The 46345-nt window shown below is 42.8% G+C and carries 55 protein-coding genes and 4 tRNA genes; 52 read left to right on the plus strand and 7 right to left on the minus strand.

Features of this window, described 5'->3' with window-relative positions:
- The first annotated feature begins 431 nt into the window (after positions 1 to 431).
- Entirely contained in the window at positions 432 to 1448 is a 1017-nt protein-coding gene (gene murB / locus AAEY97_RS19200; RefSeq protein WP_351000897.1) for a UDP-N-acetylmuramate dehydrogenase, read from the plus strand.
- On the plus strand, positions 1445 to 2407 hold the full coding sequence (birA, locus tag AAEY97_RS19205) for a bifunctional biotin--[acetyl-CoA-carboxylase] ligase/biotin operon repressor BirA (protein WP_192116507.1): 963 nt from the start codon (positions 1445 to 1447) through the stop codon (positions 2405 to 2407). Before murB ends, birA begins: the two co-directional genes overlap by 4 nt.
- Positions 2408 to 2444: 37 nt before the next feature.
- Here birA and coaA read toward each other — a convergent pair whose 3' ends face one another.
- Entirely contained in the window at positions 2445 to 3395 is a 951-nt protein-coding gene (coaA, locus tag AAEY97_RS19210; RefSeq protein WP_101084798.1) for a type I pantothenate kinase, read from the minus strand.
- 223 nt (positions 3396 to 3618) lie between these two features.
- Between coaA and AAEY97_RS19215 the strand changes: the two genes are divergently transcribed.
- The 45 genes from AAEY97_RS19215 (at position 3619) to rplQ (ending at position 36026) form a co-directional block, all read left to right on the plus strand.
- Positions 3619 to 3694: transfer RNA gene (locus AAEY97_RS19215), tRNA-Thr, on the plus strand.
- 7 nt (positions 3695 to 3701) lie between these two features.
- A tRNA-Tyr gene (locus AAEY97_RS19220) sits at positions 3702 to 3786 on the plus strand.
- 35 nt (positions 3787 to 3821) lie between these two features.
- Positions 3822 to 3895 (plus strand) — tRNA-Gly (locus AAEY97_RS19225).
- A 9-nt stretch (positions 3896 to 3904) separates the two neighbouring features.
- A tRNA-Ile gene (locus AAEY97_RS19230) sits at positions 3905 to 3977 on the plus strand.
- A gap of 116 nt (positions 3978 to 4093) precedes the next feature.
- The gene (gene tuf / locus AAEY97_RS19235) at positions 4094 to 5278 is read left to right on the plus strand and encodes an elongation factor Tu (RefSeq protein ID WP_101084799.1); all 1185 of its coding nucleotides are present in this window, start codon (positions 4094 to 4096) and stop codon (positions 5276 to 5278) included.
- A gap of 267 nt (positions 5279 to 5545) precedes the next feature.
- On the plus strand, positions 5546 to 5917 hold the full coding sequence (secE, locus tag AAEY97_RS19240; RefSeq protein WP_011635627.1) for a preprotein translocase subunit SecE: 372 nt from the start codon (positions 5546 to 5548) through the stop codon (positions 5915 to 5917).
- A gap of 10 nt (positions 5918 to 5927) precedes the next feature.
- Entirely contained in the window at positions 5928 to 6479 is a 552-nt protein-coding gene (gene nusG, locus AAEY97_RS19245) for a transcription termination/antitermination protein NusG (RefSeq protein ID WP_011635628.1), read from the plus strand.
- A 129-nt stretch (positions 6480 to 6608) separates the two neighbouring features.
- Positions 6609 to 7037 (plus strand): 50S ribosomal protein L11, encoded by a 429-nt coding sequence (gene rplK, locus AAEY97_RS19250; RefSeq protein ID WP_011635629.1) that lies wholly within the window; start codon positions 6609 to 6611, stop codon positions 7035 to 7037.
- Between the two features lie 4 nt (positions 7038 to 7041).
- The gene (gene rplA / locus AAEY97_RS19255; RefSeq protein ID WP_059746618.1) at positions 7042 to 7743 is read left to right on the plus strand and encodes a 50S ribosomal protein L1; all 702 of its coding nucleotides are present in this window, start codon (positions 7042 to 7044) and stop codon (positions 7741 to 7743) included.
- 275 nt (positions 7744 to 8018) lie between these two features.
- On the plus strand, positions 8019 to 8519 hold the full coding sequence (gene rplJ / locus AAEY97_RS19260) for a 50S ribosomal protein L10 (RefSeq protein WP_011635631.1): 501 nt from the start codon (positions 8019 to 8021) through the stop codon (positions 8517 to 8519).
- A gap of 54 nt (positions 8520 to 8573) precedes the next feature.
- Positions 8574 to 8939: a 50S ribosomal protein L7/L12 gene (rplL, locus tag AAEY97_RS19265; RefSeq protein ID WP_101084800.1), complete on the plus strand. Its 366-nt coding sequence runs from the start codon at positions 8574 to 8576 to the stop codon at positions 8937 to 8939.
- A gap of 235 nt (positions 8940 to 9174) precedes the next feature.
- Positions 9175 to 13206, plus strand: coding sequence for a DNA-directed RNA polymerase subunit beta (rpoB, locus tag AAEY97_RS19270; RefSeq protein ID WP_351000900.1), 4032 nt, complete (start codon positions 9175 to 9177; stop codon positions 13204 to 13206).
- A gap of 82 nt (positions 13207 to 13288) precedes the next feature.
- Positions 13289 to 17515, plus strand: coding sequence for a DNA-directed RNA polymerase subunit beta' (rpoC, locus tag AAEY97_RS19275; protein ID WP_101084802.1), 4227 nt, complete (start codon positions 13289 to 13291; stop codon positions 17513 to 17515).
- 177 nt (positions 17516 to 17692) lie between these two features.
- Positions 17693 to 18067 (plus strand): 30S ribosomal protein S12, encoded by a 375-nt coding sequence (rpsL, locus tag AAEY97_RS19280; RefSeq protein ID WP_059746616.1) that lies wholly within the window; start codon positions 17693 to 17695, stop codon positions 18065 to 18067.
- An 82-nt stretch (positions 18068 to 18149) separates the two neighbouring features.
- The gene (gene rpsG / locus AAEY97_RS19285) at positions 18150 to 18620 is read left to right on the plus strand and encodes a 30S ribosomal protein S7 (RefSeq protein WP_011635636.1); all 471 of its coding nucleotides are present in this window, start codon (positions 18150 to 18152) and stop codon (positions 18618 to 18620) included.
- A 79-nt stretch (positions 18621 to 18699) separates the two neighbouring features.
- Complete coding sequence (fusA, locus tag AAEY97_RS19290) at positions 18700 to 20796, plus strand: elongation factor G (protein WP_351000903.1); 2097 nt, start codon at positions 18700 to 18702, stop codon at positions 20794 to 20796.
- A gap of 69 nt (positions 20797 to 20865) precedes the next feature.
- Entirely contained in the window at positions 20866 to 22050 is a 1185-nt protein-coding gene (gene tuf / locus AAEY97_RS19295; protein WP_011635638.1) for an elongation factor Tu, read from the plus strand.
- Between the two features lie 353 nt (positions 22051 to 22403).
- Positions 22404 to 22715 carry a 30S ribosomal protein S10 gene (rpsJ, locus tag AAEY97_RS19300; protein ID WP_011635639.1) on the plus strand — a complete coding sequence of 104 codons (312 nt, stop codon included), beginning with the start codon at positions 22404 to 22406 and terminating at the stop codon, positions 22713 to 22715.
- A gap of 27 nt (positions 22716 to 22742) precedes the next feature.
- A complete protein-coding gene (gene rplC / locus AAEY97_RS19305; protein ID WP_101033710.1) occupies positions 22743 to 23381 on the plus strand; it encodes a 50S ribosomal protein L3 in 639 nt (212 codons plus the stop codon).
- Positions 23382 to 23398: 17 nt separating this feature from the next.
- Positions 23399 to 24004, plus strand: coding sequence for a 50S ribosomal protein L4 (gene rplD / locus AAEY97_RS19310; protein ID WP_011635641.1), 606 nt, complete (start codon positions 23399 to 23401; stop codon positions 24002 to 24004).
- Positions 24001 to 24303 (plus strand): 50S ribosomal protein L23, encoded by a 303-nt coding sequence (gene rplW / locus AAEY97_RS19315; protein WP_011635642.1) that lies wholly within the window; start codon positions 24001 to 24003, stop codon positions 24301 to 24303. Before rplD ends, rplW begins: the two co-directional genes overlap by 4 nt.
- 16 nt (positions 24304 to 24319) lie before the next feature.
- Positions 24320 to 25144 (plus strand): 50S ribosomal protein L2, encoded by an 825-nt coding sequence (rplB, locus tag AAEY97_RS19320; RefSeq protein ID WP_011635643.1) that lies wholly within the window; start codon positions 24320 to 24322, stop codon positions 25142 to 25144.
- A 14-nt stretch (positions 25145 to 25158) separates the two neighbouring features.
- Positions 25159 to 25437 carry a 30S ribosomal protein S19 gene (rpsS, locus tag AAEY97_RS19325; RefSeq protein WP_006083596.1) on the plus strand — a complete coding sequence of 93 codons (279 nt, stop codon included), beginning with the start codon at positions 25159 to 25161 and terminating at the stop codon, positions 25435 to 25437.
- Between the two features lie 15 nt (positions 25438 to 25452).
- On the plus strand, positions 25453 to 25785 hold the full coding sequence (gene rplV, locus AAEY97_RS19330; RefSeq protein ID WP_011635644.1) for a 50S ribosomal protein L22: 333 nt from the start codon (positions 25453 to 25455) through the stop codon (positions 25783 to 25785).
- A 12-nt stretch (positions 25786 to 25797) separates the two neighbouring features.
- Complete coding sequence (gene rpsC / locus AAEY97_RS19335; RefSeq protein ID WP_011635645.1) at positions 25798 to 26487, plus strand: 30S ribosomal protein S3; 690 nt, start codon at positions 25798 to 25800, stop codon at positions 26485 to 26487.
- An 11-nt stretch (positions 26488 to 26498) separates the two neighbouring features.
- Positions 26499 to 26909 (plus strand): 50S ribosomal protein L16, encoded by a 411-nt coding sequence (gene rplP / locus AAEY97_RS19340; protein WP_011635646.1) that lies wholly within the window; start codon positions 26499 to 26501, stop codon positions 26907 to 26909.
- On the plus strand, positions 26909 to 27100 hold the full coding sequence (gene rpmC, locus AAEY97_RS19345) for a 50S ribosomal protein L29 (protein ID WP_011635647.1): 192 nt from the start codon (positions 26909 to 26911) through the stop codon (positions 27098 to 27100). Before rplP ends, rpmC begins: the two co-directional genes overlap by 1 nt.
- Positions 27100 to 27348 (plus strand): 30S ribosomal protein S17, encoded by a 249-nt coding sequence (gene rpsQ, locus AAEY97_RS19350; protein ID WP_011635648.1) that lies wholly within the window; start codon positions 27100 to 27102, stop codon positions 27346 to 27348. The genes rpmC and rpsQ overlap by 1 nt, the downstream gene beginning before the upstream one ends.
- Before the next feature lie 176 nt (positions 27349 to 27524).
- Positions 27525 to 27893, plus strand: a complete 369-nt coding sequence (gene rplN, locus AAEY97_RS19355) for a 50S ribosomal protein L14 (protein ID WP_011635649.1) — start codon at positions 27525 to 27527, stop codon at positions 27891 to 27893.
- Between the two features lie 10 nt (positions 27894 to 27903).
- Positions 27904 to 28218, plus strand: a complete 315-nt coding sequence (rplX, locus tag AAEY97_RS19360) for a 50S ribosomal protein L24 (protein ID WP_101084804.1) — start codon at positions 27904 to 27906, stop codon at positions 28216 to 28218.
- Between the two features lie 13 nt (positions 28219 to 28231).
- Positions 28232 to 28771, plus strand: coding sequence for a 50S ribosomal protein L5 (gene rplE / locus AAEY97_RS19365; RefSeq protein WP_011635651.1), 540 nt, complete (start codon positions 28232 to 28234; stop codon positions 28769 to 28771).
- 10 nt (positions 28772 to 28781) lie between these two features.
- A complete protein-coding gene (gene rpsN / locus AAEY97_RS19370) occupies positions 28782 to 29087 on the plus strand; it encodes a 30S ribosomal protein S14 (RefSeq protein ID WP_011635652.1) in 306 nt (101 codons plus the stop codon).
- A 24-nt stretch (positions 29088 to 29111) separates the two neighbouring features.
- Positions 29112 to 29504 carry a 30S ribosomal protein S8 gene (gene rpsH, locus AAEY97_RS19375; RefSeq protein ID WP_011635653.1) on the plus strand — a complete coding sequence of 131 codons (393 nt, stop codon included), beginning with the start codon at positions 29112 to 29114 and terminating at the stop codon, positions 29502 to 29504.
- Positions 29505 to 29514: 10 nt separating this feature from the next.
- Positions 29515 to 30048 (plus strand): 50S ribosomal protein L6, encoded by a 534-nt coding sequence (rplF, locus tag AAEY97_RS19380; RefSeq protein ID WP_011635654.1) that lies wholly within the window; start codon positions 29515 to 29517, stop codon positions 30046 to 30048.
- A gap of 10 nt (positions 30049 to 30058) precedes the next feature.
- The gene (rplR, locus tag AAEY97_RS19385) at positions 30059 to 30409 is read left to right on the plus strand and encodes a 50S ribosomal protein L18 (RefSeq protein ID WP_011635655.1); all 351 of its coding nucleotides are present in this window, start codon (positions 30059 to 30061) and stop codon (positions 30407 to 30409) included.
- A gap of 12 nt (positions 30410 to 30421) precedes the next feature.
- The gene (gene rpsE, locus AAEY97_RS19390; RefSeq protein WP_011494651.1) at positions 30422 to 30925 is read left to right on the plus strand and encodes a 30S ribosomal protein S5; all 504 of its coding nucleotides are present in this window, start codon (positions 30422 to 30424) and stop codon (positions 30923 to 30925) included.
- Between the two features lie 6 nt (positions 30926 to 30931).
- Positions 30932 to 31120 carry a 50S ribosomal protein L30 gene (rpmD, locus tag AAEY97_RS19395; protein ID WP_011635656.1) on the plus strand — a complete coding sequence of 63 codons (189 nt, stop codon included), beginning with the start codon at positions 30932 to 30934 and terminating at the stop codon, positions 31118 to 31120.
- The gene (rplO, locus tag AAEY97_RS19400; protein WP_011635657.1) at positions 31120 to 31554 is read left to right on the plus strand and encodes a 50S ribosomal protein L15; all 435 of its coding nucleotides are present in this window, start codon (positions 31120 to 31122) and stop codon (positions 31552 to 31554) included. The genes rpmD and rplO overlap by 1 nt, the downstream gene beginning before the upstream one ends.
- Before the next feature lie 7 nt (positions 31555 to 31561).
- Positions 31562 to 32902 (plus strand): preprotein translocase subunit SecY, encoded by a 1341-nt coding sequence (gene secY / locus AAEY97_RS19405; protein WP_101084805.1) that lies wholly within the window; start codon positions 31562 to 31564, stop codon positions 32900 to 32902.
- A 23-nt stretch (positions 32903 to 32925) separates the two neighbouring features.
- The gene (rpmJ, locus tag AAEY97_RS19410) at positions 32926 to 33039 is read left to right on the plus strand and encodes a 50S ribosomal protein L36 (RefSeq protein WP_006083579.1); all 114 of its coding nucleotides are present in this window, start codon (positions 32926 to 32928) and stop codon (positions 33037 to 33039) included.
- Between the two features lie 117 nt (positions 33040 to 33156).
- On the plus strand, positions 33157 to 33513 hold the full coding sequence (gene rpsM, locus AAEY97_RS19415) for a 30S ribosomal protein S13 (protein ID WP_011635660.1): 357 nt from the start codon (positions 33157 to 33159) through the stop codon (positions 33511 to 33513).
- Between the two features lie 17 nt (positions 33514 to 33530).
- Positions 33531 to 33923 carry a 30S ribosomal protein S11 gene (gene rpsK, locus AAEY97_RS19420; protein WP_011635661.1) on the plus strand — a complete coding sequence of 131 codons (393 nt, stop codon included), beginning with the start codon at positions 33531 to 33533 and terminating at the stop codon, positions 33921 to 33923.
- 32 nt (positions 33924 to 33955) lie between these two features.
- Positions 33956 to 34576 carry a 30S ribosomal protein S4 gene (rpsD, locus tag AAEY97_RS19425; protein ID WP_011635662.1) on the plus strand — a complete coding sequence of 207 codons (621 nt, stop codon included), beginning with the start codon at positions 33956 to 33958 and terminating at the stop codon, positions 34574 to 34576.
- 24 nt (positions 34577 to 34600) lie between these two features.
- The gene (locus AAEY97_RS19430) at positions 34601 to 35590 is read left to right on the plus strand and encodes a DNA-directed RNA polymerase subunit alpha (RefSeq protein WP_011635663.1); all 990 of its coding nucleotides are present in this window, start codon (positions 34601 to 34603) and stop codon (positions 35588 to 35590) included.
- A 40-nt stretch (positions 35591 to 35630) separates the two neighbouring features.
- On the plus strand, positions 35631 to 36026 hold the full coding sequence (gene rplQ / locus AAEY97_RS19435) for a 50S ribosomal protein L17 (RefSeq protein ID WP_011635664.1): 396 nt from the start codon (positions 35631 to 35633) through the stop codon (positions 36024 to 36026).
- A gap of 1325 nt (positions 36027 to 37351) precedes the next feature.
- On the opposite strand, the gene ccmE is transcribed toward rplQ, so the two are convergent.
- Genes ccmE through ccmA form a run of 5 tightly spaced genes read right to left on the minus strand, consistent with a single transcriptional unit; the run spans position 37352 to position 40125 of the window.
- Positions 37352 to 37837, minus strand: a complete 486-nt coding sequence (ccmE, locus tag AAEY97_RS19440; RefSeq protein ID WP_162022029.1) for a cytochrome c maturation protein CcmE — start codon at positions 37835 to 37837, stop codon at positions 37352 to 37354.
- A complete protein-coding gene (ccmD, locus tag AAEY97_RS19445; RefSeq protein ID WP_011635666.1) occupies positions 37821 to 38033 on the minus strand; it encodes a heme exporter protein CcmD in 213 nt (70 codons plus the stop codon). Before ccmD ends, ccmE begins: the two co-directional genes overlap by 17 nt.
- Complete coding sequence (locus AAEY97_RS19450) at positions 38033 to 38779, minus strand: heme ABC transporter permease (protein ID WP_351000910.1); 747 nt, start codon at positions 38777 to 38779, stop codon at positions 38033 to 38035. Before AAEY97_RS19450 ends, ccmD begins: the two co-directional genes overlap by 1 nt.
- Positions 38779 to 39465, minus strand: a complete 687-nt coding sequence (gene ccmB / locus AAEY97_RS19455) for a heme exporter protein CcmB (RefSeq protein WP_011635668.1) — start codon at positions 39463 to 39465, stop codon at positions 38779 to 38781. The genes AAEY97_RS19450 and ccmB overlap by 1 nt, the downstream gene beginning before the upstream one ends.
- A gap of 9 nt (positions 39466 to 39474) precedes the next feature.
- A complete protein-coding gene (gene ccmA / locus AAEY97_RS19460; RefSeq protein ID WP_101084808.1) occupies positions 39475 to 40125 on the minus strand; it encodes a cytochrome c biogenesis heme-transporting ATPase CcmA in 651 nt (216 codons plus the stop codon).
- Positions 40126 to 40449: 324 nt separating this feature from the next.
- Between ccmA and AAEY97_RS19465 the strand changes: the two genes are divergently transcribed.
- Positions 40450 to 40743: a c-type cytochrome gene (locus tag AAEY97_RS19465; RefSeq protein ID WP_101084809.1), complete on the plus strand. Its 294-nt coding sequence runs from the start codon at positions 40450 to 40452 to the stop codon at positions 40741 to 40743.
- 96 nt (positions 40744 to 40839) lie between these two features.
- Here AAEY97_RS19465 and ccmI read toward each other — a convergent pair whose 3' ends face one another.
- Positions 40840 to 42093 carry a c-type cytochrome biogenesis protein CcmI gene (ccmI, locus tag AAEY97_RS19470; RefSeq protein ID WP_101084810.1) on the minus strand — a complete coding sequence of 418 codons (1254 nt, stop codon included), beginning with the start codon at positions 42091 to 42093 and terminating at the stop codon, positions 40840 to 40842.
- A 418-nt stretch (positions 42094 to 42511) separates the two neighbouring features.
- Between ccmI and AAEY97_RS19475 the strand changes: the two genes are divergently transcribed.
- From AAEY97_RS19475 to AAEY97_RS19490, 4 genes are read left to right on the plus strand one after another with little or no spacing between them, the layout of a single operon-like run.
- Positions 42512 to 44482, plus strand: a complete 1971-nt coding sequence (locus tag AAEY97_RS19475; RefSeq protein ID WP_101084811.1) for a heme lyase CcmF/NrfE family subunit — start codon at positions 42512 to 42514, stop codon at positions 44480 to 44482.
- A 16-nt stretch (positions 44483 to 44498) separates the two neighbouring features.
- Positions 44499 to 45053, plus strand: a complete 555-nt coding sequence (locus AAEY97_RS19480) for a DsbE family thiol:disulfide interchange protein (protein ID WP_011635673.1) — start codon at positions 44499 to 44501, stop codon at positions 45051 to 45053.
- On the plus strand, positions 45053 to 45535 hold the full coding sequence (gene nrfF / locus AAEY97_RS19485; protein ID WP_350979697.1) for a heme lyase NrfEFG subunit NrfF: 483 nt from the start codon (positions 45053 to 45055) through the stop codon (positions 45533 to 45535). Before AAEY97_RS19480 ends, nrfF begins: the two co-directional genes overlap by 1 nt.
- Positions 45536 to 45595: 60 nt before the next feature.
- The gene (locus AAEY97_RS19490; RefSeq protein WP_351000913.1) at positions 45596 to 46135 is read left to right on the plus strand and encodes a TlpA family protein disulfide reductase; all 540 of its coding nucleotides are present in this window, start codon (positions 45596 to 45598) and stop codon (positions 46133 to 46135) included.
- Positions 46136 to 46345: the final 210 nt, after the last annotated feature.

Consider the following 46345-nt stretch of genomic DNA (forward strand, 5'->3'; position numbering starts at 1 on the left):
CTAACGTAACGGGCTTTTTTACGTCTGCAATTTATAGTGTAGAGTTTGTTATTGGCCAAAACATGACAGCAGTTTGTTGAATATGCCCATGCGTCCCCTTCGGGGATAAAAGAGTAGGTCATTTCCAGACGCCTAATTGACTCGAAAGAATAGTGATAAGCCAGTTACTAACGTAACGGTTTTTTTACGTCTATAATTTGTGGCCAAATTGGTCGAATCAGTCGAGCGAGGCTTGATAAAATAAGCTGGATTTTTACGTAAGCAATTAGTTCTGTATCAGTTAATTTCGACTGATGTATCTCAGAGTATGTAGCGCCACTAATCGATACAACGTTTTAGATTGTGATCTTTTTTAGCGGTAATCATGCTAATTTGTTAGCTATTCCCTGCTACAATAACAATATATTTCTGAATACGATGCCTTTCTATCTATGCCTATTTTGCTTACTTCATTAAACACATTTGGCCTTAATCAGTATTGCGACTCTTTAGTTGAAGTGACTAGCAAAGAGGAGTTAATAAAGATAAGTTTTGAGTTGTATCAACAACAGAAGAACATGCTTATTCTCGGAGGAGGCAGTAACGTCGTATTTACTGACAATTTTCAGGGAACTGTGGTTAAAGTTAGCACCAAGGGCATTACGATTAATGAAGATGATGATTTTTATTATCTCACGGTTCAAGCCGGTGAAAATTGGCATCAATTAGTTAAATATTGCTTAACTAAACATATTTATGGTTTAGAAAATATGGCTCTGATCCCTGGAACTGTCGGCGCAGCGCCAATACAAAATATCGGTGCTTATGGTGTTGAGTTTAATCGTTATTGTCACAAGATTGAATTTTTACAACTCGATACTGGTAACTTGGTACATTATAATAACGAACAATGTCACTTTGGTTATCGTGAATCCATTTTTAAACAACAACTTAAGAACTTAGTCGTTATTACTGAGGTGACCCTAAAATTGGCTAAAAAGTGGGTGCCGGTGATAAGTTATGGACCTCTTCAACACTTAGACGCTATAGATGTATCGGCACAACAAATATTTGATTGTGTTTGTATGGTTCGTCAATCTAAGCTGCCTGATCCTAAAATATTGGGTAATGTAGGAAGTTTCTTTAAGAACCCAGTTGTATCAATAGATGACTATGACTCACTTAAAAGTCGTTATGGATCCTTAGTGGGTTATCGACAGGTTGATAACCATTACAAACTTGCTGCAGGTTGGCTAATTGAACATGCTGGCTTGAAGGGCGTTAATATCGGTGGTGCAGCAGTCCATCAAGATCAAGCTTTGGTGTTAGTTAACCTAGGTTATGCAACTGGTAATGAAGTATGCCAATTAGCGAAACACATTATTCAGATGGTTTTTGATAAATTTGCGGTTACATTACAACCTGAGCCTAGGATTATTGGCTCTGTTGGGGAGATTGAAATAAAATGAATGAGCATTGGTCACGTAAACGCCAAATTTTAGCGTGTTTACATCATGAACGTTTTGTTTCTGGTGAGGTAATTGCGCAATCTTTATCGCTTACTCGCGCGGCAATTAATCAGCATATAGATGCATTAAAAGATTATGGTATCGAAATTTATAGTGTGAAAGGAAGAGGCTACAAATTAGCAAATCCAGTGTCGTTGGTAAATGAGTCTCATCTTGTTAATGGAATTGATGGCCGTTGTTTTTATTTTGATGAAACGACCAGCACTAATGCTTTTATGCTTGGACATGCCTCTGAATTAAAATCAGGGGATATTTGCATTGCTGAATATCAATCCGCTGGTCGAGGTCGAAGAGGGCGTCAGTGGTTGTCTCCTTATGCTCATCATATTTATGCTTCAATGTTTTGGCGTTTAAATAATGATATTAGTCATGCCAGTGGTTTAAGTTTAGTTGTTGGTTGTTCCATTGTTAAATCTCTAGCTGACTTTGGGGTTGAGGGGTTAGGGCTGAAATGGCCAAATGATATCTACCTTGATCATAAAAAATTGGCTGGAATTTTAGTTGAGGTTTGTAATTCATCCGCTAATAAAACAGAATTAGTCATTGGTTTTGGTATCAATATGAGTATGTCTGTAGAGCAGGGGGAGCTAATAGACCAGCCATGGAACGATCTGTCTAGTTTGGTGAATATGCCAGATAAAACGGAGCTATTAATTAAATTACATCAAACCCTTAAGGCTGATTTACAGCTGTTTGAGCAGAAAGGGTTGGGTGCATTCTTAAAACGTTGGAATGAATTTGATTTATTTATTGGCCGTGAAGTATCACTGCTAATGGCACCTAATTCAGTTAACGGTACTTGTCGAGGTATTGATGAACAAGGGGCTTTGTTGCTTGAAAACGAGCAAGGGCTTACACGTTATCTTGGCGGTGAAATTAGCCTTAGAGCAGTAATGTAGATGCCAGAAGTGAGCCTAGGAATAGGCTCATATGTTATTATTTTCTAAGTAAAACTCGGTCCATTAAATGGTTGGGGCCTTTTTGCAAAATGAGGTGGGCCCGCTCTCGTGTTGGTTGAATGTTTAATGATAAATTTGGGCCATTAATGGTATCCCAAATATTAGCAGCAATCACATTCGCCTCATCATCGGTTAAAGATGAATAGTGATGAAAAAATGAGTTTGGATCACTAAATGCACCAGTTCTAAATTGCAAAAACCGCTGTTTATACCAATCTTTTAATAACGACTCATCAGCATCGACGTAAATTGAAAAATCAACAAAATCTGATACAAATGGCCTTCTTGTGTCTATTGGGGTATCTAAACCCGTTTGCAGCACATTTAGCCCTTCTAAAATTAAAATATCAGGCTGACGGATGGCTTGATGCTCGTCGTGACATCTATCGTATGTAACATGTGAATAAAGCGGTGCAAGAATCTCTTTCTGTCCCGCTTTAACTGCCGAAATGAATTCTACCAACATTTTCATGTCGTAACTTTCAGGAAAACCTTTGCGCTGGAGTAACCCTTTACGTTTTAGGTCTGCCAAGGGATATAAAAAACCATCTGTGGTGACTAAATCAACTTTAGGATGCTCAGGCCAACGTTGCAATAACGTTTGTAATATACGCGCTGTGGTACTCTTACCAACGGCGACACTTCCAGCGATACTAATGATATAAGGGCCAGGGGAAGCTTTTTGCTCCAGAAACTTATCAAGAACAAGTCCACGCTGTTGTTTTGAGCCGACAAATAAATTCAGTAAACGGCTGAGAGGAAGGTAAATGTCAGTGACTTCGTCTAAAGACAGCTTTTCATTCATACCACGCAGGTTTTCTAATTCAGCCTGACTCAATGTGAGCGGCACTGATTTACGTAATTCAGCCCAATGCTCGCGCTGAAAAGCAAAGTAGAGTGCATCTTGTATTGAGTTAATTGGATTCATAACCATTCCTCTAGGTTGGTCAGGCACATTACACTATCGAATAAATGGCGACAATAGTTTGCTCCTCATTTGTCTTCATCGCCCATTACATTTGCTTATAAATCACACTTTCTAAGTGAAACGAGTGTAAAAAAACGTCATTTGAAACTTTTTTTTGGTTTTTTATCATTTTCCTATTGCACTCCGAGGCACATTTACCTAATATCCGAACCCGAAATGACACGCCGGCATAGCTCAGTTGGTAGAGCAACTGACTTGTAATCAGTAGGTCCCGAGTTCGACTCTTGGTGCCGGCACCATTTTTCTGGAGGGGTTCCCGAGTGGCCAAAGGGATCAGACTGTAAATCTGACGGCTCAGCCTTCGAAGGTTCGAATCCTTCTCCCTCCACCACTTTCTAGGTAGTTAGGTAGCCTAAAATAGGTTGCGCGGATGTCGTATAATGGTATTACTCCAGCCTTCCAAGCTGATAACGCGGGTTCGATTCCCGCCATCCGCTCCAAATTTGTTCGCTGATATGGCTCAGTTGGTAGAGCGCGCCCTTAATGAGGGTGAGGTCGGCAGTACGAATCTGCCTATCAACATCCCATGTCATGAATAAACTTCCTAACCCTAAATAATCGATTCGATGTCATTTTTATGCATCGGATTTTTACTATATGTGTTTTCATCACCAAGATAATTGGACTGAGGCAATACCATGGCAAAAGCTAAATTTGAACGTAAAAAGCCCCATGTAAACGTGGGCACCATCGGTCACGTTGACCATGGTAAAACAACTTTAACAGCAGCAATCTCTGCCGTTTTGTCTAAAACTTATGGTGGTGAAGTTAAAAACTTCGCTCAAATCGATAACGCTCCAGAAGAGCGTGAGCGCGGTATTACAATTAATACTTCTCACATCGAATATGACACACCAATTCGTCACTACGCACACGTAGATTGTCCAGGTCACGCGGATTATGTTAAAAACATGATTACCGGTGCTGCACAGATGGACGGCGCAATCTTAGTAGTTGCTGCTACAGACGGCCCAATGCCACAGACTCGTGAGCACATCCTGCTTTCACGTCAAGTAGGCGTACCTTTCATCATCGTATTCATGAACAAATGTGACATGGTAGATGACGAAGAATTACTAGAATTAGTAGAAATGGAAGTGCGTGAGCTTCTTTCAGAATACGACTTCCCAGGTGATGATTTACCAGTAATTCAAGGTTCAGCTCTTAAGGCACTAGAAGGCCAGCCAGAGTGGGAAGCAAAAATTCTTGAGCTTGCAGAAGCCCTAGATACTTATATTCCAGAACCAGCTCGTGACATCGATAAGCCATTCCTACTACCAATCGAAGACGTATTCTCGATCTCAGGTCGTGGTACAGTGGTAACAGGTCGTGTTGAACGTGGTATCGTTCGCGTATCAGACGAAGTTGAAATTGTTGGTGTTCGTCCAACAACTAAAACAACGTGTACTGGTGTAGAAATGTTCCGCAAGCTACTTGACGAAGGTCGTGCTGGCGAAAACTGTGGTGTGTTATTACGTGGTACTAAGCGTGATGACGTAGAACGTGGTCAAGTACTAGCTAAGCCTGGTTCAATTAACCCACACACAACTTTCGAATCAGAAGTTTACGTGTTGTCAAAAGAAGAAGGCGGACGTCATACTCCATTCTTCAAAGGCTACCGTCCACAGTTCTTCTTCCGTACAACAGACGTAACAGGCACAATTGAGTTACCAGAAGGCGTAGAAATGGTTATGCCTGGTGATAACATCAAGATGGTCGTTACTCTGATTTACCCAATCGCGATGGACGACGGTTTACGTTTCGCTATCCGTGAAGGTGGCCGTACAGTTGGTGCAGGTGTTGTAGCTAAAATTATCGCGTAATAGCGAGTTTAGTGAACACTAAAAAAGGAAGCTTAGGCTTCCTTTTTTATTTTTAGGGTGAGGTTAGTAACAAAAATCGATTTTTGATTGATTTATTGCTCTTACTTTGCCTGTATTGTTGCGAATAAAGCTGAATAAGAATACAATCTATGGCCGATTTTTGACCCTGTGCTTATGCATTTTCTGGGAAAGTTCGGAAATGCGGATTTGGTAAATATGTTGTTTACCAAGCTAAGCCCAGGTCGTAGTGAGTAACGGAATTAACCGATGACAACAAATACTGAAAACCAGAGTAATTCTTTGGATATCGTTAAGTGGGGCATAGCTGCATTGCTAATTGCTACTGCTGTTATAGGCAATCAATTTTATGCAGACGCTAATGTTGTAGCTCGTGTTGCTGGGGTAATTATTGCCTTCGCTATTGCAGGCATCATTGCACTGCAGACAAGCAAGGGTAAGCAGGCACAATCTTTTGCTAGAGAAGCCCATATTGAAGTGCGTAAAGTCGTTTGGCCAACTCGCCAAGAGGCGCTAAACACTACCTTTATAGTACTTGCAGCTACTGCAGTAATGGCATTAATCCTTTGGGGATTAGATGCTATATTGTTACGAGTAGTCAATTTAATTACTGGCGTATAGGCATCTGAAAATGACTGAAGTTACAGAAGCGAAAAAAAGATGGTATGTGATCCAAGCCTTTTCGGGCTATGAAGGCCGTGTACTTAAAACACTGCTTGAACATATCAAAATGCACAATATGGAAGAATACTTCGGTGAGATTTTAGTTCCTACCGAAGAAGTTGTTGAAATGCGTGCAGGTCAACGTCGTAAGAGTGAGCGTAAGTTTTTCCCTGGTTATGTATTAGTCCAGATGGAAATGAACGACGATAGCTGGCACTTAGTCAAAAGTATTCCACGTGTAATGGGCTTTATTGGTGGTACATCAGATCGCCCTGCACCGATTTCTGACAAGGAAGCTGACGCTATTCTTCAACGCCTTCAAGACACTGTTGAATCACCAACTCATCGTATTATGTACGAGCCAGGTGAAGTTGTCCGTGTTTGTGACGGTCCATTTGCTGACTTTAACGGTACTATTGAAGAAGTCGATTATGAAAAGAACCGTATTAAAGTTTCGGTGATGATTTTCGGTCGTTCAACACCAGTAGAATTAGATTTTAATCAAGTTGAAAAAAGCTGATTAAAATAACTACAAAATAAACATTGTTTGCGGGTGCGTATTTTTATATAATTCGCACCCGTTGTTTTCAGGGGAGCGTATTGGCATGTCGCCAACATGCGTTTGAACCCAAATTGAGGAAATGTCGACATGGCAAAGAAAATTGAAGCTTATATTAAGCTACAAGTAGCAGCTGGCGCTGCAAACCCGTCTCCACCAGTTGGACCTGCTTTAGGTCAAAAAGGTGTGAACATCATGGAATTCTGTAAAGCATTCAACGCTCGTACTGAAAAGTTCGAAAAAGGTATGCCAATTCCTGTTGTTATCACTGTATATAATGACCGTTCTTTCACTTTTGAAACTAAGACTCCACCTGCATCTTTCTTACTGCTTAAAGCAGTTGGTCTGAAATCAGGTTCTGGCCGTCCTAATACTCAAAAAGTAGGTACTATCAAGCGTAGCGCAGTTCAGGAAATTGCTGAAACTAAAGCTGCTGATATGACTGGTGCTGATATTGAAGCGATGACTCGCTCAATTGAAGGTACTGCACGTTCAATGGGTTTGGTAGTAGAGGATTAATATAATGGCAAAGCTAACTAAGCGTGCTCGCGTTATCCGCGAAAAAGTTGATGCAACAAAATTGTATGACATCAACGAAGCCGTAGTACTTTTACAAGAATTAGCGACTGCTAAATTTGTTGAGAGTGTTGACGTTGCTGTTAATCTAGGTATCGATCCTCGTAAATCAGATCAAAACGTGCGTGGTGCTACTGTACTTCCACATGGTACTGGTCGTGATGTTCGTGTTGCTGTATTCACACAAGGTGCAAACGCTGAAGCTGCTATCGCTGCTGGCGCTGAACTAGTGGGTATGGAAGATTTAGCTGAAAAAGTTAAAGCTGGCGAAATGAACTTTGACGTTGTTATCGCATCTCCAGATGCAATGCGCGTTGTTGGTATGTTAGGTCAAATCTTAGGCCCACGTGGTTTAATGCCTAACCCTAAAACTGGTACAGTAACGCCAAACGTTGCTGAAGCAGTTAAGAATGCCAAAGCGGGTCAAGTTCGTTACAGAAACGACAAAAACGGTATTATTCATACAACTATCGGTAAAGTAACTTTTACAACTGAGCAGTTGAGAGAAAACTTAGAATCGTTAGTGTCAGCACTGAAAAAGGCTAAGCCTGCAGTTGCTAAAGGCATTTACGTGAAAAAGATTAGCATCTCTACCACTATGGGTGCAGGTGTTGCTATCGACCAGAGTTCTCTGGAAGAAGCGAAGTAATATACAAAGCGCGCGTATTAGTCTATAATGCGCGCACTTTGTGGGTTGAAGCCGCTTTTATGCATTAGTTTTAACTTTTTGCATATTAGAGTCGGTTTCCGTCCAAGACCGCAGGTGTTAATAGTAAGATTAACTTAATTTCCAGCGTAGACGGTGTCAGGCCCCAGCTAAATTTTTTTACTGGAAAATCTGCACCGTAAGTAATTAAACACATAAGTGTTTAATTTGGTAAATACTAGGGAAAATTCCCTAGGTAGAATCCAGGAGTAAAGCCAATGGCATTAAGACTCGAAGACAAACAGGCAATTGTTGCTGAAGTCAACGAAGCTGCCAAAGGTGCACTTTCTGCAGTTGTTGCCGATTCACGTGGCGTAACTGTAGGTGCTATGACCGGTCTGCGTAAAGCTGCTCGCGAAAATGGTGTGTTTGTACGTGTAGTACGTAACACCCTTGCTCGTCGTGCAGTTCAAGGTACAGCTTTTGAGTGCCTAGCAGAAACGTTCACTGGCCCAACTTTAATAGCTTTCTCTAACGAGCATCCAGGTGCTGCAGCGCGTCTTTTAAAAGACTTCGCTAAGGGTCAAGCAAAATTTGAAGTTAAAGGTGCAGCTTTCGAAGGGATGTTTATCCCTGCAGCTGATATTGATCGTTTAGCGAAACTACCAACATACGAAGAAGCACTAGCTCAGTTGATGATGACTATGAAAGAAGCATCTGCTGGCAAGTTCGTTCGTACATTGGCCGCCCTTCGCGATCAAAAACAAGACGCCGCTTAATTTTAGGCTGGCAGCTTAATAAAATTGAATTCAGAACAATAGGAAATATTTCTAATGTCTATCACTAAAGACCAAATGTTAGAAGCTTTTGCAGCAATGTCTGTAATGGAAGTAGTTGAACTAATCGAAGCTATGGAAGAGAAATTCGGCGTTTCTGCTGCTGCTGCAGTAGTTTCAGGCGGCGGCGATGCTGTTGTTGCTGAAGAGCAAACAGAATTTGACGTAGTACTTACTTCATTCGGCGAAAACAAAGTAGCTGTAATTAAAGCTCTTCGTAGCGCTACAGGTTTAGGCCTGAAAGAAGCTAAGACTATGGCTGAATCTTCTCCAATCGCAGTTAAAGAAGCTGTGTCTAAAGAAGAAGCTGCAACTCTTAAAGCTGATCTAGAAGCCGCTGGTGCTTCTGTTGAAGTTAAGTAAGCTATAATTTAGCTTGCATCACCCAAGTGATTGGGTGAAGGCTGACGGTTTTTTAACCGTTGGCCTTTTTTGCGCTTTATGCGCAGGCGATTTTTTTCACCTTTTGTCGCCAGTTTTAACAGTCCCTAGCAGAGATTACTGGTTAGGTTCTTGTCAACAAGGGTGATAGGCAAACGTGCTGATTTAATTAATATTAATTTCAGTCTTGGTCACATCTCGTAAGCAGAGGAAACCCATGGTTTACTCCTATTCTGAAAAGAAGCGTATTCGCAAAGACTTTGGTAAGCGTCCAAAAGTTTTGGACATCCCTTATTTATTGTCTATCCAGTTAGACTCTTTTAAGAAGTTCACCGATCATGACCCTACGGGTGAGCGTGGCTTAGAAGCCGCATTCCGTAGCGTTTTTCCTATCAAGAGCTTTTCTGGCTATTCTGAGCTGCAATATGTCAGCTACAAGCTAGGTGAGCCAGTTTTTGATGTGAAAGAATGTCAGATCCGCGGTGTAACTTATTCGGCACCACTACGCGTTAAATTACGCATGGTGTTGTTTGACCGTGAAGCTGCTGCTGGCACTGTTAAAGACATTAAAGAGCAAGAAGTCTACATGGGTGATATTCCTATGATGACGAATAACGGTACTTTCGTTATTAACGGTACTGAGCGTGTAATCGTGTCTCAGTTACACCGTTCTCCAGGTGTGTTCTTTGATCATGACCGTGGTAAAACCCACTCTTCTGGTAAGGTGCTGTATAACGCACGTATTATTCCTTACCGTGGTTCATGGCTTGACTTTGAATTTGATCCTAAAGATGCTCTATTCGTTCGTATCGACCGTCGTCGTAAATTACCGGCAACGATCATTTTACGTGCGCTTGAATATTCTACTCAAGATATCCTCGATTTATTCTTCGAGCGTATTGAGTTTAAGATTAAAAAAGAATCATTAGTCATGGCACTTGTGCCTGATCGCCTACGTGGTGAAACTGCTGGCTATGACATTAAAGATGCTGAAGGCGCTTTATTGGTTGAAGCTGGTCGTCGCATTACTGCACGTCACATTAAGCAACTTGAAAAAACCAACACTACTGAACTAGAAGTGCCAGTAGATTATATTGTTGGTAAGTATGCTGCTCAAGACTACATCGATGAAGATACCGGTGAAGTGTTAGTGACTGCAAACAGCGAGATTACCTTAGAAGATTTAGCTAAGCTATCACTTGCTGGTATTAAGAATATTGATACATTATTTATCAATGATCTTGATCACGGTGCTTACATTGCTGACACATTACGAATTGATTCAACAACTAACCGCTTAGAAGCCCTAGTTGAAATCTATCGTATGATGCGTCCTGGTGAGCCACCAACCAAAGATGCAGCTGAAGGTTTATTCCAAAACCTATTCTTTAGTGAAGAACGTTATGACTTATCTAAAGTAGGTCGTATGAAGTTCAACCGTCGTCTTGAGATTGCTGAAGACGAAGGTAACGGTGTGTTGTCTAAAGAAGACATCGTATCTGTTATGAAGAAAATCATCGAAATCCGTAACGGTTATGATGAAGTCGACGATATTGACCACTTAGGTAACCGTCGTATTCGTAGCGTTGGTGAAATGGCTGAAAACCAGTTCCGTGTTGGTTTAGTCCGTGTTGAGCGTGCTGTTCGTGAACGTCTATCTTTAGGCGATTTAAACGAGCTTATGCCACAAGACTTAATTAACGCTAAGCCAATTTCTGCGGCAGTGAAAGAATTCTTTGGTTCTTCACAGTTGTCACAGTTTATGGATCAAAACAACCCGCTATCAGAAGTAACGCATAAGCGTCGTATTTCTGCGCTTGGCCCAGGTGGTTTGACTCGTGAGCGTGCTGGTTTCGAAGTTCGTGACGTACATCCAACTCACTACGGTCGTTTATGTCCAATTGAGACCCCTGAAGGTCCAAACATTGGTCTAATCAACTCGTTAGCAAGTTTTGCGCGTACTAACTCTTACGGCTTCTTAGAAACACCTTACCGCAAAGTGGTTGATGGTGTGATTACTGATGATGTTGAATACTTATCAGCAATCGAAGAAGGTCGTTACGTTATTGCTCAGGCTAACATCGAAGTTGATGCTGATGGCCGTATGGCAGAAGAACAAATTGCTTGTCGTCACAAAGGTGAATCTACCTTTATGCGTGCAGCTGATGTTCAGTATATGGACGTATCTCCACAACAGATTATTTCTGTTGCAGCATCATTAATTCCGTTCTTAGAACACGATGATGCTAACCGCGCATTGATGGGTGCAAACATGCAACGTCAAGCAGTACCAACTTTACGTGCTGATAAGCCGTTAGTCGGAACGGGTATTGAACGTACTCTTGCTGTTGACTCTGGTGTGGTTGTAGCTGCTAAACGTGGCGGTGTGGTTGATTATGTTGATGCTAGCCGTATCGTAGTTAAAGTAAATGAAGATGAGCTACACGCAGGTGAAGCCGGTATCGACATTTATAACCTAACTAAATATACCCGTTCAAACCAAAACACTTGTATTAACCAACGTCCTTGTTGTTCTGTTGGTGAGCCTGTGGTTCGTGGTGACGTATTGGCTGATGGTCCATCTACCGATTTAGGTGATTTGGCTCTTGGTCAGAACATGCGTATCGCGTTCATGCCTTGGAACGGTTATAACTTCGAAGATTCGATCTTAATTTCTGAGCGCGTAGCGCAAGAAGATCGTTTCACTACTATCCATATCCAAGAGCTTTCTTGTATTGCTCGTGATACTAAATTGGGTAGCGAAGAAATCACTGCTGATATTCCAAACGTAGGTGAGTCTGCTTTATCTAAATTAGATGAATCAGGTATCGTTTATATTGGTGCAGAAGTGAAGGGTGGCGACATTCTAGTGGGTAAAGTGACACCTAAGGGTGAAACACAGTTAACCCCTGAAGAGAAACTACTCCGAGCTATTTTTGGTGAAAAAGCTTCTGACGTTAAGGACAGCTCATTACGTGTTCCTAACTCAGTTAAAGGCACCATCATCGACGTACAGGTATTTACCCGTGACGGCGTTGAGAAAGACAAACGTGCGCTTGAAATTGAAGACATGCATGTTCGCCAAGCTCGTAAAGACTTAGGCGAAGAGTTCAAGATCCTTGAAGAAGGCGTATTGGGCCGTGCACGTAACTTGTTACTGTCTGTGGGTTATTCTGAAGCTAAGTTAGCTGAGATACCACGTAAAGACGTATTGATTCAAGTTATCGACGATGAAACCAAACAAACTGAATTAGAGCAGTTAGCTGAACAGCACGAAGAGCTAAAAGCTGACTTTGATAAGACATTTGAAATCAAGCGTCGTAAGATCACCCAAGGTGATGACTTGGCTCCTGGTGTATTGAAGATTGTTAAGGTTTACCTTGCAGTTAAACGTACTATCCAGCCTGGTGACAAGATGGCAGGTCGTCATGGTAACAAAGGTGTTATCTCGAAGATTTGTCCTGTTGAAGACATGCCATACGATGAAGAAGGTAACCCTGTAGACATCGTACTTAACCCATTGGGCGTACCATCGCGTATGAACATCGGTCAGGTACTTGAAGTCCACATGGGCGCAGCAGCTAAGGGTATCGGTAATAAGATTACTGCTATGCTTGAAGAGCAGCGTGAAATTGCCGAACTTCGTGGTTACATCAAGCAAGTGTACGAATTAGGTGATGACGTGCTTCAGCGCGTTGATATCGATTCGTTTACTGATGATGAAGTTGTGCGCTTGGCTACCAACCTTAAAGGTGGTATTCCAATTGCTACACCAGCATTCGACGGTGCTAAAGAGAAAGAGATCAAGCAAATGCTTGCTCTTGCAGGCTTACCTGAGTCTGGTCAGTTGACATTATGTGACGGCCGTACCGGTAACGAATTTGAGCGTAAAGTAACCGTTGGTTACATGTATATGCTTAAAATGAACCACTTAGTTGATGACAAGATGCATGCTCGTTCTACGGGTTCATACAGCTTAGTGACTCAACAACCATTGGGCGGTAAAGCTCAATTCGGTGGTCAGCGTTTCGGTGAGATGGAAGTGTGGGCACTTGAAGCATATGGTGCTGCTTATACTCTACAAGAAATGCTAACAGTTAAGTCAGATGACGTTAACGGTCGTACTCAGATGTATAAAAACATCGTCGACGGTAACCATCAGATGCAACCAGGCATGCCTGAGTCTTTCAACGTATTGTTGAAGGAAATTCGTTCACTTGGTATTAATATCGAGTTGGACCAAGAGTAAGCATCGCACTTAAGCAATGTTTGGTAACCAAGGGTGCTTTGCAGCAGCAAAGCACCTGGTTTAACTCCTTCAGGAGAGAAACGTGAAAGACTTATTAAAGTTTCTTAAACAGCAAAGTAAGACTGAAGAATTTAACGGTATAAAAATTGGTTTGGCCTCGCCAGACCTAATCCGTTCTTGGTCTTTTGGTGAAGTAAAGAAGCCAGAAACCATTAACTACCGTACATTCAAGCCTGAACGTGAAGGTTTGTTCTGTGCGCGTATCTTTGGTCCAGTTAAAGATTACGAATGTTTGTGTGGTAAATACAAGCGTTTGAAGCATCGTGGTGTTATTTGTGAAAAGTGTGGCGTAGAAGTTACCCAGACTAAAGTGCGTCGTGAGCGCATGGGTCACATTGATCTGGCTAGCCCAGTTGCCCACATTTGGTTCTTAAAATCACTTCCGTCACGTATCGGCTTAATGCTAGATATGACGTTACGTGATATTGAACGCGTACTGTATTTCGAATCATTTGTTGTGATCGAGCCTGGCATGACCACGCTTGAACGCGGCCAAATGCTAACCGAAGAAACGTATCTTGATGCGTTAGAAGAATACGGTGACGAGTTTGAAGCTAAGATGGGTGCTGAAGCAGTTCTTGAATTGCTACGTGCTATCAACTTAGCTGAACAGATCGAGCAAATGCGTGAAGAGTTGCCTTCAATTAACTCTGAAACCCGTCGCAAGAAGGTCACTAAGCGCCTTAAGCTGATGGAAGCATTCTTCACATCTGGCAACAAGCCAGAGTGGATGATCTTAAAAGTATTACCGGTTCTTCCACCTGATCTACGTCCATTAGTGCCGTTAGATGGTGGTCGTTTCGCGACATCTGATCTTAACGATCTTTATCGTCGTGTGATTAACCGTAACAACCGCTTAAAGCGTCTGTTAGATTTAGCTGCGCCTGACATTATCGTACGTAACGAAAAACGTATGTTACAAGAGTCAGTTGATGCGCTATTAGACAACGGTCGTCGCGGTCGTGCTATTACCGGTTCTAACAAGCGTCCGCTTAAATCTCTTGCTGATATGATCAAGGGTAAGCAAGGTCGTTTCCGTCAGAACTTACTTGGTAAGCGTGTTGACTATTCAGGCCGTTCGGTAATTACCGTAGGTCCTACTTTACGTCTGCATCAGTGTGGTCTTCCTAAGAAGATGGCGCTTGAGCTATTCAAACCATTCATTTACGGTAAATTAGAAGCGCGTGGTTTAGCGACTACTATTAAAGCTGCTAAGAAAATGGTTGAACGCGAACAGGCTGAAGTATGGGATGTGTTAGACGAAGTAATTCGTGAACATCCAGTAATGCTTAACCGTGCACCAACACTTCACAGACTGGGTATTCAAGCATTTGAACCTGTACTGATTGAAGGTAAAGCAATTCAATTGCATCCGTTAGTTTGTGCGGCATACAACGCCGACTTCGACGGTGACCAAATGGCGGTTCACGTACCATTAACGCTTGAAGCTCAGTTAGAAGCTCGTGCGCTAATGATGTCTACCAACAACATTTTGTCACCAGCTAACGGTGAGCCAGTAATTACTCCGTCTCAGGACGTTGTATTAGGCTTGTACTACACCAGCCGTGAATGTATTAACGGTCGCGGTGAAGGTATGGCATTCGCTGATGTGTCAGAAGTAGAAAAAGCTTACGCTACTGGTGTTGCTGAACTACATGCTCGCGTTAAAGTGCGTATTACTGAAACGAACATCGCAGAAGATGGCGAAAGAACGAAAGCAACTCGTATCATTGATACGACTGTGGGTCGTGCTCTTTTATCATTAATTTTGCCTGAAGGCTTATCGTATGATTTGGTTAACCAAAACATGGGTAAGAAACAGATTTCTAAGCTGTTGAACACTTGTTATCGTCAACTAGGTCTTAAAGATACCGTTATCTTTGCTGACCAATTGATGTATACAGGTTTCCGTTTTGCAACCATTTCTGGTGCCTCTGTTGGTATCGATGACATGGTTATTCCAGACGAGAAATACACCTTAGTAGCAGACGCTGAAGCTGAAGTACTTGAAATTCAAGAGCAGTTCCAGTCAGGTCTTGTTACTGCCGGTGAGCGTTACAACAAAGTCATCGATATCTGGGCAAGCGCGAACGAAAAAGTTTCAAAAGCGATGATGGAAAACCTGTCAACTGAGACAGTGATTAACCGTGATGGCGTACCTGAGCAACAAGCTTCGTTTAACAGCATCTATATGATGGCTGACTCGGGCGCTCGTGGTAGTGCTGCACAGATCCGTCAGTTAGCGGGTATGCGTGGTTTGATGGCTAAGCCAGATGGCTCAATCATCGAAACCCCAATTACGGCTAACTTCCGTGAAGGTCTAAACGTACTTCAGTACTTTATTTCTACTCACGGTGCGCGTAAAGGTCTTGCCGATACAGCATTGAAGACAGCTAACTCGGGTTACTTAACCCGTCGTTTAGTAGACGTTGCACAAGACTTAGTGGTTATCGAAGATGACTGTGGTGTTGAGCATGGTCTTACAATGAAACCGCTTATTGAAGGTGGTGATGTTGTTGAGCCATTGCGTGAACGTGTTCTAGGTCGTGTGGTTGCTCTTGACGTAATGAAGCCTGGTACTGATGAAGTGCTTGCTCCACGCAACACACTTCTTGATGAAGCATGGTGTAATACGTTAGAAGAACACAGTATTGATGAAGTGATTGTACGTTCTGTAATTACCTGTGACACAGACTTCGGTGTGTGTGCAGCGTGTTATGGTCGTGACTTGGCGCGTGGTCATATTATTAACCACGGTGAAGCTATTGGTGTTGTTGCAGCACAGTCTATCGGTGAGCCTGGTACACAGTTAACCATGCGTACCTTCCACATTGGTGGTGCGGCATCTCGAGCTTCTGCAGAAAACAACGTTCAAGTTAAGAACGCCGGTTCTCTGAAGTTACACAATGCTAAGCATGTCTCTAACATCGACGGTAAGCTCGTTATCGTATCGCGTTCTTCTGAGTTAGCCATCATCGATGAGCTAGGTCGTGAGAAAGAGCGTTATAAAGTGCCTTACGGTACAGTTTTAGAGAAGTTGGAAGAGAGTGAAGTTGCAGCTGGCGAAATCATCGCTAACTGGGATCCACATACTCACCCAATTATTTCTGAAGTTGCAGGTAGTGTGAAGTTCGTTGACATGATTGATGGTGTCACTATGACGCGTCAAACAGATGAGTTAACGGGTCTATCTTCTGTCGTTGTGCTCGATGTTGGTGCGCGTACTTCAGCCGGTAAAGAATTGCGTCCAGCAATTCGCTTAGTTGATGCCGATGGTAATGACTTAATGATCCCTGGTACTGAAGTACCAGCTCAATACTTCTTACCGGGTAACGCGATTGTATCGAAAGATGATAACGCGAAAATCAACGTTGGTGACCCATTAGCACGTATTCCACAAGAATCGTCTAAAACTCGCGACATCACCGGTGGTCTACCACGTGTTGCTGACCTATTCGAAGCGCGTAAACCAAAAGAGCCTGCAATTCTTGCAGAAATATCTGGAACGATCTCGTTCGGTAAGGAAACTAAGGGTAAACGTCGTCTAGTGATCACTCCTGCAGATGGTAGTGAACATTATGAAGAGATGATCCCTAAGTGGCGTAACTTGAACGTGTTCGAAGGTGAAAAAGTCGAACGTGGTGAAGTTATTGCAGACGGTCCAGAAGCGGCTCATGACATCTTGCGTCTTCGTGGTATCCACAACGTAGCAAACTACATTGTGAACGAAGTACAGGACGTTTACCGTCTACAGGGCGTTAAGATCAACGATAAGCACATCGAAGTTATCATTCGTCAAATGTTACGTAAGTGTCTAATCACTTCAACAGGCGACACTGAGTTCTTAGAAGGTGAGCAAGCAGAAGTATCACGCGTGAAGATTGCTAACCGTGAGCTAATCGCTCAAGGTAAAACACCTGCAACGTTTGAACGTGAATTACTCGGTATTACCAAAGCTTCTTTGGCAACTGAATCATTCATCTCTGCTGCATCGTTCCAGGAAACCACTCGTGTGTTAACTGAAGCGGCCGTTGGCGGTAAGAGCGATCCACTACGTGGTTTGAAAGAAAACGTAATCGTAGGTCGTTTGATCCCAGCAGGTACAGGTTATGCTTATCACAAAACCCGTAACGAAGAACGTGCTAAAGTATTAAGCTCTCGTGGCAAAGTGGAAACTACTACAGTAACCGCAAGCGAAGCTGAAAAGAACCTAGCAGATCTACTAAATCTGGCCGGTAGCCAAGATTAAGTTAGTATTTTGTTAAAAAAAGGCGCCAATGGCGCCTTTTTTATTGGAATTTGCACGAAAAGTTGTCTATTTCTTGACAGGCAGCCATTACCTTTCTAAAATTCCGCGTCCCACCATTGTGGGATATAGATTTTTCACACCTAATTGTTGAGCTTAAATCAACTTTCGGAGCTATACATGGCAACTGTTAACCAGTTGGTACGTAAGCCACGCTCGCCAAAAGTCGAAAAGACTAATGTGCCTGCGTTGAATGCGTGTCCACAAAAACGTGGTGTTTGTACTCGTGTGTACACTACAACACCTAAAAAACCTAACTCTGCACTACGTAAAGTAGCTCGTGTGCGTCTAACTAACGGTTTCGAAGTAACTTCGTATATCGGTGGTGAAGGCCATAACTTGCAAGAGCACAGTGTAATCCTAATCCGTGGTGGTCGTGTTAAAGACTTACCCGGTGTGCGTTACCACACTGTTCGTGGCGCATTAGACTGTGCTGGCGTGACTTCACGTCGCCAAGGCCGTTCTAAGTACGGTGCTAAGCGTCCTAAGTCTTAACGTATCCCGTTTAAGTAAGGCCAAGCTAGTATTTATTTGACATTCCAGTTTTGGAAATACCTGAAGCATACGGAGAATTAATATGCCAAGACGTCGCGTTGTAGGACAACGTAAAATCCTACCAGATCCAAAGTTTCACAGTGAGTTGTTGGCTAAGTTCATCAACGTCATTATGCAGGACGGCAAAAAGTCGACTGCAGAAAAAATTATCTACAAGGCACTAGATGTTGTCGCTGAAAAGAAAAGCGAAAATCATTTAAGTATCCTTGAAGCAGCCCTTGATAACGTTCGCCCATCAGTCGAAGTTAAATCTCGTCGTGTTGGTGGTTCTACTTATCAAGTACCATGTGAAGTTCGTCCAGTGCGTCGTAACGCACTAGCGATGCGCTGGTTAGTTGAAGCTGCTCGCAAGCGTGGTGAAAAATCTATGGCTCTACGTCTAGCAGGTGAAATGCTAGATGCGTCTGAAAACAAAGGTACTGCGGTTAAGAAGCGTGAAGACGTGCATCGCATGGCTGAAGCTAACAAAGCCTTTGCCCATTACCGTTGGTAATATGATGGAGCGGACTTCGTTCCGCTCCATATTGTTGATATTGCTAAAGCCAAAAGCTTTAGCTGAGAGGGTATAAATAGTGGCTCGTACAACCCCAATTGAGCGTTATCGTAATATCGGTATTGTAGCTCATGTGGATGCAGGTAAAACTACCACAACAGAACGTGTTCTGTTCTATACCGGTATGTCTCATAAAATCGGTGAGGTGCATGACGGCGCCGCCACGACAGATTGGATGGTACAAGAGCAAGAGCGTGGTATTACTATCACCTCAGCTGCTGTAACCACATTTTGGCGCGGAATGGATGCTCAATTCGCTGAACACCGAATTAATATCATCGATACCCCAGGTCACGTAGACTTCACTATTGAAGTCGAGCGTTCATTACGCGTACTCGATGGCGCTGTAGTAGTATTTTGCGGCTCGTCAGGCGTTGAACCACAATCTGAAACAGTATGGCGTCAAGCTGACAAATACCACGTTCCGCGTTTGGTGTTTGTTAATAAGATGGACCGTGCAGGTGCAGATTTTGACCGTGTAATAAATCAAATTCGTAACCGCCTTGGCGCGACTTGTGTGCCGATTCAATTGAACATTGGTACAGAAGAAAACTTCAAGGGTGTTATTGATTTAATTAAGATGAAAGCCATTAACTGGTCTGAAACAGATCAGGGTATGACCTTCACTTATGAAGACATTCCTGCAAATCTAGCGGCAAAAGCTGCAGAAATGCATGAGTATCTCGTGGAAGCAGCAGCTGAAGCCTCAGATGAACTGATGAACAAATACCTTGAAGAAGGTGAGTTGTCAGAAGTCGAGATCAAAACAGCGTTGCGTCAGCGCACAATTAACAATGAGATCGTGTTAGCCACTTGCGGTTCTGCATTTAAGAACAAAGGTGTGCAAGCGGTACTCGATGCGGTAGTTGACTTCTTACCCGCGCCTATTGATGTTCCTGCAATTACAGGTATCGATGAAAGCGAAAATGAAGTAAAACGCCCACCAGATGACAATGCCCCTTTTGCGGCTTTAGCATTTAAAATTGCGACTGATCCATTTGTTGGTACACTGACCTTTATCCGCGTGTATTCAGGTGTACTTGAATCAGGTGCTGGTGTTTATAATTCTGTTAAGCAGAAACGTGAACGAGTAGGTCGAATTGTGCAAATGCACGCAAATGACCGAACAGAACTGAAAGAAGTACGTGCTGGCGATATTGCAGCTGCTATCGGTCTTAAAGATGTAACAACCGGTGATACTCTTTGCGATAATAATCACAGAGTGATTCTTGAGCGCATGGATTTCCCTGAACCCGTAATTACCATAGCCGTTGAGCCACGTTCAAAAGCAGACCAAGATAAAATGGGAATTGCGCTGCAAAAATTAGCAGCAGAAGATCCATCATTCAAAGTTGAGACTGATGAAGAGTCGGCACAAACACTAATATCTGGTATGGGCGAATTGCATCTAGACATTATCGTTGACCGTATGCGTCGCGAATTTGGTGTAGAGTGTAACGTAGGTAAACCTCAGGTTGCTTACCGTGAAACAATTCGTTCTAAAGTAGAAGTGGAAGGTAAATTCGTACGTCAATCTGGCGGACGTGGCCAATTTGGTCATGTTTGGTTAAGAATTGAACCACTCGAAGAGGGTGCGGGCTACGAATTTGTTAACGAGATTGTAGGTGGTGTAGTTCCTCGTGAATTCATTCCTGCCGTTGACAAAGGTATTCAAGAACAGATGAAGAATGGCGTATTAGCCGGCTATCCTGTACTTGATGTGAGAGTCAGTTTGTTTGATGGTTCATATCATGATGTGGACTCGAACGAAATGGCGTTCAAAATTGCAGGTTCTATGGGCTTCAAAAAGGGTGCGCTAGAAGCGACCCCTGTGTTGCTCGAACCTTGTATGAAAGTAGAAGTAACTACACCTGAAGATTATATGGGCGATGTTGTGGGTGATTTAAACCGCCGTCGTGGCATAATTGAAGGTATGGACGATGGCATCGCAGGTGTTAAACTTGTCCATGCAGTAGTGCCTCTATCTGAAATGTTTGGTTATGCGACTGATTTGCGCTCTGCATCTCAGGGTCGTGCCTCATACTCTATGGAGTTTTTGAAGTACGCAGATGCACCGCAAAACATTGCAAAAGCGATTATAGAATCTCGTAACTAATATTGGTTACGGCATCAATGTTATATTGCTCGAATTAATCGAGCACTTCTGAAAAGAAAGGAATATATCGTGGCAAAAGCTAAATTTGAACGTATTAAGCCTCACGTAAACGTGGGCACCATTGGTCACGTTGACCATGGTAAAACAACTTTAACAGCAGCAATCTCTGCCGTTTTGTCTAAAACTTATGGTGGTGAAGTTAAAAACTTCGCTCAAATCGATAACGCTCCAGAAGAGCGTGAGCGCGGTATTACAATTAATACTTCTCACATCGAATATGACACACCAATTCGTCACTACGCACACGTAGATTGTCCAGGTCACGCGGATTATGTTAAAAACATGATTACCGGTGCTGCACAGATGGACGGCGCAATCTTAGTAGTTGCTGCTACAGACGGCCCAATGCCACAGACTCGTGAGCACATCCTGCTTTCACGTCAAGTAGGCGTACCTTTCATCATCGTATTCATGAACAAATGTGACATGGTAGATGACGAAGAATTACTAGAATTAGTAGAAATGGAAGTGCGTGAGCTTCTTTCAGAATACGACTTCCCAGGTGATGATTTACCAGTAATTCAAGGTTCAGCTCTTAAGGCACTAGAAGGCCAGCCAGAGTGGGAAGCAAAAATTCTTGAGCTTGCAGAAGCCCTAGATACTTATATTCCAGAACCAGCTCGTGACATCGATAAGCCATTCCTACTACCAATCGAAGACGTATTCTCGATCTCAGGTCGTGGTACAGTGGTAACAGGTCGTGTTGAACGTGGTATCGTTCGCGTATCAGACGAAGTTGAAATTGTTGGTGTTCGTCCAACAACTAAAACAACGTGTACTGGTGTAGAAATGTTCCGCAAGCTACTTGACGAAGGTCGTGCTGGCGAAAACTGTGGTGTGTTATTACGTGGTACTAAGCGTGATGACGTAGAACGTGGTCAAGTACTAGCTAAGCCTGGTTCAATTAACCCACACACAACTTTCGAATCAGAAGTTTACGTGTTGTCAAAAGAAGAAGGCGGACGTCATACTCCATTCTTCAAAGGCTACCGTCCACAGTTCTTCTTCCGTACAACAGACGTAACAGGCACAATTGAGTTACCAGAAGGCGTAGAAATGGTTATGCCTGGTGATAACATCAAGATGGTCGTTACTCTGATTTACCCAATCGCGATGGACGACGGTTTACGTTTCGCTATCCGTGAAGGTGGCCGTACAGTTGGTGCAGGTGTTGTAGCTAAAATTATCGCGTAATAGCGAGTTTAGTGAACACTGAAAAAGGAAGCTTAGGCTTCCTTTTTTATTTCCAAAAAGTAGCAATCATTAGTAGCATTAACACATAAAATGTGTAAAATGCGCGGCAGTTGATTGTAAGAAGACTTTTAGAAGACTATTTACACAATGGGCTTGATCTTAGAAAGAAGATCTGTATAATTGCCCACTCGCTGACTAGTGCAGCGTAAATTATAATGTTTAACCAAGTAGGTTACTCATTTTCACAGCGACTCCGATTGGGAGTCGAACGGTTAAATCATCTCGCTCTGCTTTTCCATTAGGAAGAAGCTAGAGGGTGATTTTTTATATGTCCATTTTAGGAGCTCTGGTCAATGCAGAACCAAAGAATCCGTATCCGCTTGAAAGGCTTTGATCATCGTTTAATTGATCAGTCTACAGCGGAAATCGTTGAAACTGCTAAGCGTACAGGCGCGCAGGTTCGTGGTCCAATTCCACTACCTACTCGCAAAGAGCGTTATACCGTTTTGATCTCTCCGCACGTTAATAAAGATGCTCGTGATCAGTACGAAATTCGTACCCACAAGCGTTTAGTTGACATCGTAGAGCCAACAGAAAAGACTGTAGACGCATTAATGCGTTTAGATCTTGCGGCTGGTGTCGACGTTCAGATTAGCTTAGGTTAATTGAGATCCTTAGAAGAGGTTTGAGAGATGGCTATCGGTCTTATTGGTCGTAAAGTGGGTATGACTCGCATCTTCACTGAAGATGGTACGTCAATCCCTGTAACAGTAATCGAGATTGCAGGCAACCGCGTTACTCAAGTGAAAACTTTAGAAACAGACGGTTATCGTGCACTTCAAGTGACTACTGGTACCAAAAAAGCCAATCGCATCACTAAAGCAGAAGCAGGTCACTTTGCCAAGGGCGGCGTAGAAGCTGGTCGTGGTTTGTGGGAAATGCGTTTAGCAGATGGTGAAGGCGAAGGCATTGAAGTTGGTGCTGAAATTAATGTTGATATTTTCGCTGAGACAGTGAAAGTAGATGTTACTGGTCAATCAAAGGGTAAAGGTTTCCAAGGCGGCGTTAAGCGTTGGAACTTCCGTACTCAAGATATGACACATGGTAACTCTTTGGCACACCGTTCGAATGGTTCTATCGGTCAGAACCAAACGCCTGGTCGTGTATTCAAAGGCAAGAAAATGTCAGGCCATATGGGTGCTGAGCAAGTAACAACTCAAAATCTACACGTAGTACGTGTTGATGCAGAGCGTAACTTGTTGTTAGTACGCGGCGCAGTTCCAGGCGCTACCAATGGTGACTTGATTATCAAGCCAGCAGTTAAAGCTTAAGGTCTGAGGAGATAGTAATGGAATTGGTATTGAAAGACGCCCAGAGCGCTCTTGAAGTTTCCGAAACTACCTTCGGCCGTGACTTTAACGAGGCATTGGTTCATCAGGTAGTTGTAGCATATGCTGCAAACGCGCGTCAGGGCACTCGTGCTCAAAAGACTCGTGCGGAAGTAACTGGCTCAGGCAAAAAGCCTTGGCGCCAGAAAGGCACAGGCCGCGCTCGTGCCGGTAGTGTTAAAGGCCCAATCTGGCGTGGCGGTGGCGTAACATTCGCTGCTAAAACACAAGATCACAGCCAAAAAGTTAACAAGAAGATGTACCGTGGTGCTCTAAAGAGCATATTCTCTGAATTGGTACGTCAAGAGCGTCTAGTTGTTGTTGAATCGTTTGGTGTTGAAGCTCCTAAAACTAAAGAGCTGAAAGCTAAATTAAAAGCAATGAACTTAGAAGATGTTCTAATTGTTACAGCTGAAGTTGATGAGAATTTATTCTTAGCAGCTCGCAACTTATACAAAGTTGACGTGCGTGACGTAGCGGGTCTTGACCCAGTTAGTCTAATTGCGTTCAACACTGTTCTTGTTACTGCTGATGCAGTGAAGCAAATCGAGGAGATGCTAGCATGATCCGCGAAGAACGTTTGCTAAAAGTTATTCTTGGTCCACATATCTCTGAAAAGAGTACTGTGCTTGCTGAGAAAAACAACACTGTAGTTTTCCGCGTAGCCATCGATGCAACTAAAGCAGAGATTAAAGCTGCAGTAGCGAAGCTATTTGAAGTTGAAGTTGATTCTGTTCGCACTTTAGTTAATAAAGGCAAAACCAAGCGTACCGGTGGCCGTGTAGGTCGTCGTATCGATTGGAAAAAAGCTTATGTTACTTTAGCTGCTGGTGCTGAAATCGATTTCGTCGGCGGCGCTGAATAAGCAAAGGAGAATTATCATGGCAGTTATTAAGTGTAAGCCAACCTCTCCAGGTCGTCGCCACGTAGTTAAAGTGGTGAATACGGACCTGCATAAGGGTAAACCTTTTGCTGGCCTGTTGGCGAAAAAAACTAAAAGTGGTGGCCGTAATAATACTGGCCGTATCACTGTACGCCACGTAGGTGGTGGACATAAGCAGCACTATCGTATTGTTGACTTTAAACGCAACAAAGATGGTATCCCTGCGAAAGTTGAACGTCTTGAATACGATCCAAACCGTACAGCGCACATCGCGCTAGTACTGTATGCAGATGGTGAGCGTCGTTATATTCTTGCTGCAAAAGGCATGAAAGCTGGCGACCCAATCCAATCTGGCTTGGATGCAGAAATCAAGACTGGTAACGCTAGACCGTTACGCAACATTCCAGTAGGTAGTGTTGTACACGCTGTCGAAATGAAGCCTGGTAAAGGCGCTCAAATCGCACGTTCAGCTGGTGCTTATGTACAAGTTGTTGCTCGTGATGGTGCTTATGCAACTCTACGTCTTCGCTCTGGCGAAATGCGTAAAGTTCCAGTAGATTGCCGCGCGACATTTGGTGAAGTTGGTAATGCCGAGCACATGCTACGCCAGTTAGGCAAAGCAGGTGCTAAGCGCTGGAGAGGCGTACGCCCTACAGTTCGAGGTGTTGCAATGAACCCAGTAGACCATCCACATGGTGGTGGTGAAGGCCGTACTTCTGGTGGACGTCATCCAGTGAGTCCATGGGGTGTGCCGACTAAGGGTTATAAAACTCGTAGCAACAAGCGCACTGATAAGTACATCGTACGTCGTCGTAATAAATAGTAAGAGGATTCGCCATGCCACGTTCTCTCAAGAAAGGTCCCTTCATTGACCTGCACTTGCTGAAGAAGGTAGAGAAAGCGATGGAAGCGGGAGACAAAAAGCCAATTAAGACTTGGTCTCGTCGCTCAATGATCATCCCTAATATGATTGGGTTGACCATCGCTGTCCATAATGGTCGTCAGCACGTACCTGTGTTCGTAACTGACGAAATGATCGGCCACAAGCTTGGTGAATTTTCACCAACTCGCACTTATCGCGGCCATGCTGCAGATAAGAAAGCGAAGAAGCGTTAATACGGGAGGAATAAGATGGAAGTTTTAGCTAAACATCGTTTTGCTCGTACGTCTGCGCAGAAGGCCCGTCTAGTTGCTGATCAAATTCGCGGATTGCCTGTTTCTAAGGCACTCGAGATTTTGACATTCAGCCCCAAGAAAGCCGCCGTACTAGTAAAAAAAGTACTTGACTCAGCTATCGCAAACGCCGAACACAACGAAGGTGCTGACATTGATGAGCTTAAAGTTGGAGCCGTCTTCGTAGATGAAGGCCCAACAATGAAGCGTATCATGCCACGTGCTAAAGGCCGCGCTGATCGTATCATGAAGCGTACCAGTCACATCACTGTGGTTGTAGCAGATCGCTAGGAGAAGAGAGCAATGGGACAGAAAGTACATCCTAATGGTATCCGTCTGGGTATCACTAAGCCTTGGATCTCTACCTGGTACGCAGATAAGTCAGACTATGCAAATAATCTGAACAGCGACTGGGAAGTGCGTCAATATTTAACTGAAAAGTTAAAAGCCGCATCAGTATCTAAGATTGTTATTGAACGCCCAGCGAAAAGCATCCGCGTTACTATTCACACTGCCCGTCCAGGTATTGTGATTGGTAAGAAAGGTGAAGACGTTGAAGTATTACGTGCCTATGTGTCTAAAATCACTGGTACTACTGCTCAAATCAACATCGCTGAGATCCGTAAGCCTGAATTAGACGCTAAGCTCGTTGCTGACTCTATTGCTCAGCAGTTAGAGCGTCGTGTTATGTTCCGTCGTGCTATGAAGCGCGCAGTACAAAACGCAATGCGCATTGGTGCTCAAGGTATCAAAGTTCAAGTGAGCGGCCGTTTAGGCGGCGCTGAAATTGCGCGTGCAGAATGGTATCGTGAAGGTCGTGTACCTTTGCATACTTTGCGTGCTGATATCGACTATTCAACCGCAGAAAGTCACACTCAATACGGTGTGATTGGTATTAAAGTTTGGATCTTCAAAGGCGAAGTTCTAGACGGTTTAGTACCTGCTATTGAAGAGCCTAAGCAGCAACCTAAGCGTAAGCCTCGTGGTAAATAGGAGAAACTTTTATGCTGCAACCTAAACGTATGAAGTTTCGCAAGATGTTCAAGGGCCGCAACCGTGGTCTAGCGAACGGTACTGAAGTTAGCTTTGGTACTTTCGGTTTGAAAGCAGTCGGCCGTGGCCGTTTAACTGCACGTCAAATTGAATCTGCACGTCGTGCCATGACACGTCATGTTAAACGTCAAGGACAAATTTGGATTCGAGTTTTCCCTGACAAGCCAATTACCTCTAAGCCTCTTGAAGTGCGTATGGGTAAAGGTAAAGGTAACGTTGAATACTGGGTATGTCAGATTCAACCTGGTAAGGTTCTTTACGAGATGGATGGTGTTCCTGAGTCGTTGGCTCGTGAAGCCTTCGCTTTGGCTTCTGCCAAACTTCCTCTGAAGACTACCTTCGTAACTAAGACGGTGATGTAATGAAAGCGAGCGAACTAAGAGAAAAGAGCGTTGAAGAACTTAACGCTGAATTACTTGGTCTGCTGCGTGAGCAGTTTAACCTGCGTATGCAACACGCTACTGGTCAGTTGACTCAAACGAATCAGTTGAAACTAGTGCGTCGTAACATTGCACGTGTTAAGACCATTATTACTTCTAAGGCAGGTGTGTAATGTCTGATAAAGCCCGTACTTTGCAAGGTAAAGTAATTAGCAACAAAATGGATAAGTCTATTACTGTTGCTATTGAGCGCCAAGTGAAACATCCTATTTATGGGAAGTACATTAAGCGTACAACTAAGATCCATGCACATGACGAAACTAATCAGTGTAATGAAGGGGATTTCGTGGCTATTAGCCAGTGTCGTCCTCTATCTAAGACTAAGTCTTGGACACTAGCTGAAGTAGTAACAAAAGCCTAATCTCGATTAGGTTAACGTAAACGGCCCCAGTATTTGGGGCCGTTTGTTTTTTTTGCTATGCATTCCAAAAATGTGTGTTATACTTGCGCGCCAATTTTGAGTAAATTATTACTTGAATTTGGTTCAAATATACTCCCATAGTGGGATTGTGTAGTAACGATAGCGGAGCACTTGAAATGATCCAAATGCAATCGACTCTAGACGTCGCATGTAACAGCGGCGCACGCAGAGTTCAGTGTATTAAGGTCTTGGGTGGCTCTCATCGTCGTTATGCCGGTATCGGCGACATTATCAAAGTTTCTGTTAAAGAAGCGATTCCTCGCGCTAAAGCGAAGAAAGGTGATGTATATAACGCGGTGGTAGTCCGTACTAAGAAAGGCGTACGTCGTCCAGACGGTTCTGTCATTCGCTTCGATCGGAATGCAGCGGTATTGCTTAACGCAAACCTTGCACCGATTGGTACTCGTATCTTTGGCCCAGTGACACGTGAATTGCGTAATGATAAATTCATGAAAATTGTCTCGCTGGCACCAGAAGTACTGTAAGGAGCTTCAAATGGCAGCTAAAATCCGTCGTGAAGACGAAGTAATTATATTAGCAGGTAAAGACAAGGGTAGCCGCGGTAAGGTTTCTCAAGTTCTACCTACTGGTAAGTTAATTGTTGAAGGCTTTAATCTTGTTAAAAAGCACCAGAAACCTAACCCTCAATTGGGTGTGACTGGCGGCGTTATCGAGAAAGAAGCACCGATGCAAGCATCAAACGTTGCGATCTTTAACCAAGCCACAGGCAAGGCAGATCGTGTTGGTTTCCGATTTGAAGACGGCAAAAAAGTCCGTTTCTTTAAATCGAACAGCGAACTCGTTAAGTAATTTGGAGTAAACGATGGCGAAACTGCATGATAAATATCAAGAGACTGTAGTTGCTGAACTAGCTAAAAAGTTCGGCTACAGCAGTGTCATGCAAGTCCCTCGGATTGAAAAAATCACCCTAAACATGGGTGTGGGCGAAGCTGTTGCAGATAAGAAAGTTATGGAGCATGCGCTCCGTGACATGACTGCAATCGCTGGCCAGAAGCCAATTGTAACTGTTGCTCGTAAATCAGTTGCTGGTTTTAAAATCCGTGAAGGCTACCCTATTGGCTGTAAAGTTACCCTACGCGGTGAGCGTATGTGGGAATTTTTAGAGCGTTTAGTTGACATTGCAATACCACGTATTCGTGATTTCCGAGGCTTAAGCGCTAAAGCGTTTGACGGCCGTGGTAATTACGCAATGGGCGTGCGTGAGCAGATCATCTTCCCAGAAATCGATTATGATAAAATCGATAAAATTCGTGGTATGGATATTGTTATCACTACTACTGCGAAGAATGATGAAGAAGGTCGTGCTTTGTTAGACGCTTTTAACTTCCCATTCAAGAAATAAGGGTAGCATAATGGCAAAAACATCTATGAAAGCACGTGAAGCAAAACGTGCGCAGCTCGTAGCTAAATATGCTGAAAAGCGTTTAGCACTTAAGGCTATAATCAGCAGCCCTGCAACTTCTGAAGAAGATCGCTGGGATGCCGTACTTAAGTTACAAGCTCTACCACGTGATTCTAGCGCTGCGCGTCAACGCAACCGCTGTAATCAAACTGGTCGCCCACATGGTTTTCTACGTAAATTCGGCTTAAGCCGTATTAAATTACGTGAAGCAACCATGCGTGGTGAAGTTCCTGGTCTGCGTAAGGCCAGCTGGTAAGCACTTGTCACGGAGTAAGCTAATATGAGCATGCAAGATCCTATTGCGGATATGTTAACCCGTATTCGTAACGGCCAAGCTGCTAACCACGTATCTGTTAAGATGCCTTCAGCTAAGTTAAAAGTAGCAATTGCGAAATTACTTAAAGATGAAGGTTTCATTACTGAATACGCCGTAGCAGATGAAGCTAAGCCTGAATTAGAAATTACGTTAAAGTACTTTCAAGGCAAACCAGTCGTTGAGACTATCCAGCGTGTAAGTCGCCCTGGTCTTCGTATTTACAAAGGTAAAGACGAGTTACCAAAGGTGATGGGCGGTCTGGGTATCGCAATTGTGTCCACTTCTCAAGGCTTGATGACTGATCGCGCCGCCCGCCAAAATGGCACGGGTGGCGAGGTTATCTGCTACGTAGCGTAAGGAGCTAGAAATGTCTCGTGTTGCAAAAGCACCAGTCACTGTTCCTGCTGGCGTAGAGGTGACTTTAAACGAACAGACCTTAACTGTTAAAGGCAGTAAAGGAAGTCTGACTCGAGTAATCAACAATGCGGTAAATGTTGTTATCGAAGATGCACAAGTAAAGTTTCTTCCTGTCGATGGCGTTTCTAACGCTTGGGCACAGGCTGGTACTGCACGTGCACTAGTAAACAACATGGTTGTTGGTGTATCTCAAGGTTTTGTGAAAAAACTTAAATTAGTTGGTGTAGGTTACCGTGCAAAGATTGCTGGTAGTGACTTAGATTTAACATTAGGCTTCTCACATCCATTAGTACACAAACTGCCCGCAGGCGTTACTGCAGAGTGTCCTAGCCAAACTGAAATCGTGCTTTCGGGCGTTGATAAACAAGTTGTTGGTCAGGTTGCTGCTGAAATTCGCGGATATCGTCCACCAGAGCCTTATAAAGGCAAAGGTGTTCGTTATGATGACGAAATAGTACGCCGTAAAGAGGCTAAGAAGAAGTAGGTAACGCGATATGGATAAGAAAACATCTCGCTTACGTCGCGCGTTACGTGCACGTAAGAAGATCCAAGAGCTGGGCGTGAATCGTCTGGTTGTACATCGTACACCGCGTCACATTTATGCTCAGGTGATCAATCCTGAAGCTCAGGTGTTGGCAGTTGCTTCAACCGTTGAAAAAGCGGTTAAAGAGCTACTAAAGAGTACCGGTAACGTTGATGCGGCTAAAGCAGTAGGTAAAATTGTTGCTGAGCGTGCGATCGAGAAGGGCGTAGCAACAGTTGCGTTCGACCGTTCTGGTTTCAAGTATCATGGTCGTGTAGCTGCACTAGCAGATGCCGCTCGTGAAGCTGGCCTGAAGTTCTAAGGGGTTATAAAAATGGCTAAATTAGAAGCTCAGCAAAAAGACGATCTGCAAGAGAAATTGATTGCAGTTAATCGTGTTTCTAAAGTAGTTAAGGGCGGTCGTATCTTTAGCTTCACAGCACTAACAGTAGTGGGTGACGGTAACGGTAAGATTGGCTATGGCTATGGTAAAGCGCGTGAAGTTCCAGCTGCTATTCAAAAAGCAATGGAAAAAGCCCGTCGTAATATGGTAACAGTGGAGTTGAATGCAGGTACTTTGCATCATCCAGTTAAAGGTCGCCATACTGGTTCAAAAGTTTATATGCAACCAGCATCACAGGGTACCGGTATTATTGCCGGTGGCGCAATGCGTGCCGTATTGGAAGTAGCAGGCGTTCATAACGTTCTGTCAAAAGCATACGGTTCTACTAACCCGATCAACATCGTTCGCGCAACTGTCGATGCGTTGGTGCACATGAAGTCACCAGCTCAAATCGCAGCAAAACGTGGCCTGAATGTTGATGAGATTCGGGGGTAATGCACCATGGCTACTAAAACTTTAAAAGTCACACAGACTAAAAGCAGCATTGGTCGTTTACCAAAACACCGTGCAACCTTAACCGGTTTAGGCCTACGCCGTATTAATCACACTGTTGAAGTTGAAGATACACCTTCAGTTCGCGGTATGATTAATAAGGTGTACTACATGGTTTCGGTGGAGGAATTAGGATAATGCGTCTAAATACTCTATCTCCAGCAGCAGGTTCTAAATCTGCTCCTAAGCGTGTAGGCCGTGGTATCGGTTCAGGTTTAGGTAAAACAGCGGGACGTGGCCATAAAGGTCAGAAGTCTCGTTCAGGCGGCGGTGTTCGCGTCGGTTTCGAAGGTGGTCAAATGCCACTTAAGATTCGTTTACCTAAGTTTGGCTTTACTTCGCGTCGCGCTTTGGTAACAGCTGAAGTTCGTTTACTCGAACTAGCAAAAGTTAACGGTGATGTTGTCGATTTGAATGCACTGAAAGATGCGAACGTTATTACTCGCAACATCCAGTTTGCGAAAATCGTTCTTTCAGGTACCATTGACCGCCCAGTGACTGTAAAAGGTCTCAAGGTAACCAAAGGTGCTCGTGCAGCTATTGAAGCTGCCGGTGGCAAGATCGAGGAATAATACGTCGATGGCAAAACCAGGACTTGATTTAAAAAGCGCGAAAGGCGGTTTATCTGAACTGAAAACTCGTCTTCTGTTCGTGATTGGTGCGATTATCGTCTTTAGAGCCGGTTCGTTCGTGCCAATTCCTGGTATTGACGCAGCTGTATTGGCAGAGCTTTTTGCTCAGCAAAAAGATACCATCCTTGGCATGTTTAACATGTTCTCGGGTGGTGCCTTAGAGCGTGCTTCTATCTTCGCATTGGGTATTATGCCGTATATTTCGGCATCTATCATTATGCAGTTATTGACTGTTGTGCATCCTGCACTCGCTGAATTGAAAAAGGAAGGCGAATCAGGACGTAAGAAAATCAGTCAATATACTAGATATGGCACACTCGTGTTGGGTACGCTGCAATCTGTCGGTATTGCAACGGGTTTACCAAATCTGATGCCTGGTCTTGTGGCCAATCCCGGATTTGGTTTCTACTTTGTTGCAGTTGTGAGCTTAGTAACAGGAACAATGTTCCTTATGTGGCTAGGTGAGCAAATTACCGAACGTGGTATTGGTAATGGTATCTCGATTTTAATTTTCGCAGGTATTGTTGCTGGTCTACCATCGGCCATCGGCTCAACGGCTGAGCAGGCGCGTCAAGGTGACATGAATGTATTAGTACTACTGTTGCTCGCAGTGATTGTATTTGCTGTAACTTATTTAGTGGTATTTGTGGAACGTGGTCAACGTCGTATCGTCGTTAACTACGCTAAACGTCAACAAGGCCGTAAGGTTTTTGCAGCGCAAAGCACACATTTACCTTTAAAAATAAATATGGCAGGTGTGATTCCACCAATCTTTGCTTCCAGCATTATTTTGTTTCCAGGTACACTGGCTCAGTGGTTTGGACAAAATGAGTCTATGTCATGGTTAAGCGATTTCGCTTTAGCTGTGTCACCAGGACAACCGCTGTATTCATTATTGTATGCGACAGCAATCATCTTTTTCTGTTTCTTCTATACTGCGTTGGTTTTTAACCCTCGTGAAACAGCAGATAACTTGAAAAAGAGTGGTGCATTCATTCCTGGGATCCGTCCCGGAGAACAGACTTCGCGTTACATTGATAAAGTAATGACACGTTTAACCTTAGCGGGTGCGTTGTATATTACCTTTATCTGCTTAATTCCGGAGTTCATGTTAATTGCGTGGAAAGTACAGTTCTATTTTGGCGGTACTTCGCTACTAATTATAGTAGTCGTAATCATGGACTTCATGGCTCAGGTTCAGACCCATATGATGTCCCATCAATATGAGTCTGTGATGAAGAAAGCTAATCTTGTTAACAAAGCCAATTTAGACCGCTTTGGAAAATAAGATTGCTTTTACGGAGTGATGAAATGAAAGTTCGAGCTTCCGTGAAGAAGATCTGCCGTAATTGCAAGATCGTCAAGCGTAGTGGTGTTGTACGCGTTATATGTGTTGAACCAAAACACAAACAGCGTCAAGGCTAAGAAAGAAGTTTGGTCAGCTCAATAATGGGCTGACCAAAATATTGTTTGCAAATCTGTCGTCTGTCGAGTATCCTTTCGGGCTTTTCGCAGATGGCCTTTAACTTTAAGGAGTGCATAGTGGCCCGTATCGCTGGCATTAACATTCCTGATCAAAAGCATACAGTCATTGCGTTGACTGCTATTTTTGGTATTGGACGTACACGCGCTAGAGCAATCTGCGCATCTACTTCAATTGCTGAAGATGCTAAGATCAAGGAATTGAGCGAAGCTCAAATAGATATCCTACGCGAAGAAGTCGCCAAATACACTGTAGAAGGTGACTTGCGTCGTGAGATTTCAATGAACATCAAGCGTCTTATGGATCTTGGTTGTTATCGTGGTCTCCGCCATCGTCGTAGCCTGCCCCTTCGTGGGCAACGTACTAAGACCAATGCGCGTACGCGTAAAGGTCCACGTAAGCCAATAAGAAAGTAACGGGAAGGTAAACCAAAATGGCTAAAGTTCCGTCACGTTCTCCGCGTAAGCGCGTACGTAAACAGGTTGCAGATGGCATGGCTCATATCCATGCGTCTTTCAACAACACAATTGTCACCATTACGGATCGTCAAGGTAATGCGTTGTCATGGGCTACCTCAGGTGGTTCTGGTTTCCGTGGTTCACGTAAATCAACACCATTCGCTGCGCAGGTTGCTGCTGAGCGTGCAGGTATTGCTGCTCAAGACTACGGTGTTAAAAACCTTGAAGTTTTCGTGAAGGGTCCTGGTCCAGGTCGTGAATCAGCCATTCGTGCGCTGAACGCTGTTGGTTATAAAATTACCAACATTACCGATGTGACGCCTATCCCTCATAATGGCTGTCGTCCACCTAAAAAGCGTCGTGTATAACACTGCGTATATAGGATAGTTGGAGAAAGATCATGGCAAGATACTTGGGTCCCAAGCTCAAGCTCAGCCGCAGAGAAGGTACAGACCTTTTCCTAAAAAGCGGTGTGAGAGCAATCGATTCGAAGTGTAAGCTAGAAACTGCACCTGGACAACATGGCGCACGTAAGCCACGTTTGTCTGAGTATGGTATTCAGTTACGCGAGAAACAAAAAGTTCGTCGTATTTATGGTGTGCTAGAAAAGCAATTCCGTAACTACTACAAAGAAGCTGCACGTCTAAAAGGCAATACTGGTGAAAACCTTTTGCAACTTTTAGAAGTCCGCCTAGATAACGTCGTTTATCGTATGGGTTTCGGTTCTACTCGTGCAGAATCACGTCAGCTAGTAAGCCATAAATCTGTTATGGTTAACGGTCGTGTTGTTAACATTCCGTCATTCAAAGTGTCTGCGAATGATGTTGTAAGCATCCGTGAAAAGTCACGTACTCAAGCTCGTATTAAAGCGGCTTTAGAAGTGGCTGGTCAACGCGAAAAGCCTACATGGGTAGAAGTCGACAATGCGAAAATGGAAGGTGCTTTCAAGCGCGTTCCAGAACGTAGCGATTTGTCTGCGGATATTAACGAACAGCTGATCGTCGAGCTTTACTCTAAGTAAAGCTAACAAACAAGAGAGGACACAATGCAGGGTTCTGTTACAGAATTTCTTAAACCGCGTCTCGTTGATATTGAGCAGGTTAATTCAACTCGCGCCAAAGTTACACTAGAGCCACTAGAACGTGGTTTTGGCCATACCTTAGGTAACGCGTTGCGTCGCATCCTATTGTCGTCTATGCCTGGCTGTGCAGTTACTGAAGTCGAAATTGACGGCGTACTGCATGAATACAGCAGTAAGGAAGGCGTACAAGAAGATATCCTTGAGATATTGCTTAATCTTAAGGGATTAGCAGTGACCATCGAGGGTAAAGACGAGGCTTTGCTTACATTAAGCAAGTCCGGCACAGGCCCTGTTACAGCAGCAGATATCACACATGATGGTGATGTTACCATCGTGAATCCTGATCATGTTATCTGTCACTTGACTGGTAACAATGATATCAGCATGCGTATCCGCGTTGAGCGTGGTCGTGGTTATGTGCCAGCTTCGGCTCGTGCACAGACTGAAGACGATGATCGCCCAATCGGTCGTTTGCTGGTTGATGCTTCTTTTTCACCTGTTGCTCGCATTGCTTATAATGTTGAAGCCGCTCGTGTGGAACAGCGTACTGACTTAGACAAACTTGTGATAGATATGACCACAAACGGTACTATCGATCCTGAGGAAGCAATTCGTCGTTCTGCAACAATTTTAGCTGAACAGCTAGATGCGTTTGTTGAACTACGTGATGTTACTGAGCAGGCTGTTGTAGAAGAGAAACCGGAGTTCGATCCGATTTTGCTGCGTCCTGTCGACGATTTAGAGCTAACTGTACGTTCGGCTAACTGTTTAAAAGCCGAAGCGATTCATTACATCGGAGATCTGGTACAACGCACTGAAGTTGAGTTGCTTAAGACCCCTAACTTAGGTAAGAAATCTCTTACTGAAATTAAGGATGTTTTAGCGTCTCGCGGACTGTCGTTAGGTATGCGTCTAGAAAACTGGCCTCCGGCTAGTTTAGCTGACGACCTATAAGTCTCAGGTTAGTACAGATTTAGGTTATAAGGATTAGGTCATGCGCCATCGTAAGAGTGGTCGTCAACTAAACCGCAACAGCAGTCATCGCCAAGCTATGTTCCGTAACATGGCTTGTTCAATAGTTCGTCATGAGATTATCAAGACAACTGTAGCTAAAGCGAAAGAACTGCGTCGCGTTGTTGAACCTCTAATAACACTTGCTAAAGTTGACAGCGTTGCAAATCGCCGTTTAGCTTTCGCTCGTACCCGCGACGCTGAAGTTGTAGGTAAGTTATTTACTGAATTGGGTCCACGCTTCCAGGAACGTCCTGGTGGTTACACTCGTATTCTTAAGTGCGGTCTACGTACCGGTGATAAAGCCCCAATGGCTTACATCGAGTTAGTAGGTCGTCCTGAAGCTGCTGAAGCTGTTGAAGTTGAAGCTGCTGAGTAATTAATTACTCACCGAAAAACCGAGCCTAGGCTCGGTTTTTTTTTATCTTTTTTTAACTTCGACTTTGTTTCAAACATCATATCTTTTTAGCTGCAATCCATATCCATTTATTGTACAACTTGGTAAATGTCTACTATTTATGCGTAATCTTCTATCTGATTATTTTCACAATCGCTCTCAGCTCGGTCAACGAGATGAACCCAATACTCATTTTCTTGATTCTCTGATCCGATATGTGTCGTGCAGCTCTGTTTAGTAAAATCGTATTATTGTGTTTGTATTAAGGACATATTAGCAACGTTAACCATGCCTAAGCTTAAGTCGATAATACCAAGTACAAGACGCTAAAGTTGTTCTTATGTTGCAACAATGGCTATTCCATTTAAGCTAATACTCACAGGTTTTGAGTTGCAGACGAACCTTCAACAGAGTTGGTCGAATCAATTACTGTATGTGTAATATTTTACTGATGTAGGAATATGGCTGACGGCGGGAATGCAATGCTGGATCTGTTACTTAACATCACGTTAAGGCTGCGTATTCGACTTGATTAACGTACTTTGAAGTTATACTCAATGACTAGGTTATATGATGCCATTATTGTTAACCGTGGCGTGTAGACATGCCACATAGGTCTTACCATAACTAACTATTATCTATTTGGCATCAGCTTGGAATCATAAATGGTCATCAAATTCTCCTTTGTATTGCCAACTGTATTGCATTATTTGCAATAGGCTAGTAATGCCGCACCTCTGCGCCTAGTTAAAAAAATGACAAGTTTGATATGAAATAGGCCGAATATTGTCATTTTGCCTTACCTATCTCACTTATTAACCTGAATTGAGGTTATTTGGCATTATTGAGCTGATGCCAAAAATAGAAAATATGGATTAGTCTATAGGTTAAAGCCGTTGTGCTGTGGTTCAAAATCATTGAATCAAAACTGGAAACACAATAAAAAGAAGGGTTTTATTGAAACCAGAGTTGTTCATAATTCGATAGGCTTTCATTATAGGTATGACTTACTTTGACTGGCATTGTTCAGTACGTCGAAAATAATCAGACTTTTAATAGAGACACAACATTTTCAGTTAAGCCAGTATTTTACCTTAAATGGATATAATGGTTTTTTGCACCGTCACACCATTGTTTTTTATCCTTGCTGAAAATCTTAATGTAAAACCGACAATAGGTTATAAACCTATGTTCAAACTATTCTCTCCGTAATGAGTAGCTATAATAATAGCAATTATCTGTCGATAACAATTGAAATTTTATTCATAAAAAAAGCCTCCGAAGAGGCTTTTTATTACAAATAGACTTTATTTATCTTCAAGAGCTTTTTGATTATAGGTCGGTTTTTCATGCGTTTGACCCATAGCTTCAGCAACTTCAGGTGGCATGTAATTTTCATCATGCTTAGCGAGTACTTCAGTGGCCTCTAGTTTTCCTGACTCAACCAGTACACCCTGGGCAACGATACCTTGACCTTCTCTAAATAAGTCTGGTAATAAATCGTCGTATGTAACGGATACAGTCCCACCCGCTGAATCATGTACAGCAAATTCAACGTGTAAGCTGTCTGGATCGCGTTTCATCGATCCCATTGTTACCATGCCACCGATTCGGATACGTTGTCCAAGCTCTGGCTTTACACCCGTATCGTTTTTACCGTGAGTAATTTCATACGGTGTATAGAATAAATTCAAATTTGAATTTAGTGCGTACAATAGTAATGATGCAACAGCAGCAACGCCCGCAATCAATGCAACGGCAAGGGTTAATCTCTTTTTACGTCTTGGATTCACGGTTATTACCTCTTGTTTCTTTCAGGCGTTGTTCACGCGTTATCTTTTTAGCAATTTCGATCAGGACTTTACGTTTTTGTCTGATACTCAGGGTTATTAATGTGGCTAGACAGCCGAACGTTACACCATAGGATAGCCAAACATAAAATGCGTAACCGCCCATATCAAGAAAATCTTTAAATGAATCAAATTGCATTATTTTGCCTCCTCTGCGGTTGCTAAGTCTCTCACCCAAGGGCGCATGCCATTGCGAGCAAGGATCTCTGTTCTATAGCGGATCAAGGTTATCGCTCCAATCATCATCCCAAACCCGAAAATATTAATTAACAGTGGGTATAACATATCGGTCGACATCGTCGATTCTTCTGTGATTCTAATGGTTGATGGCTGATGTAAACTACTCCACCAATCAACGGAATATTTAATAATGGGTATATTAATTACGCCGACAATCGCCAGAATTCCAGAAGCTCTAGCCGCGAGGACTTTATCTTCAAATGATGCATACAGTGATATAACCCCAAGGTAGAGAAACAGTAATACCAGTTCAGAGGTTAAGCGTGCATCCCATACCCACCAAGTTCCCCACATAGGTTTACCCCATGCAGCACCTGTTAGTAAGGCAATAAAGGTAATGACTGCACCAATAGGTGCGATAGCTGCCGCGGCCCAGTCTGCCGATTTTATTTGCCAAACTAAGCCAATAAATGAAGCTACTGCCATACCCATATATGCAGCCATTGACATCGATGCAGCAGGTACATGGATAAAGATGATTCGGTAACTGTCACCTTGTTGGTAATCTGTCGGGGCAAATAATAAACCCCAAATACTGCCTGTTCCAACGAGTAATATTGCTAGAATACTAAACCAAGGCAACAAAGTGCCTGACAGTTTATATGCCCGTTCAGGGTCTGCGTAAGAATGTAACCATTTCCACATTAGTTTGTGCTCACACGTAAAGAGGCGCCAATTGCGAAAGGTGCCAAGATTAAAGAACCGACCAACATTGCGGCAAGAATCGCAAGTTGACCATCATAAGCCATATTCAGTCCTGCAGCATCAATCGCACTAGTGGCAAAAATAAGTACAGGTATATATAAAGGTAGAATAAGTAAACTTAGCAGGACTCCTCCTTTTCGAAGTCCTACAGTCAGTGCAACACCTATCGCACCAAGTAACGACAATATCGGTGTACCTAATGCTAAAGTCGACATCAATGCACCGTAACTATTGTCTTCTAAATGCAACAGTACAGCGAGTAATGGTGCGACTAGAATTAATGGCACACCAGTAAGTATCCAATGTGCTAGAACTTTGGCCAGAACCATTAATGCTAACGGTTGTGGGCTCAGTAGCATTTGTTCTAAGCTGCCATCGTTGTAATCTGCTTTAAATAAACGTTCTAATGACAGCATAGATGCAAGTAAGGCTGCTACCCAGATAATACCAGGTGCTACTCTAGTCAACACTTGAGGTTCTGGTCCAATTCCTAGAGGAAAAAGAGTGACCACTAAAATAAAGAATAACAGCGGGTTAAAAATATCACCTCGATGTCTAATGGCAATTCTTAAATCACGTTGCAAAAGCGTCATGAATGCTGTGGTGTAACTGATTCCTCGTTTCATTCAAATACCTTATACAAAGCGATAGTCGAGAGTGATTTTACGTAGTATGGCATCACTAATAATGCTCATATCCTGATGTGTGGTTAATATTACACATCCACCCGATTCAGCATGTTGAATAAAAAGTTGCTCTAATTCTTCTACACCTTTTTTATCAATTGCGGTAAAAGGTTCGTCGAGGATCCATATTTTACAATTACTGTGTTGTAATCTGGCTAATGCAGTACGTCGATGTTGTCCCGCAGATAAATGACCTGCTAGTGCTTCTTCAAAACCGGTTAAATTGACTTTCGCCAAAATTTCAGTGGTATCGAAATTATCATAGCCACTAATTCTTAAATTGAAGTTAAGATTTTCTTCTGCTGTTAGCTCGCTTTTCACACCCGCTAAATGCCCGAGATAGAGTAAGTCGTGATTAAATTCGTCTCTACAGCGATTGATGTTTTCACCATTATATTCAACTTCACCGGCATAGGGACGTGACAAACCAGCAATAATACGCAAAAGACTGGTTTTACCGGCACCATTAGGACCTTCAACCTGGACAATATCCCCTGCATTGATATTAAAACTCAGTCCATCAAATAGAATGCGCTCTTCCCTAATACAGGTTAATTCGTTGGCACTTAATAGCACTTGTGATTGGTTTGATATGGTCACTTATCCCTCTTATTTTACTTGAGGATGAATTCGAAAAGATATTAACACAAACACTTTTATCGGTTTAGCTTTGTCACTGATTAAGTGCTAGCAATTTGATATGGTTCCAAAATTATGAATTTAGTTTGAACTTTTTCATCGATTACTAATATATTACCTGAACTACACAGATTGTCTCGATTTAGAGGCTAAGCTGAGATTGTTATCACAAAAAGATGAGTTTTTTTGCTAATTGTAGTAATCTATCGTTGCTAAAAATGAGTCTGCCTTCTAAATCAAAGGGCAGCGTTAAGCTTTGTATATTTGCAATTAGGAACGATGAATATGAAAAAATTGTTAGCAATGACTGCAGTAGCTGCCTTAACTTTGTCTGCAAATGTATTTGCTCAAGAAGGTGAAGCTATTTACAATAAAGCGTGTCAAGTATGTCACAGCATGGGTGTGGCCGGAGCGCCTAAAGTTCATGATGCTGCGGCATGGGAACCACGTCTAGCAAAAGGTTTAGATGCCTTAGTTGGTTCGGTTAAGTCTGGTTTAAACGCAATGCCACCAGGTGGTATGTGTACTGACTGTACCGATGAAGATTACAAAAACGCAATTCAGTTTATGTCTAAGTAGTTTTCAACTAAATCAAAAAACCGGCTTTTATAGCCGGTTTTTTTATGGGTTAATTTCAGTGATGCTAACTGAGAACATCACTAATATTACACAATACTATTGCACTAAGGTATCCAGAGTTAGTGCAGCATTATCACCCACTTTAATGGCTTTAATGGTACCCTTTAGGTCTCCAGGTTGCGGTTTCACGCTGCCATTTTTTGACAGTACCGCAATTATTTCGACTTCTTGTACTGAGCTCAGTGTGACATCGCCACCCATTGAAGTACTATCATCTAATGTGATTGTTGCAGGTAAACTGCTAGCACTGATTTTAGTTGCAGCTAACGGTACTTTTGGACCTTGCGTTGCTCGTGCGAAAATAAACACAGTATCGCTATCGGCCACTTTGTCTGCTAATTCTGGAGCAATAGAAACTTCAATTGCGACTGTCTTCGCATTGCTCGTAACTACTGGCTTTTGAGTTGAATCACCATTAGGCATTGCCGAACCTTCATTAAGGCGCATGTTTGCAGATTCAATTGCATTCATTAATGCTGTTCTATCAACATCATCACGATCGCTGTCTAAGATCATCTGCCAAGCATTGATAGCTTTGTTGTAGTCAGCGGTAAAGAATGCATCCATGCCAACAAGAAGTAGTGTAGAGGGGTCTTGTGGGTCTAACGCTAAAGATTGATCAATCACAGCTTGAATCGCCGGCGACATCTGCTGATTTGCTTTATAGTATAGCGCAGTCGCTTTAGGCCCAAGGAGTTCAGCTTGCGTGCCGACGAGTTCCATTACCTTATCAAATGCGCCAATGGCTTTATCATATTGGTTGGCAGATATGTAAGCATGACCAAGGCTAAACCAAGCTTGGCTATCGTCTGGCTGTGCCTGCACTTTTGCTTCCATCATTTGTACCCGTTGCGACATTATTTGCGCCGGATCCATGCCTTGATGAGGATTGCTTGCTTGAGGAGGATTGGCTAATTCGTTATAAGCACCTAAGTGTTGATATAGGTAACCGGAAACAGCCAATAAGCACAAGGTCATAAAAGCAGGCCATAATGCGTTTTTTGATTTAATTTCTACATCAAGGGAGTCATCACCTTTTTGTTGCATGTCCTGAAGTAGATTTATCTCTAATTCTTTCTTTAATGCTTCGAATTCGACTTGATCCAAAAGCTCGTCATGTAATTCTTTTTCAAGAATTGTTAACCGCTCAGCAAAAAGTTCAAGGTTAGTTTGTCTACGAACGCCAGACTCTTCGGCTTGTAACAGTTTTGTTTGGCGAAAGTGTGGAACCCAAATCATGATTAGGCCGATGAGTACGACAAGCGCAATAAAAATCCAAAATGTGGTCATTATGTCAATATTCACTTTTAGGTTAACAGAGAAAGCGGCATTTACCGCAGTGCTTGGAACTTCGATTATACGTAAAGATTATTAATTGAATAGTAATATAAGGAAGATATGAATCCAAATCCTGATAGTTGCGTACTGGTTCACAGATTGAATGGTTTGACTAACTAATAGCGAAACTTTATATCAGTAATACTGTCAGACAAGTTGCCAAAAAAATTCGTTTTGGTTGAATCGGTGTTCATAATGAGACTGGTGACCCAATTTTGTACGAAAATGGCAGACATATGTCATAGCAAGTTCTAAAATGCGTTAAAATTCGTTTAAGCTAATGTGCGTATATTAGTTTCATCGCATTAATTAGTACTGTCGTGATTTGTTTGTTTCAGATCCGCTAATTTTTTTAGACTAAGGAATACCCATGATTCCAGAACTTGGACATTTCTCGCTAATTCTCGGTTTGGCTTTTGCCTTACTGCTAGCTAGCGTGCCGTTATATGGTTCCGCACGTAAAGACCAGTATCTTGTTCGCTATGCCTGGCCACTGACATACGGAATGTTTTTTTTCATCAGTCTCTCCGTTATAGCACTAGGGTACAGCTTTGCTGTTGATGATTTCTCTGTGGCTTATGTCGCCCATCACTCTAATTCTCAACTACCAATATTCTTTAAAATTGCGGCGGTATGGGGTGGTCATGAAGGTTCATTATTATTCTGGGTATTCGCGTTGTCTGTATGGACTGCATCAGTAGCACTATTTAGTAAGGGCTTAGAAGAAGTCTTTACCGCAAGGGTGTTATCTGTTTTAGCGATGATTGTTGTTGGCTTCAGTTTATTTATGATCCTTACATCAAGTCCATTTGAACGGATATTTCCTATTCCTCTAGAAGGGCGAGATTTAAATCCAATGTTGCAAGATGTTGGCTTAATCTTCCACCCACCAATGTTGTATCTAGGGTATGTGGGTTTTTCAGTCTGTTTTGCCTTTGCTATTGCAGCTCTCATGAGTGGCAGACTTGATTCTGCTTGGGCACGCTGGAGTCGTCCATGGACATTAGCGGCATGGATATTTCTAACTGGCGGTATTTCACTTGGTTCTTGGTGGGCTTACTACGAATTAGGTTGGGGCGGCTGGTGGTTCTGGGACCCAGTTGAAAATGCATCATTTATGCCTTGGTTAGTCGGTACTGCTTTAGTGCACTCATTAATTGTGACGGAAAAGCGTGGGGCATTCCGTAACTGGACTGTATTGCTGTCTATCTTTGCCTTCTCATTAAGTTTACTCGGCACCTTTATTGTACGTTCTGGTGTGCTTACGTCAGTGCATTCATTTGCAGCAGATCCAAGTCGTGGTTTGTTTATCTTGCTGTTGTTAGGTATTGCCATTGGTGGTTCGTTAACTCTGTTTGCTTTCCGAGCCAGTGAAATGAGCAGTCCAGCACGATTTGAGCTTAAATCGAAAGAAACCATGTTGCTAATCTGTAATGTGTTACTCACTGTTGCTGCAGGTACTGTGTTGCTGGGTACGCTTTATCCTTTATTGATAGATGCATTAGGCATGGGCAAGATTTCCGTCGGACCTCCATATTTTAATGCTGTATTTGTACCTATCGTATTAGTGCTATTTGGCTTTATGGGTATTGGTCCAATTATTCGCTGGAAGAAATCTAAAGCAGGCGAAATTAAAAAACAGTTACTTATTCCAGCTATTATTGCATTAGTTACCGGTGTCGCTGCTCCATTTATTGCTGGTGGCCAATTTAATGCTTGGGTGATGTGTGGTGTGGCTGCTACAGCATGGATCATGCTATCCACTTTTCGCGCTGCTTATAATATGGTGAGCGATAAAGAAGGTGGTATTAGTCTTAATCGAATTGGCCGTAGTCAATTGGGAATGCTCTTCGCTCACTTTGGTATTGCTGTGTCGGTAATGGGGGCTACTATTGTCTCTAACTATTCGATTGAAAAAAGCGTCCGTATGGGCCCAGGTATCAGCCAAGAACTAGCAGGTTACACATTTAAGTATTTAGAAACTAAAAATGTTGTCGGTCCTAACTATACCGCTCAACAAGGTCAGATTGAGATTTACAAAGATGATGAATTTATCACTTTACTCAAACCTGACCGTCGTCAATACAATGTACGGACTATGGATATGACTGAAGCGGGTATTGATTGGGGATTATTCCGCGATTTATATGTCACTATGGGTGATCCCATTAGTTTAACCGAGTTTGCGGTGCGTCTTAATTACAAACCGTTTGTACGTTGGTTGTGGTTTGGATCAATCTTTATGATGATTGGTGGCTTCCTGGCAGCATCCGATAAGCGTTATCGTGTAAAGCAAGCTGCGACAGATGAAGCAGTAAAAGCAAAATTAGCGACTGCTTAATATACTCGGAGACATTATGAAGAAGTTTGTACTGTTTATACCTTTGGTTATATTTTTGGGTATGGGCGTGTTTTTATACAAAGGATTATTTCTCAATCCTAAGGTGCTTGATTCTGCATTAGAAGGAAAGCCAGTTCCGGCTTTCCAACTTGAGCGCTTAGAAGTGCCTAGTGAAGTGTTAACTGAGAAAGATCTTCCAGCAAAAGTGTCTATGTTGAACTTTTGGGCAACTTGGTGTCCAGCATGTAAGTATGAGCATCCTTATTTGATGATGCTGTCTAAACGTAACTTGTTACCTATATATGGTATCAACTATCGTGACGAGAGAGCATTAGCTGTTAAGGAGTTAACTACTCAAGGTGATCCATACACAGTTAACATCTTTGACAAAGATGGTCGCTTAGGTCTTGATCTTGGAGTTTATGGAGCACCGGAAACTTTTATAGTCGACCACAACGGTATTATTCGTTATCGCTATGCCGGTCCTATAGATCAAACAGTATGGACACAAACCTTGTATCCAATGATCCAGCAATTACAAGCTGAAGCTAAAGTCGATGGAGCATCGTAATGAAATTCATATTTAAAATGATGGTGGCTTGTACGAGTTTACTTTTTACTCTGACGGTAATGGCCACACCTGTTGATACTTATGAATTTCAATCGGTAGATAATCAACAAAGAGCATTGTCACTAGCGCATCAATTACGGTGTCCGCAATGTCAAAATCAAAACTTAGTCGATTCAAACTCTCCAGTTGCGCAAGATTTACGTCTTGAAGTGTATACGATGGTCGATAATGGTAAGTCAGATTCAGAGATTATTGAATTTATGACCAGCCGCTACGGCGATTTTGTCTTATACAATCCAAAGTTAGATTCGAAAACTTATATTCTATGGCTTGGTCCATTTGGGTTACTTGTTTTAGGTCTCTTTATTGGTTTTATCTTTGTGCGTAAGCAACGTATACAGGCATCTGAATCGACAACCTTGTCAACAGAGCAACAAGCTGAGTTAGATGCGTTATTAAATCGTAGTAAGACAACTAAGTAACCGATTGGAGTATTAACTTTGAAACAGTGGTTTGCGTTTATTTTCACTTGTCTCATTCTTATGGGGACAGCAGGTTCGGTAAATGCATACCCAGGCATGCAAGCAGCGGCCAAGCAAACCACTGAATCAACACTCGATCGCATAAACATATTGCCGCAACCATTCCCAATTGCGCTAGTCGATTTTACTGATCTTGTTGGTCAGTCGGTTAACTTTGAACAATATAAGGGTAAAGTGGTTGTTGTGAATCTTTGGGCTACTTGGTGTCCACCTTGTGTTAGAGAACTTCCTGCACTCGATCGATTAAATCAAACTCTAAATGCACAACATTTTGCTCTACTGCCTATTTCTATTGATGCTGAAGCTGTGACTATTGTGCAACCATTTTTAGAGTCTCTTGGATTAGGCCGGTTTAATTCGTATTTCGATCCGCAACAACAACTACGTGATGTCTTCCCGCTTGATACGATACCTGCAACATTTATCTTAAATGAACAAGGTGAGCTGGTGGCTTATGTTCGTTCGTACGTCGATTGGGACGATTCAAATGTGGTGACTTTCCTTGAACAGTTCCGCCAGAACGCTAAAGAAGTACAATAAACCGTCATAAAGTCGCTTAAAATACGAAAAAGGATCGCTTTTGGTGAAAAGATCGCCAAGCGATCCTTTTTTATTAAAAAAGGCCTTGCGCAAAAACGTGTGATGCCTATAATGCGCATCCACTGACATGGCGGACAGCGCAAGCGGTTACTGAGTCAGGTTGAATTAAGTGCTTCAAAACACAGAATTCAAGGCGAAAAGAAAGTTTGA

Source organism: Shewanella sp. TB7-MNA-CIBAN-0143 (assembly GCF_040310065.1).
Lineage (GTDB): Bacteria > Pseudomonadota > Gammaproteobacteria > Enterobacterales > Shewanellaceae > Shewanella.

Bases quoted from the DNA above. Each gene is read 5' to 3' on its own strand.
- murB (WP_351000897.1), top strand. From the start codon at position 432: ATGCCTATTTTGCTTACTTCATTAAACACATTTGGCCTTAATCAGTAT.
- birA (WP_192116507.1), top strand. From the start codon at position 1,445: ATGAATGAGCATTGGTCACGTAAACGCCAAATTTTAGCGTGTTTACAT.
- coaA (WP_101084798.1), bottom strand. From the start codon at position 3,395: ATGAATCCAATTAACTCAATACAAGATGCACTCTACTTTGCTTTTCAG.
- tuf (WP_101084799.1), top strand. From the start codon at position 4,094: ATGGCAAAAGCTAAATTTGAACGTAAAAAGCCCCATGTAAACGTGGGC.
- secE (WP_011635627.1), top strand. From the start codon at position 5,546: ATGACAACAAATACTGAAAACCAGAGTAATTCTTTGGATATCGTTAAG.
- nusG (WP_011635628.1), top strand. From the start codon at position 5,928: ATGACTGAAGTTACAGAAGCGAAAAAAAGATGGTATGTGATCCAAGCC.
- rplK (WP_011635629.1), top strand. From the start codon at position 6,609: ATGGCAAAGAAAATTGAAGCTTATATTAAGCTACAAGTAGCAGCTGGC.
- rplA (WP_059746618.1), top strand. From the start codon at position 7,042: ATGGCAAAGCTAACTAAGCGTGCTCGCGTTATCCGCGAAAAAGTTGAT.
- rplJ (WP_011635631.1), top strand. From the start codon at position 8,019: ATGGCATTAAGACTCGAAGACAAACAGGCAATTGTTGCTGAAGTCAAC.
- rplL (WP_101084800.1), top strand. From the start codon at position 8,574: ATGTCTATCACTAAAGACCAAATGTTAGAAGCTTTTGCAGCAATGTCT.
- rpoB (WP_351000900.1), top strand. From the start codon at position 9,175: ATGGTTTACTCCTATTCTGAAAAGAAGCGTATTCGCAAAGACTTTGGT.
- rpsL (WP_059746616.1), top strand. From the start codon at position 17,693: ATGGCAACTGTTAACCAGTTGGTACGTAAGCCACGCTCGCCAAAAGTC.
- rpsG (WP_011635636.1), top strand. From the start codon at position 18,150: ATGCCAAGACGTCGCGTTGTAGGACAACGTAAAATCCTACCAGATCCA.
- rpsJ (WP_011635639.1), top strand. From the start codon at position 22,404: ATGCAGAACCAAAGAATCCGTATCCGCTTGAAAGGCTTTGATCATCGT.
- rplC (WP_101033710.1), top strand. From the start codon at position 22,743: ATGGCTATCGGTCTTATTGGTCGTAAAGTGGGTATGACTCGCATCTTC.
- rplD (WP_011635641.1), top strand. From the start codon at position 23,399: ATGGAATTGGTATTGAAAGACGCCCAGAGCGCTCTTGAAGTTTCCGAA.
- rplW (WP_011635642.1), top strand. From the start codon at position 24,001: ATGATCCGCGAAGAACGTTTGCTAAAAGTTATTCTTGGTCCACATATC.
- rplB (WP_011635643.1), top strand. From the start codon at position 24,320: ATGGCAGTTATTAAGTGTAAGCCAACCTCTCCAGGTCGTCGCCACGTA.
- rpsS (WP_006083596.1), top strand. From the start codon at position 25,159: ATGCCACGTTCTCTCAAGAAAGGTCCCTTCATTGACCTGCACTTGCTG.
- rplV (WP_011635644.1), top strand. From the start codon at position 25,453: ATGGAAGTTTTAGCTAAACATCGTTTTGCTCGTACGTCTGCGCAGAAG.
- rpsC (WP_011635645.1), top strand. From the start codon at position 25,798: ATGGGACAGAAAGTACATCCTAATGGTATCCGTCTGGGTATCACTAAG.
- rplP (WP_011635646.1), top strand. From the start codon at position 26,499: ATGCTGCAACCTAAACGTATGAAGTTTCGCAAGATGTTCAAGGGCCGC.
- rpmC (WP_011635647.1), top strand. From the start codon at position 26,909: ATGAAAGCGAGCGAACTAAGAGAAAAGAGCGTTGAAGAACTTAACGCT.
- rpsQ (WP_011635648.1), top strand. From the start codon at position 27,100: ATGTCTGATAAAGCCCGTACTTTGCAAGGTAAAGTAATTAGCAACAAA.
- rplN (WP_011635649.1), top strand. From the start codon at position 27,525: ATGATCCAAATGCAATCGACTCTAGACGTCGCATGTAACAGCGGCGCA.
- rplX (WP_101084804.1), top strand. From the start codon at position 27,904: ATGGCAGCTAAAATCCGTCGTGAAGACGAAGTAATTATATTAGCAGGT.
- rplE (WP_011635651.1), top strand. From the start codon at position 28,232: ATGGCGAAACTGCATGATAAATATCAAGAGACTGTAGTTGCTGAACTA.
- rpsN (WP_011635652.1), top strand. From the start codon at position 28,782: ATGGCAAAAACATCTATGAAAGCACGTGAAGCAAAACGTGCGCAGCTC.
- rpsH (WP_011635653.1), top strand. From the start codon at position 29,112: ATGAGCATGCAAGATCCTATTGCGGATATGTTAACCCGTATTCGTAAC.
- rplF (WP_011635654.1), top strand. From the start codon at position 29,515: ATGTCTCGTGTTGCAAAAGCACCAGTCACTGTTCCTGCTGGCGTAGAG.
- rplR (WP_011635655.1), top strand. From the start codon at position 30,059: ATGGATAAGAAAACATCTCGCTTACGTCGCGCGTTACGTGCACGTAAG.
- rpsE (WP_011494651.1), top strand. From the start codon at position 30,422: ATGGCTAAATTAGAAGCTCAGCAAAAAGACGATCTGCAAGAGAAATTG.
- rpmD (WP_011635656.1), top strand. From the start codon at position 30,932: ATGGCTACTAAAACTTTAAAAGTCACACAGACTAAAAGCAGCATTGGT.
- rplO (WP_011635657.1), top strand. From the start codon at position 31,120: ATGCGTCTAAATACTCTATCTCCAGCAGCAGGTTCTAAATCTGCTCCT.
- secY (WP_101084805.1), top strand. From the start codon at position 31,562: ATGGCAAAACCAGGACTTGATTTAAAAAGCGCGAAAGGCGGTTTATCT.
- rpmJ (WP_006083579.1), top strand. From the start codon at position 32,926: ATGAAAGTTCGAGCTTCCGTGAAGAAGATCTGCCGTAATTGCAAGATC.
- rpsK (WP_011635661.1), top strand. From the start codon at position 33,531: ATGGCTAAAGTTCCGTCACGTTCTCCGCGTAAGCGCGTACGTAAACAG.
- rpsD (WP_011635662.1), top strand. From the start codon at position 33,956: ATGGCAAGATACTTGGGTCCCAAGCTCAAGCTCAGCCGCAGAGAAGGT.
- AAEY97_RS19430 (WP_011635663.1), top strand. From the start codon at position 34,601: ATGCAGGGTTCTGTTACAGAATTTCTTAAACCGCGTCTCGTTGATATT.
- rplQ (WP_011635664.1), top strand. From the start codon at position 35,631: ATGCGCCATCGTAAGAGTGGTCGTCAACTAAACCGCAACAGCAGTCAT.
- ccmD (WP_011635666.1), bottom strand. From the start codon at position 38,033: ATGCAATTTGATTCATTTAAAGATTTTCTTGATATGGGCGGTTACGCA.
- AAEY97_RS19450 (WP_351000910.1), bottom strand. From the start codon at position 38,779: ATGTGGAAATGGTTACATTCTTACGCAGACCCTGAACGGGCATATAAA.
- ccmB (WP_011635668.1), bottom strand. From the start codon at position 39,465: ATGAAACGAGGAATCAGTTACACCACAGCATTCATGACGCTTTTGCAA.
- AAEY97_RS19465 (WP_101084809.1), top strand. From the start codon at position 40,450: ATGAAAAAATTGTTAGCAATGACTGCAGTAGCTGCCTTAACTTTGTCT.
- ccmI (WP_101084810.1), bottom strand. From the start codon at position 42,093: ATGACCACATTTTGGATTTTTATTGCGCTTGTCGTACTCATCGGCCTA.
- AAEY97_RS19475 (WP_101084811.1), top strand. From the start codon at position 42,512: ATGATTCCAGAACTTGGACATTTCTCGCTAATTCTCGGTTTGGCTTTT.
- AAEY97_RS19480 (WP_011635673.1), top strand. From the start codon at position 44,499: ATGAAGAAGTTTGTACTGTTTATACCTTTGGTTATATTTTTGGGTATG.
- nrfF (WP_350979697.1), top strand. From the start codon at position 45,053: ATGAAATTCATATTTAAAATGATGGTGGCTTGTACGAGTTTACTTTTT.
- AAEY97_RS19490 (WP_351000913.1), top strand. From the start codon at position 45,596: ATGGGGACAGCAGGTTCGGTAAATGCATACCCAGGCATGCAAGCAGCG.